Origin of the sequence: Halorubrum sp. GN12_10-3_MGM (genome assembly GCF_005435235.1) — an archaeon.
GTDB lineage: Archaea > Halobacteriota > Halobacteria > Halobacteriales > Haloferacaceae > Halorubrum > Halorubrum ezzemoulense.
In genome coordinates, this window is sequence record NZ_SGUB01000002.1 from 56,460 (window position 1) to 112,418 (window position 55,959).

The window sequence follows — 55,959 nt, forward strand, 5'->3', positions numbered from 1 at the left end:
ACGTCCGTCTCCTCGAACTCGGCGTACGCCTCCCGCAGCGGCTCCCCGTAGATCGTGTCTTCGAGGACCTCGATCACGCCGTCGATCGAGTCCGCCTCAAGCAGGCGACGGATCCGGCGGTCGTCGAACTCGCCGGCGCGGATCAGGTCGACCTCGACGGCCGACTGCTCCGCGTCGGTGTAGACGCCGCGGATGACCGTCTTCACGTTCCAGGCGTCGAACTTCCGGAGGTACCGGGCGATCAGGTCGTACAGCGACCCCTCGCTCCAGTCGAGGATGGCGTCGAACTGCTCGGCGAGGTTCCGGTTCAGCGCGTACTCGATCAGGTCCACGCCGCCGTGGCGGCTACCGAGCGCGTTGATCTCCTCGCCGTAGCTCGACTCCTCCATGAACCGGGCGATCTCGGCCGGGCCCATCCGGGTGAGCTTGCGGTACTCCTCGTCCCCGTAGAGGCTGCCGCGGCGGGCACGAACCCGCGCGACGACGTACTCGGGGTTCGGGCTGCCGGCGGCGCTCATTGGTCGAACAGCCGCTCCGAGATGTTCTTCAACTCGTCGTCCCAGACTGCCTCCAGGACCGAGTCGAACGTGTTGTTCACGCGAACGCGGGAGGTGTCGCTCTCCGCGACGACGCCGCCGAGGCAGTCGACCTCGCCGTCGACCTCGGCGTTGCGGTCCGCGACGAGGTCTTCGAGCAGGTCGACGTCCTCGGCGCGGGTGTAGACGGCGACGGCCTCGTCGTCGTCGAACTCCGCGAGGCTCGCGTCGAGTAAGGCCTCGGTGAGCTCGCGGCGATCGTCGCCGTCGAGGGCGGCGATGGCCGCTTCGACGTCGTCGTGGACGTCCTCCAAGACGTCACGTCGAGCGCCGAGCCGCTCCTGTTTGGCCTCGAGCTTCGCCGAGGAGAGCGTCTGTTCGCGCTCCTGGTCGATCTGGTCTTCGACCTCGGCGAGCCGCTCCTCGCGGATGCGCTCCGCGTCGGCCTCCGCCTCGGCGACGATCTCGTCGGCCTCCGCCTCGGCCTGTTCGCGGATCTCCTCCGCACGCGCGCGGGCCTCATCTTCGACGTCCTCAACGACGGTTTCCAAACTCATTGGTGTGGAAGGAAGTACCGCTTAGACGATGAAGACGACGACAAGTGCGAGGATGACGATCGTCTCGGGAAGGACGGTCAGGATGAGCCCGTTGACGAAGAGGTCGTCGTCCTCGGCCATCGCCCCGACGGCGGCCGACCCGATACCGCGCTCCGCGTAGCCCGCGCCCAGCGCCGCGAGCCCGACGGCCAGCGCCGCCGCGGCGTTGGGGTCAGTCAGCGTTCCACCAGTCGACAGTACGAGGTTCCCGAGTTCGTTGGTAGCTTCAAGCATTGGTAGTAGTTGCGGTTGCTCGTCTCCGAACGGTTGCTATTTGCCCCCAGAGGAGTCATAAAGCTTCCCAAAACGACCGGACAGAAGACGGAAGAACGGAGGCGAGAGCGGACGCTATCGCGTCGAAACCCGACGGAACCGTCGCGTTTCAACCGGCTGCGAAGCGGCGAGACCGGCGGACGACGGACGGTCGGGTCGACCGTCAGTCGTCGCGGGTGTACTTCCGGTCGCGGCCGAACGGGAGGTACGCCCGCCCGCCGCCCTCGTAGAAGTTCCCGAAGAACTCCACGTACTCGAGGCGGACCGCCTGGATGCCGGCGGACGTGACGCCGAGCAGCAGGACGACGAGGTGGCCGACGAGCGCCACGACGATGCCGCCCACGAGGGCGACGATGCCCACGAGACCGATCGAGGCGGGGTCAAACGCGGTGGTGATCCCCGCGAAGACCAGCTCCTCGCTCGGCGTCTCCTGGACGTGATGGAGGTGCTCCGCGGAGAAGATGAAGTGGAAGCTCCCCTCGCCCCCCTTGTCGATGTACGCACCGAACGCGAGCAGGTTGACCGCGAGCGCCATCCCGCCCTTCGCGAGCAGGACGGCCATGATCCGGGCGTACGAGATGACGTTGACGATGGGCGAGAGGAACTCCGCGAGCTCCGGCGGCTCGCCGATCCCGAGCAGGACGAGCCCAAGACCCGCGGCGACGGCGCCGGCGATACCGACGACGACCGGGAAGCCGCTGAACGAGACCGTGCCGAACGTGAGGAGCGACACCGACTCGAACAGGAAGTCGGGCTTCGGGCCGGGGACGTGCTGGCTGAAGATCCAGATCCACGCGCCGTTGAGGATCAGTAGCCACGAGCCGGCCTCGTAGAGCGCGTGCTTCACGTCGTGCTGCTGGAGCGTGCTCACGAACGAGAGCACGTGGCCGATGTTGAGGTGAACGATACCGAACACCACGCTGACGACAAGGAACGAGAGCCCCCAGTCGAGGTCGGCCGGCGAGAGCCCCTTCCCGGCGACGGGCCAGTGGACATCGCCCGGCAGCAGCTGGTAGGCGTGGTAGCCGAACAGGTCGATGCCGAAGTAGATCCCGAACAGTATCGTGAAGCCGCCCGCCCACATCGCGACGGAGCCGAGTTCGCGGAACGCGCCGTCGAACCGGGAGTACATGAAGAACCCGATGGCGGCGTACAGGACGCCGTACCCCACGTCGCCGATCATGAACCCGAACATCGCCGGGAACGTGAGGAACACGAGCAGCGTCGGGTCGAACTCGGAGTACTTCGGCCGCCCGAACGCCTGGACGAGCAGTTCGAAGGGGCCGGCCGCGCTCCCGTTATCCTGGACGACCGGCGGGTCGTCGGTGCCGTGCGCCGCGTGGCCGCCGTCGGTAGCGACCGCCGCTTCCGTTTCGGCGGACGCGCTGCCGTCGTCGGCCGACGGCGACTCGGTGCCGCCACTCCTGTCGACCGGCTCGGAGTGGTGGTCGCCGTCGGGGGTGAACGAGGCGCGTTCGAGCTCCTCGACCTCGACGTGGTCGCCGACCGCGTCGACGACCGCCGCCTCGAAGTCCGGGTACGACTCGGTCGGCACCCACCCCTCCGCGACGAACGCGTTCTCGGTGGTCGCGAACGAGAGCGGCGCCTCCTTCTTTTCGGCCTCGATCGTGAGCTTCTCCTCGGCGCGCAGCAGGAAGCCCGCGGCCTCCTCCTTCACCGAGTCGAGCTCGGCTTCGACGCCGTCGAGCTCGTCGCGGAGGTCGGCCTGCTCGGCCTCCAGCTCCGCGACGTACTCCTCCGGGCTCGCGTCGGCGTCCGGCACGTCGAGCAGCGCGATGTCGACGCCGACGAGCGCGTCCTGAACGACGCCCTCCGCGTCGCCGTCGGTCGGCCTCGCGACGATGGCGAGCACGTCGCCGCCGACGAACACGTCGAAGGCGTCGACCGTCTCGGCGTCCCCGAGCGCCGCCTCGACGGCGGCGGGTTTCGCCTCGCCGACGACGACCTCGACCGAGTCGTAGCCGCGCAGGTAGTCCAGGTCGATCCCGAGCTCCGCGAACGGCTCCATCCGGTCGATCTCCTCCTGTCGGTCGCGGATCGCGCCCTGTAGTTCGTCGCGCCGGTCGTTGAGCTCGTTGACGCGGTCGCGGACGCGGTCGAGCTCGGCTTCGAGCTCGTCGTCGTCAAGCGACCGCGCGACCTCGGCGTCGTCCTCGTCGACGTCGAGGATGCTCTCCAGCGACCGAACCGTCACGAGCCGCTCGTTGACGGTCTCGGCCCCGTCGAGCGACGTTCCGGGGTCGAACCCCTCGTACCGGTCGTCGTAGTCGGTGACGTGCAGGGAGTGGTGGGCGTACGCCGCCTCGATGACGTCGTCGATGACGCGCTTCGAGCCCGTCACCGACACCCGGCTCATCTGCTCAGGCCTGAGCATCCACCGCCTCCTCGGCCTGCTCGTGAACCGCCGCCTCGAACCGCTCGACGGCGTAGTCGACGGCCGATTCCACGCGGTCGCGGGCCTCGCGTTCGAGCTCGTCGCGGTCGGCACGCCCCGACTCGAGGATCTCCTCGCGCCGCTCCTCGATCTCCGCTCGGGCCGTGTCGAGCCGCTCTTGGGCCTCGGACTCCGCCTCCTCCTCGGCCTCGGCGCGGATCTCGTCCGCGCGCTCTCGAGCCTCGGCGAGGCGCTCTTCGGCGTCGGACTCCGCTTCCGCGACGATCTCGTCCGCCTCCCGTTCGGCCTGCTTGATGGATTCGAGCACCTCTGGTCTCGCCATGCTACTAATCGCCTGAAACTCTAGAAGCGACGTATAAGGTGTTTGCGAAAGCCCGCGGGGGTGCGACCGGATTCCGAGGCGATTCGGCGGTACTTCGAGCCGAACGCGTCGGCCGCAGTCGCGCGCCGCCGCCTACATTTAAGTAGCAGTCGCCGGACCGTCACCGTATGGCAACGGTGTATGCGGTCGCGTCGGCGAAGGGTGGCGTCGGGAAGACCACCACGACCGCCGCGCTGGCGACGGTGCTGGCGGACTCGGGCGCCGACGTCGTCGCGATCGACGCCGACCTCGGCATGGCGAACCTCGCGGACGCTGTCGGGGTGACGCCCGGCGAGATCACGATTCACGATGTACTCGCCGGCGACGCGGACCCGGCGGCGGCGGTCCGGGAGGGGCCGTCCGGGCTGCGGGTCGTGCCGGGGGCGGCCGACCTCGACGCGTACGCGGCCGCGGACCCCTCCAGGCTCCGCGGGGTCGTCGAGGCGTTCGACGGCGCCGACTACGTGTTCGTCGATGCGGGCGCGGGACTGTCGCACGACTCCACGCTCCCGCTCGCGATCGCCGACGAGACGCTGCTCGTCTCGACGCCGGAGCGGAGCGCCCTCGGCGACACCGAGAAGACGCGGCAGTTGACGGAGCGACTCGGCGGGACGGTCGCGGGCGCCGCGATCACCCGCGTGACGGCCGACGCCGACGAGGTCGTCACGGCGCTGCTCGACGCTTCCGTCCTCGGACGGATCCCCGAAGACGAGGCCGTGGCCCGGGCCGCGGCGGCGGGCCGGTCCCTGCCGGAGGCCGCGCCCGACGCGCCGGCGACGCGGGCCTACCGCGACCTGACCCGAGCGCTGACCGGCGCCGAGGTGGAGGGGGCGGGACTCGACGGGTCCGCGGCCGACGCCGCGAGCGGAGCCGGGGCGGACGACGCGGAGGGCGACGGCGAGCCGACCGCGACGGACGACGACGCCGTGATCGTCGACGACGGACCGGCGGCGGACGACGCGGACGACGGCGGCCCGAGCGAGGTGAGCGAGCGGGACGCTGCCGGGGAAACGGATGGGGACGCGGCCGCCGAGGCCGAGGCGGACCAAGACGAGGGCACGGAGCCCGAGTCGGACGAAGACATCATCGTCGCGGACCCCGACGCGAGCGGCGTGGCCGAGCCGGGCGACGGCGACGACATCATCGTCGCGAGCGAGAGCGAACCGCCGGACGGCGACGCGGACGAAAAGGTGAGCGACGACGCGGAGGGAGACGTGGGCGACGATACGGAGGAAGGCGGTGACGACGGCGCGGACGGAGACGTGGGCGACGATACCGGCGGGGAAACACGCGACGCCCGCGGCGACCCGAAAGAGCCCGTCGAGAACGACGAGCCGACTCGCGAGGCCGTCGGCGATGCGGCGAGCGACGACGAGGCCGGCGGAACCGACGCCGGTGACGAGTCCATGGCTGGAGGGAGGGCGGCCGCCGAGCTCGAGGCCACCGGCCCCGAGGCCGAGACGGAGGAGGAGCCGGACGCGATTCCCGACGCGGACGAGACGGCACGCGAGGCGGCCACCGAGCGCGGAGAGGCGGACGGCGAGGGGACCACGAGCGCCGACCCGGCGGCGGACGACATCGACGGTGAACTCGCGGGGAGCATCCCGTTCCGCGACGACGACACCGGGACGATGAACACCGTGCTATCGGACGAGGACGAGCCGGACGGCGACGCCGGCAGAGAGGCGACAGACGACGCCGACGCGTCGTCCGCTGACGAGGAGGAGGAAGAGGGCGACGGCGGATTTTTCAGTCGGCTACTCGGTCGCTGAGCGGAGCGCGGCGGCTCGTCAGGCCTCCGAGGGAGCGCGGGCCCGGTCGCGGATCAGCTCGCGGATCTGCTCGGGGTCGGTGACGTCGGCGAGTTCCTCGCAGGAGACCAAGGCGGTGCCGTCGACCGATTCGCGCTTCTCCTTCTCCTCGGTGAAGTACACCGATCGGGTCCGGGCGACCTCGCCGATGGAGGACATGATCCGGGCGCGCTTCTCGGCCGCGGCCGTGAACGCGGAGTGGCCGGTGAGCACGCGCGTCTCGGGGCTGTCCTCGTCCTCGGAGACGGCCTTGAACGGGGCGCGGGCGGTCGGGTGGACCGTGAACCCGGCGCTCGTCAGCACGTGGAGGACGTGCTCGTCGTCCGGGTCGGCCTCGGGGGCCGACGGCGTCGGCTCCGAGTCGCGGACCTCGTCCGCGCCGTCGAGCACGTCGACCGGGCTGGAGAACGGCTGGTCGAACAGCTCCTCCAGCTGGATCGCCACCTCGATGGAGGCGTTCATCCCGTCCTCGTACTTCGAGACGGTGCGCCGGGAGACGCCCAGCTCGTTCGCGAGCCGGCCGAGCGACCAGCCGCGCTCCTCGCGCTCGTCGGCGAGGAGGTCGCCGTCGAGGCTGACGTACAGCCCGCCCGGGGCGGCATAGATGAGCGGCGGCATCCCCTCGACGAAGAGGTCGTAGGCGGTGTCCGGGTTGATCACCGGGACGCCGTGTCGGAAGTAGACGACGCCGGGCTTCAGTTCCTCGTCGCGGGTCCGGATCCCGATCACCATCGGCGTCCCCCTGAGGTACTCGCCGAGCCGACGCATCTCCGCGCCGGTCTCCGCGTCGAGCGCGTCGACGTTGCCGAGGATCTTCAGGAGGAGGAGGAGGTCCTCGTTACGGCGGGCCGCCACGTCGAAGCTCTTGGGCCGGACCGCACACCGGTCGCTGACGAGGAACCCTGCGTCCTCCAGCATCGCGGTGACGTTCCCGATGAGCGCAGTCCGGGACATAGCCGGAACAAGCGTCTCGCCGTATATATGCGTTGTGTCGCCCGTTCGCCGGCGAACCCACCGCCCGCGGGCGATTTCTTCCTCCCGCGGCGGGAAACGGTTATATACCCGAGCGGTCGCTGTATCGCCTCAGCCGGCCCGGAGCAGCCTCGACCGGCCTCGAAAGGGGCTTGCCTCGGCGACGCGAACGTCGCGACATGCCGATCGTCGCCGTCGACGACACCGACTCCCGCGAGCGCGGGATGTGTACGACCTACGTGGCGACGCAGATCGCGGAGCGCCTCGCTGACGCCGGGGCTCGGGTCCGGCGCCGGCTGCTCGTCCGCCTCAATCCGGCCGTGAAACACAAGACACGCGGGAACGCCGCGGTCGCGCTCCACGTCACCGGGACGGACGCGGAGTCGGCCGCGTCGGTCGCGGCGGAGGCGGTCGAAGCGTTCGCCGCGGCCGCGGACCCGCGTACCTCGCCCGGCGTAGTGGTCGCGGACCTCGACGTCGCCGGCGACCCCTTCGATCCGACCGGAACGCCGATCCCCGACGCGGTGGCCGCGTTCGCGCGGCGCGCGCTCCGCGAGCGGCTCTCGGTCGCCGAGGCCGTCGGGCTGGCCGACGAACACGGGTTCCGACACGTCGCGGTCGGGTCGGCGGGCGGCGCGGGCGAATCGGACGCGGTCGCTGGCCGGGGGCGGATCGGCGCGCTCGCCGCGGTCGGCGCGCCGGCCGCGTTCGACGACTGGACGTTCGAGCGCATCACCTACCGCGAACTCGACCGCTGCGGGACGCCCCGCGAGGTCGACGCCGAGAGCGTCTTCGCCGCCGCCGACGAGGGGTATCCGGCGGTGTGGGACACGGTCGACCGCGGCACGGGGAAGACCGTCTGCGTGCCGAACGCGCCCGGCCCGATCCTCTACGGGATCCGGGGGGACGACGCGGCCGCGTGTCGAGCGGTGGCGGCCGCCGTCGACGGCGAGCCGACCGAGCGGGCCGCGACGTTCCTGACGAACCAGGGCACCGACGCCCACCTCGCACCCAGCCGGATCGGCGACCTCCGCGACGGCGCGGGCTATCGGGTCGCCGGCGCGGTGGCGAGCGCGCCGGAGACGAAGCGGGGTGGCCACGTCCACGTCGACGTCGCGAGCGACGCCGCCGGAGTGGAGTCGGACGGTGAGACCGACGCCGACCGCCTCCGCGCCGTCGCGTTCGCCCCGACGGGCCGGTTCCGCGACCGCGTCCGGGCGCTCCGCCCCGGCGACCGGGTCACGCTCTGCGGCGAGCACGAGGTCCGGGACAACGCGGACGAGCCGGCGAGCACCCTGAAGCTGGAGAAGTTCGCCGTCCGCGACCTCGTCCGGACCGCGCCCGCGGTGCCGACCTGCCCGGACTGCGGTCGCTCGATGTCGTCGGCCGGGAGCGATCAGGGGTACCGGTGCCGCGACTGCGGGACTGAGGCGCCGGGGAAGGTCGCGGAGCCGATCGAGCGCGACCTCGAGGCCGGCTGGTACGAGGTCCCGCCGAGCGCGCGCCGACACGTCGCGAAGCCACTCGTCCGGGGCGGGTTCGACGCGCCGACCCACCCGGAGCGATAAAGTGCTCGCCGCGCGAGCGGGCCGACGTGACCGGAATCGTCTTCCACGCGACGGAGCGGCGCGAGGCGGTCGTCGAGTTCTACCGCGAGCGACTGGGCGCGACGGTGCGGGTCGAACAGCCCGACTGTACGATCCTGGCGTTCGGCGGCTTCCTGTTCGGGTTCTGCGAGCGCGACGAGGTCGACAACTGCGGCATCCTCACGTTCGTCTACCCAGACCGTGACGCGGTCGACGCCGCGAGCGAGCGGCTCGGCGACGCGGTCGTGACGCCGCCGCGTGAGAACGAGACGTACGACATCTACCAGTGTTTCGCCGAGGACCCCGAGGGCCGGACCGTCGAGTGTCAGGTGTTTCTCGACGAGGAAGTCGACATCGAGTAAGTTGGAGAGCAGGCGAACCGCGCTCGGTTGTCGGAGTGGCCAGCGTCAGTCGTCGAGATCGCGGGCGTCGCGCCACGCCACCGCGCGCTCCTCGGCGGCATCGCGGTCGTCGAACCGCTCCCGCTCGTAGGCGGAGTCGTCGGCCGCCTGCTCCATCACGTCGAGGCGGACGACGAACTCCCCGTCGGTTCGTTCCCGGAGCCTGACGGTCGCGTACCCGTCCGATCGCTCCCACTCGGTGACCGTGCCGTCGTCGCGCTCCAGCGACCAGCCCATATCGGACCCGACGCGCCCCGCGGCTAAAGCGGTGCGGTTCCGAGGCGGTCGCGCGGGTGCCTCCCGACTTCGAGGCCTGTGTCCCCGCGAGTCAGTCGCCCGCGCTCGGCGAGCGGTCCGCGCTCGACGACCGCTCCGGCGTGGCCGCGTAGCCGCACACCGGGCAGACGACGTAGCCGAGCGAGTCGTACGGGACCGACGTCGAGGGCGCGCTCACGTCGCACTCGGGGCAGTCGAACGTCGCCGCGTTCTCGGTCGACATGGTATTACGTAACAACCGCTCACCAGTAGTTATGCGCCGCTTGCTGCCCCGTCAACGCCACCCTACTTATATACCGAGTCCGAACGTCGGCGCGTGACCGACGACGCACACGCGGGCGGGGCGGGAGCGGAGAGGTCGACCCGCCCGCACGAGCGACGACGCGGGCGGACCGCGCGCCGGTTGGACGCGGTCGACGCGGCCGGACTGGTCGCGTTCCCGAGCCGCAACCTCGAATACCTCACCGGCTTCGCCGAGGAGCCGGGCGAGCGACACTTCTTCCTCGTCGTGCCGGCGGCGGGCGCCGCCGACCCGGAGCCGGCGCTGCTCGTGCCGGCGCTGTACGAGACGCAGGTCCGCGAGGCGACGACCGTCAGTGAGGTCCGGACGTGGGCCGACGGCGAGGACCCGGTCGCGGCGACGCGCGAGCTGCTCGCGGACCGGGGGCTCGACGGCGGGCGGCTCCTCGTCGATGACACCATGTGGGCGCGGTTCTCGCAGGACCTCCGGGCGGCGGCCCCCGACGCGACGTGGGGGCTTGCGAGCGAGGCGCTCGCCGACCTCCGGGTCCGGAAGGACGAGGCCGAGGTGGCGGCGCTGCGGAAGGCCGCGGGGGTCGCGGACGCGGTCGTCGGCGACCTCCGGGAACTGGGCCCGGACGCGGTGGGCATGACGGAGGCCGCGCTCGCCGAGTGGATCGCGGACCGACTCGCCGAGCGCGGGGGCCGCGGCGTCAGCTTCGAGACGGTCGTCGCGGCGGGCGAGAACGGCGCGAAACCCCACCACGGCCACGGCGACCGGGAGATAGGCGCGGGCGAGCCGGTCGTCCTCGACTTCGGGACGCGCGTCGACGGCTACCCGTCCGACCAAACGCGGACCCTCGTCTTCGGCGAGGAGCCAGACGAGGCGTACGCCGAGGTCCACGAGGTCGTGCGCGAGGCGCAGGCGGCCGCGGTCGAGGCGGTCGTGCCCGGCGTCCCCGCGTCCGCCGTCGACCGCGCGGCGCGGGAGGTGATCGAGGCGGCCGGGTACGGCGACGCGTTCGTCCACCGGACGGGCCACGGTGTGGGCTTGGACGTCCACGAGGAGCCGTATCTCGTCGCCGGAAACGACCGCCAGTTGGAGCCGGGAATGGTGTGTTCCGTCGAGCCCGGGATCTATCTCGACGGACGGTTCGGCTGCCGGATCGAGGACCTCGTGGTCGTCACCGAGGACGGCTGCGAGCGGTTGAACCGGACCGACCGCGGCTGGGAGTGACGGGCGAGGGTGTCCCGGCTGCCGGCGGCGGAACACCTCGTCGTCAGGGAGAACGCGTCGGAAAAGCGCAGCGACAGGCGCTGCGAGCGTCGAATCGCAGATTCGGGAGTCGTGTGCTATTCCCCCAACCGGAAATTACGGCCGGATAACATAACAGTATCACCGAATTATTTCGGTGTATTTCACCCGGCGGACCGAACGCGCGGACCGTCCCCCCGCGGCCCGACCGGCATCGAAACCATTAGTGTCGCCCAAGCGGAACCGCGGGGCATGAGCGACACCGATGCGGACGAAGACGAGGAGGCGGGAGCGGAGCCGGCCGTCGAACTCGGCGACGGGCCGGACGTGGCCGGCGAGCCGGTCGCCCGCGTCGCGTCGCGGCTCACCTGGCCCGCGACGCGCAGCGACGTCCGCGAACAGGAGGGCGACGCCGAACTCCGGACGCCGGACGGCCCCCGAGAACTCGACGAGGTGCTCGCGGAGAGCGAGGTCCCCCTCTTCGAGAGCCGGAGCGACTTCGTCCAGGCGGTCGAGGACGTCGTCGGCCGCGGCCCGGTCGCGACCGAGTAGGCGTCGAGCGCGCCGAACCTATTTATAAACAGCAGCTGAGACGAGGAGGGACGTCTATAAATTGGCGATCGGCGCGCGCCTGCGAGCGGTCGATAGGCCGCGAGCCAGCACGCGCGAGGGAGTCGGCCGACCAGAGGGAGGCCGACGAGGCTGGGGAGGCGTGAGGTGCGGGGCGGTTGCGGTCGGGCTGGGACTCAAAGGGGCAGTTGTGAGGGCGGCGTAGACGACGTAAGCACCGAAACGAGGGAGCGAACGAAGTGAGCGACCGAGTGAGGAGCGCAGCGAGCGTACGCCGCCCTCACGACCGGGGCTTTAGAAGTGTTCGCTGTCGATCCACAGTCAGTTGTTTATAAACGAGCGACCGGGACTTTGGTGGTGTCATCGGTCGATCAGCAATCGACTGTTTATAAGTAAGCGGCTGGGGCTTTGGAGGTGTTCGCCACCGGTTTGAAATCGGCTATTTGGCTCTGTTGAAATCCTCGACAGATAACATATACTCGCCCGGTCTCGCTCAGTACAGAGTCGAAATATGTCGACTGAGCTGTATTCGATTATTCGGCGAGTAGACTGTTCTACCTGTGTATCTGGTCTATCCCGGAGTCGAGGCTGCCCCAGGTAAGGAGATGGACAGCGAGCCACTGTCCAGCCGGCGGAACGAAGTACGTTCAGATACGATTTATCAGGGGGTGAGTGTCATGGTAGCCAGGCTGGACCGAGTTGTGCGGCTGTACGGTCGATACGGACCGTCACGGTTGCCGCTCGGAGACCGACAAGACGTGGGGGCTGGCTACAGTATGGCGGCCGGTGTCCTCGCCGGTGGAATCGTGTTTGCTCCGGTGAGTACGCTGGTTTCGGGTACGGCGGCTTCCGCAGGGGTGGTTCTGTCTGCGATCCCGGTGTACCTCGCCACGGGATTCGTGGTCGGGGCGCTCACGTGGCGCTTCCTGTCGTCAAGTGTCCCGTACTACAGGGCCGTCGCAGCGCTGGTCACGGTCGTCGGGAACTACCTCGCCGGGACTGCCGTGTGGTTGCTACTGGCTCCGGTGTACGGCTACGAGGTTTTGAACCCGTACGTGGGGGCCGACCCGCCGACCTCGCTCACCGAGTTCCTCGGAGCGTTCTTCGAGCTGTACCCCCTTACCGTCTTGACAGTGGTCGTGTGGACGATCTGGATAGCCGTCCCACTCAGCCTGATTTTCAGCTACGTCCACGAGCGCAGCCGTAGCGGAGAATAGCCGATACGTTCGCACTCTTCAGCGATCGGCTGTTTCAGGCGAAAACGTATCTGAAGAACAGTGTTTCAACAGAGCCGACTGTTTATAAATAAACGCCCGCTGCGCCGAAATCCTATCCACTCGCCCCACTGCCGTCCGCTCCGTCGCGGTCCAGCCACGCGGTCGCGATCGACTCGAACGGCGCGGAGTAGCTCATCAGCGTCGTGCCCAGCACCGCCATCACGAGGACGTAGCCGACCGCGAACGCGTTGATCGTCCCCGCGAGCGCCGGGTCGAACGTCCCCGCGTTCGCGCCGGTGACCGCGACAGTCGCGATGATCAGCGAGAACTCGCCGCGGGTGGTCATCCCGAGTCCCACCCGCGTCGACCGGCGGACGTCGAGGTCGAACGCGCGCCCCGCGAGGTAGCCGGTGACGAGCTTCGACGGCGCGGTCACGACGACGGCGAGCGCGACGAGCGCCGCGACATCGGCGAACAGTGCCGGGTCCGTGACGAGCCCGATCCAGAAGAAGAACACCGCGGCGAACACGTCCCGGACCGGTTCGAGGACCGTCTCGACCGTGTGGACCCGCTCCGTCGCGGAGAACGCCATCCCGACGAAGAACGCCGCGACCGCTTCGCTGACGCCGAGCGCGAGCGCCGCGCCGGCGACGAACACGACCGCGGCCACGGCGCGCAGCGCCACGAACTCCCGGTTGTCGGTCGCGACCAGCCGCTCGAACAGCGGACCGCCGAACCGGACAACCCCGAGCAGCCCGGCGATGAACGCGAGCGCGATCCCCACGTCGACCGCGGCGGTCGCGACATCGCCGCCGCCGAGAACCAAGGCGGACGCGACCGAGAGGTACACCGCGATGAACAGGTCCTCGTACACCAGAGTGCCGAGCAGCGGCTCCGCCTCGTCGTTGGCGATCCAGCCGAGGTCGATGAGCGACTTCGTGATCACCGCCGACGAGGAGATGTAGACGATGCCCGCGACCAGGAACGCCGGGAGGAACGCGCCGAAGACGAGCCAGCCGAGGACGAGCCCGACCCCGAAGTTCGCTAGGTCGATCGTGCCCGCGGTCCCGATCTGACGCCCCCGAGCGAACAGCCGGTCGAGGTTGAACTCCAGCCCGAGAAAGAACAGCAGGAAGACGATCCCCAGCTCCGCGCCGAGCGAGATGAACTCCGTCTCGGGGACGTGGACGGTTCCGACGGCGGGGAGCGAGAGCCGGCCGAGGACGAACTCGCCGAGCAGCATCCCGACGAGGATATAGGCGGGGATCACGGACTGTCCGAGGCGGTTCGCGAGCGCGCCGGCGACCGCGACCGCGACGAACATGACGCCGACGTCGAGCAGCGCCACTACCGACCACCGCCGGCGACAACGACCGCGGTGCCGGATGCGACCGCGGCCGGCGCGGCATCCGGGGCGCCGAGATCCGGCGCGCCGAATCGACCGCTCATCCCGTGAGGATCTCCTCGAACGCCGCGCAGTTCTCGGGCGTGCCGACCCCGATCAGGGTGTCGCCCTCCCCGAGGGTGGTCCCGGCGTCCGGGCTGTCGATCACCTCGTCGTCGCGCTGGATCGCGACGACCGCGAGCCCGGTCCGGTTACCGATGTCGGCGCTCTCCAGTGTCTCGCCGACGAGCGGCGATCCGGGGGGAAGCTCGTACCACTCCAAGAGGATGCCGCCCGGTAGGGTCGTCTCCTGCGTCTCCGGTTCGACCGGCTGGAAGTACGCCCCCTCGATGATCGAGCCGATCGTCCGCGCGAGGTCGTCGGAGAACTCGAACGCCTTCTCGGAGTCGGCGTCGGGGTCGCTCCGCCGGAACACCTCGCGTTTCCCGGTGTTGTGGATGACGACGATCATCTCCTCGCCGCCGCCTAACTCGATCTCGAACTTCTTCCCGACCCCCGGGAGGTCGGACTCGGTGATCGTCATACAAGGGCCAGCGCGCCCACGGTAATATGTGTACACCTCTCGTCGCCGCGGCCGGGCGTGGACACCGCTCGTTGCGGTCGGGTCCGTCGGACCGACCCGAAACCCCGCCCGACGACTGGCCCGAAACCGCGTCGAACGCGCGTCGGCCGCGCACCAAACGCTAAGTGGGGCGGGAACGAGGTGCGCGGTATGTGGGGCTCCCGGGGAAGTCGGGACCGGCGAACGGTCGTCTGTATCGCGTGCGGGGACTCGGTGCTGCGGGAGGACGCCCGCGAGTACGACAAGGAGGGCGACCGCTGGAGCCGGCGCGACAAGGAGTTCGAGTACCTCTGTGCCGACTGCGACGACGGGATCTGTCACCAGCCTCGCGACGGGCTCGAATCGCTACTGCGCTCCATCGAGGCGGACGGGCTCACCGACGAGGAGTTCCTCGACCGCTACGTCGAGGCGGTGACGAGCGGCGACGGTGACCGCACCGACGAGGACAGATCGGGTGCGCGCTCGGACCGCGGCCAGTCGGATAGGCGGCGCTCCGACCGCGACCGCGACCGAGACCGGTAGCCCCGTCGCCGGATCGAGTCCCCGTCAGCCCGCCCGACAGGCCTTTCTAACGGACCCGCGTTGGTGGAGGTATGTCAGACGACGAGCCGAAGCCCGGGTCCGCCGAGGACCAGGGCCCCGTGACGATCACGCCGGAGCTCGCGGACCGACTCGCGGAGAAGCGCGAGGAACTGTTCGAGGAGTTCGAGATCCGCGACGAGTTCCCGAGCGAGGTCCTCCGCGAGGCGGAGGCGCGGACCGAGGGCGTCTACGAGGAAATCGAGGCCGAGATCGACGAGCGCGAGGACCTCCGCGACCTCACCACGTGGACCACGGACCCGGTCGACGCGCAGGACTTCGACGACGCGATTTCGATTAAACGCGAGGAGGGCGCCTACCGGCTGTGGGTCCACATCGCCGACGTCACCCACTACGTCACCCCGGACACCGCGATGTGGGAGGAGGCGGTCGAGCGCGCCAACACCGTCTACCTGCCCGACTACACGATCCACATGCTTCCGCCGGTGCTGGCCGAGACGGTCTGCTCGCTCGTCCCGAACGAGGACCGACTCGCGCACACCGTCGAGATGGAGATCGACGACGAGACGCTATCCTTCGAGGACATCGACATCTACAAGTCCGTCATCAACTCCGACGAGCGACTCACCTACAAGGAGTGCGAGAACCGGCTGGAGGACCCCTCGCTCCCCCTCGGCGAGGAGAACGCGCTCGCCTTCGAGCTCGCCGACCGCATGCACGAGCAGCGCAAGGCGGACGGCTCGCTCGTCTTAAATCCCCGGCGCGACCGCGCGCACACCATCATCGAGGAGTCGATGCTGAAGGCGAACAAGGCGGTGACGCACACGCTGATGTGGGACCGCGGCGTCGAGGCGATGTACCGCGTCCACCCGCAGCCGACCCCCGACCAGTGGAACGAGGCGCTCAAAGAGATCCAGGAGCTCGACGGCGTCTCCATCCCGGGCGAGGCGTGGGGCGACGACCCCCGGAAGGCGGTCAACGCCGCCTTGGAGGAGTCGCCCGAGCGCCAGCTCAACAAGATCCAGCGCGCCGTGCTGAAGGTGATGCCGCGCGCGAAGTACATGAACGACCCGTTCGGTGGCCACCACGCGCTCAACTTCGACATCTACGGCCACTTCACCTCGCCGATCCGCCGCCTGTCGGACACGATCAACCACTGGATCGTCCACGAGAACGACGTGCCCGAGACCCTCGTCGAACTCTGCGACCACGCCAGCGACAAGCAAAAGGACGGCGAGACCGCAGAGCGGCTGTACAAGCAGTTCCTCCAAGAACAGGGGCTCGACCCCTACGCGGTCAACAACCGCGGCGTCGAGATCGTCGAGGATTCAGAGGAAGCGAAACACACCGCCTGAGCGGCGAGAGATATAGACCTGTGCGGCCGCAAAGCGTGGTATGGACGCACACGACCACGACAACGCGGACCGGCACGAAGGGGACCCGCTCGAACCGACCGGCGATCCCGAGCGCGACGCGGAGCGCGCGGCGACGGTCGGCGGCTTCACCGGGGCGGTCCTCGGCGCTCGGGGCGGCCCCGTCGGCGCCGGCATCGGCGCGCTGCTGGGCGGGTCGACGGGCTACGCCGTCGGCTACGCACTGAGCGAGATGGAGTCGGCGGAGGACGAGCCGTTCGAGCACGACGAAGCCGGACGCGAGACGACGGAGGCCGATCCGGACGCGACCGAGACCGACAGCGGGCCCGTCACGATCGACGTCCAGTCGGAGGGAGAGCACGACGGAGATGCGGACGACGGAGGGGAAAGAGGCGATCACGAGGAGTACGAGGCGGACGACGAAGCGGCAGGAGCGGGCGACCACGGGGAGGGCGAGGCGGACGACGGAAGAGGGGAAGCGAACGGCCACGGGGCGGACGATCACGACGATTCCGGCGAACGAGCGCGCGACGACGACTCAGCCGAGGACGAAGGCGACCGCGACGGGGGCGCGGACTGACCGGCGGCGCCCCGGATCAGTCCCGTCGCGTCGCAAAGCGTGACACCGCCGTCGCTGACACCGCGCCGAGCGCCGCGATGATCGCCAGCACGACGAACAGCTCCGACGGGCCGGCCCGGGTGAGTATCGTTCCGGCCAGCGTCGACCCGAGCGCGCCGATCCCGAAGATCCCGACGTACGTGTAGCCGAACGAGAGGCCGCGCGCCTCGCTGGGCGAGTATGCCGCCACCGTCGCCTGCGAGAGCGGCTGGACGGTGAACAGCGCGACGCCGAGCGCGAGCGACACCGCGACGAACGTGGCGATCGTTCCCGTCGCGGGGATGAAGAGCAGCGCGAGCGCGGACAGGATACCCATCAGCGCCATCAGCCCGCGCTCCGGCGGCACGCGGTCGGCGATCCGACCGCCGAGGAACTGGCCGAACACGCCGACCGTGAGGACCGCCACGTAGAGGTACCGTCCCGCGTCGAACTGATCGGCGTACGGGCTCTCCGGGTCGACCAACTGGAGGTCGACGAGCCCGCCGAGCACGTCGCCGAGGAGGTCCGGCAGGAACGTGAGGAACGTCCGGTAGTAGAGCCCGCTGAACGTGACGAACGCGAACACGAGCAGGAACCCCCCGGCGATCAGGATCCGAGTGTCCGTCGCGACCGACGACAGCGAGACCTCGCCGCTCGCGCCGCCGGTCGAGTCCCCGTTCGGACCCCCGTCGGCGGCCGACGCTCCCGGCTCGGGGTCCGCGGACGAGAGCGCCACGTCCACGTCGACGGTGACGCCGTACGCGGCGACGGCGACCGCGGGGAGCGCGAGCGCGGCCGTGACGAGCCGCCAGTCGAACGCCAAGAGCAGCAGCGCGGTCGCCAGCGGACCGAGCGCGATCCCGAGGTTCCCGCCGATCCCGTGGTAGCCGAGCGCGGTCCCGCGCTGGTCGACCGAGGTCGAGAGCAGCGACAGCCCCGCGGGGTGATAGACGCTCGCAGTGAGTCCCCATATCGCGACGGCCACGGCGAGGACGGGGAGCGTCGGCGCGAGGCTCACGGCGAGGAACGAGCCCGCCATCCCGGCGAGGCAGGCGAAGATGAGCGGCTTCGACCCGAAACGGTCGACCAGGATACCGCCCGGCAGCGCACCGACCCCGAACAGCCCGTAGCCGAGCGTGACGACGACGCCGAGCGCGGCCGCCGTCGTCGAGAACTCACCCACCCACACCGTCAACAGGATGGGGATCGACAGCTCGTATGTGTGGACGAGCCCGTGCGATCCCGCGGTGAATCCGACTATCCGTCGCTCGGCGGCGTCCATGTGAGTCGCGGGTTCGGCGGGTCCGTTCATAACCTCGGGGGTACCCGCCGCGGTTGCCGAGAGTTCGGGGCGTCGGCGGCGTCCCGAGGCGGACGACGACAACGACGACGAACGCTGTTCCGAGAGGTCTGACGGGACGCAGAAAGCGCCTCGCACTCGGGCCGCGCCCGCCGGACCGGTCGGGAAGCCGGTTATAGCGTCGACGTGTACAGGAGCAGACCGACGGCGATCACCGAGACCAACAGGATCCACCCGACCATGATTACCCCCATCTGACGGTGCGTGAGGTTGGTTCCCTCGAGTATCTCAGAGACGCTCATACGCCGACGGATTCGCCGAGGGTATTTAATCGCTTCCAACGGGAGAGATCCAGCGTGCGAACCGGGTCGGAACGACCGAAACGGGAGTCGAGTGGGCTCACAGGGGTCTCGTGAGGATCAACGAACGGGACCGCGCGAGCTGCGCGGGTTGCGCCGCTCGCGACCTTGCTCGCGGCGGAAAACATGGACTCGCGGGGATTTGAACCCCGGGCCTCTTCCTTGCGAAGGAAGCGATCTGCCACTGATCTACGAGCCCTCACGACGAACCAATCGCCGTTCGTATTTGTACCTTACCTTTCGACGACCCGTGCGGGAGTCGCTCGCATCCGGCGGCCGAATCGGTTCGGTCGAGGAACCGAAACATCGCGAAGCCGGCCGGCACCGACGGGGTTACATGTCCAGCGGGCGAACTGTTTGATCCTGCGGTTCTTGGTCGGCTCTACGACCACATAACGTTTTTGAGATGCGTACCACATTCGTTACTCTTTTGCCCGCGGACGACCGACTGTAAGGTATGTCAGACGCGACGGCGACCGACGCGGACACCGACGTGGACTCGGCCGCGCTCGCGGCCCTCAAGCACGTCGGGCTGGTCGGCGGGCTCTCCGAGACGAAGGTGTCGTGTGCGGCGCTCGGTGACCGGCTCGACGCCTCAACGCAGACCGCCTCTCGGCGCCTCCAGACCCTCGAATCCGCGGGTTACGTCGAGCGCGACGTGGTCAGTGACGGGCAGTGGGTCCGCGTGACGGACGCGGGCGAAGCCGCGCTCCGCGCGGAGTACGCCGACTACCGCCGGCTGTTCGAGTCGGACATCGGACTCTCGCTCCGTGGGTCGGTCACCGGCGGGATGGGCGAGGGGCGCCACTACATCACGCTCTCGGGCTACGCCGAGCAGTTCCGCGAGCGCCTCGGCTACGACCCGTTCCCGGGCACGCTCAACGTCGACCTCACCGAGGAGAGCGTCCGCCGACGCGGCGAGATGGCCGGTATCGACGCCGTGCCCATCGACGCGTGGGAGAGCGAGGAGCGCACCTACGGCGCGGCCACCTGCTACGGGGTCACCCTCGTCGCGGGCGACGAGCGCTACGAGGAGGTCCACGCCATCGTCCCCGATCGGACCCACCACGACGACGACCAGCTCGAACTGATCGCGCCGGACCGGCTGCGCGACGCGCTCGACCTCGCCGACGGCGACGCGGTGGAGGTCCGCGTCGAGCCGACGAGCCGGGCCGACGAGCCCGGATCGGTCGCGGCCGAGACGGAGGTCGCCTGATGCGCGCCGACATCGACGCCGACCCGGAGGCGAGCGCGGGCGGAGCGGAATCGGCCGACGCCACCGAGGGGACCGAGCCCGCGGACGACGCCGACGCGGTCGAGCGCGCGCTTGACGCCTTCCGCGCCGGCGACCCCGTCTGCGTCCACGACTTCGCGGACCGCGAGGGGGAGACAGACATCGTCTACCCCGCGGGCGCGGTCGACGAGGCCGCGGTCACGCACATGCGCAACGACGCGGGCGGCCTGATCTGCGTGGCCGTGAGCGACGCGGTGGGCGACGCGTTCGACCTGCCGTTCCTCGCTGACGCGCTCGACCACCCCGCGGTCGACGACGACCCGGACTACGACGACCGCTCCTCGTTCTCGCTGCCCGTGAACCACCGCGAGACGTTCACCGGGATCACCGACGCGGACCGCGCGAAGACCATCGCCGAGGTGGCGAACGCGGCCGGCCGCGTCCGCGGCGACCCGGGCGGGTACGGCCCGGAGGACTTCGCCGCGGAGTTCCGCGCGCCGGGTCACGTTCACGTCCTGCGCGGCGACCGCGACGGGCTCTCGGGGCGCACCGGTCACACCGAACTCGGCCTCGCGATGGCCGAGGCGGTGGGCGCCGCGCCCGCCGCCGTGGTCTGCGAGATGCTCGACGACGAGACGGGCGACGCGCTCTCGCCCGCGGACGCCGCCGCCTACGCGGCCCGCCGCGACATCCCGTACGTCGAGGGCGCGGCCCTCGTCGAGGCGCTGAAATAATCGACCGCCGCTGCTGTCGGCGCGCGCCTGCGAGCGGTCGCCCTCGGCGACCGCGAGTCAGCGCGTGCGAGGGAGTCAGTCGCCGGAGCGAAGCGGGGGCGACTGACGAGGCTGGGGAGGTGAGAGGTGCTGTGCGGAGCGGTGCGGGGTAGGACTCAAAGGGGCAGCCGTGAGAGCGACGTAGGCGACGCAAGCACTGGAACGAAGGAGTGAACGCAGTGAGCGACCGAGTGAAGCGCGCAGCGAGCGTACGTCGCCCTCACGGCTGGGGCTCTGGCGGTGTTCGTGTCGGGATCGTCTCTGTTTCGCCGAGCGGCTGGGGCTTTGTAAGTGGTTGTCGTTGTCCCGTCAGAGGAATCGAAACTCGGTCCGTCCCGACAACCCCGACCGGTTGTCACAGTTTTAAGCCCGCCGGCCGCAACTACCGAGTATGGGATTCGACGAGATGGACGTCGACACGATCTGGAAGAACGGGGAGTTCCTCGACTGGGAGGACGCGACGACCCACGTTCTGACCCACGCGCTCCACTACGGGAGCGGCGTGTTCGAGGGCGTCCGCTGTTACGACACCGAGCAGGGGCCGGCAATCTTCCGGTGGGAGGAACACCTCGACCGGCTGTTCGACTCGGCGAAGATGTACGACATGGACATCGAGCACTCGCGCGAGGAGATCACCGAGGCGACCCTCGAACTCCTCGATCGGCAGGACCTCGACTCCGCGTACGTCCGGCCGATCGCCTACTACGGGTACGATTCGCTCGGCGTCTCGCCGAAGGGCTGCCCGACCGACCTCGTCCTCGCCGCGTGGCCGTGGGGGGCGTACCTCGGCGAGGAGGCCCTCGAGGAGGGGGTCGACGTGATGGTCTCCTCGTGGCGGAAGCACGCCTCCTCGCAGGTGCCGACGAACGTGAAGACGACCGGGCTCTACGTCAACTCCATGCTGGCGGGCGAGGAGGCGCGCCGGAACGGCTACGTCGAGGCCATCGTCCTGAATAAGGAGGGGAACGTCGCGGAGGGACCGGGCGAGAACATCTTCATGGTCAACGACGGCGAGATATACACCACCGGCCCCGCACAGTCGATCCTCGAGGGGATCACCCGCGACACCGTGATCGCCCTCGCCGAGGAGCGCGGCTACGAGGTCCACGACGAGGCGGTCATCTCCCGCGGACAGCTGTACACCGCCGACGAGCTGTTCTTCACCGGCTCCGCGGCCGAGGTCACCCCGATCCGCTCGGTCGACGACACGGAGATCGGCTCGGGAAGCCGCGGCCCGGTGACCGAGGAGCTTCAGGACGCGTTCTTCGACCTGGTCGAGCGGCGGACCGACGACCACGACGAGTGGTTCACCTACCTGTAGCTCGCCTCGCCTGCTTTCTCTCGATCTTTTTAAATCGCCGCGCGCGAAGAGCCGCTAGTCACTCGAACTGCCGGCCGCTCGAGCCGCTACTCGCTCGAACCGCTCCCGTCGGTCGCCGACCCCTCGCCGTCGCTCGGGGTCCCGTCCGTCCGGACGCGTCCGAAGCCGCCCGGGGTCCCGTCGCCGTCGCCCTCCGTGGGCGCCTCCTCGTGGACGGGGACCTGATGAGCGGACTCGGCGAATCCGGCGGAGAGGACCCGCGTCATCCCCTCCTCGACCGTCTCGCCGGTCTCCTCGACCCGGTCCGGTTCGACCTCGATAACGAAGCCGGTGGTGATGTTCGGGGCGGTCGGCATGAACAGGACGATCTTTCCGTCTCGGGTCTTCTTCCCCGTCCGGAACGCGGTCATCCGGATCCCGGGCCACGTCTCGATGTACACCGGGCTCTGTAGCTCGTCGGTGCCGGAGATCGCCGTCTCGATCGCGAGCTTCGAGGCGTTGTACACGACTCGGAGCGCCGGGATCCGGTTGATCGCGTCGTCCACCGCCGACTCCGCCAGCCGACCCAGCGTCGTCCGCATGAAGTACCCCACCGCGAGCACCACGGTCGCGAACACCGCGAACGCGATGACGACGCGGGAGACGGGCTCTAGCGGCGCCGGGATGACCTCGGGCTGGAGCCCCTCGATGAGCGGGATCGAGGCGATGTACTGGTAGATCCAGCGGAGGACTAACAGGAGGACGAGGAGCGGCGCCAGCACGATGAGCCCGCTGGCGAAGTCGCGTTTCCACGTGGACATCTATCGGATCGGTATGTGTCGGCAATCCTTAAGAGGGCTTCCACGCGCCGGCGGCGCGGGCGAGGTCGCGAGGCGTCGCGTCGACTACTGCCCCAGCACCGCCCGCGCCGCGAACGTCAGGTTCTCCTTGCGCTCGCGGACGCGGCGGTAGAAGTACGAGAGCCACTTGTCGCCGTAGGGCGCGTATCGGTGGACGTCGACCCCCTGCGCGGCGAGGTCGCGCTGGGCGTCCTCGCGGACCCCCATGAGCATCTGGACCTCGTAGTCGGCGCCGCGGTCGCGGGCGAGCCGGTCGGCGAGCGAGATCATCTCGGGGTCGTGACTGCCGACCGCGATCCCCCGGTCGCGCCGCTCGAACAGCGTCGTCAGGTCGTCGCGGTACGCCTCGTCGACGCGGGCCTTGTCGGTGTACGCGATCGAGGACGGCTCGTCGTAGGCCCCCTTCACGAGCCGGAGCTTCCCCGGAACGTCGATCAGGCGGTCGAGGTCGTCCGCGGTGCGCCTGAGGTTCGACTGGACGCACTGCCCGACGCTCCACGGGTAGTCGGCGGCGATCGACTCGAAGGCGTCGAGGGTGGCGTCGGTGGTGTCTGCGTCCTCCATGTCGCACCAGACGAACGCGTCGACCTCGTGGGCACGAGCGACGATCTCTCGGTAGTGCTCCTCGAACAGGTCGGTCGAGACGTCCATCCCGATCTGCGAGGGCTTCACCGAGACGCAGGCGTCAAGGCCGCTGTCGGCGATATCGTCGAGCAGCCCGAGGTAGGCGTCGGTGTCCGCGCGGGCGTCCGCGGGGTCGTCGTAGTGTTCGCCGAGCAGGTTCAGAATGACCGCGACGCCGTCCTCGTTCGCGGCGCGGACGTGGTCGAGGGCCGCCGGGACGCTCTCGCCGGCGACGAACCGGCTAGCGACTGGGGGGATCATACTGAGCGTTCCGGCCGGCGCGAACTTTACCTTTGTCGAGTCGGCGGCGACGACCGCAATCGCGTGTGCGGTGCGGCGACCGGCGGCGACGGATCCGGGGTTTATAACACGCCGCGCGCCGCCCGTGGGGACATGATCGGTACGCTCGTCGCGACCGCGTTCTGGGCGATGCTCCCGGCGTACGTCCCGAACAACGCCGCGGTGTTGGCCGGCGGCGGACGCCCCATCGACGGCGGCCGCGAGTGGCGCGGGGCGCGGCTGCTCGGCGACGGGAAGACATGGCGCGGCACCGCGGTCGGCACTCTCGTCGGCGTCCTGCTCGCGCTCGCGCTCAACGCGCTCGCCGCCCCAGCGAGCGCGGCGCTCGGGAGCGACCTGCCGACGTTCGCGCTCCCGGCGGCGTTCGCGCTCGCCTTCGGCGCGATGTGCGGCGACATCGGCGCCTCGTTCCTCAAGCGTCGCTCGGGCCGCGAGCGCGGCGCCGCGTTCCCCGGTCTGGACCAGCTGGACTTCGTCGTCGGCGCGCTGGGGCTCGTCTTCCTCGTCGACACCGACTGGGCGCTCGCTGCGTTCACGCCGGGCGTCCTCGCCGTCGTCCTCGTGATGACTCCGGTCCTCCACGTCGTCACGAACGTCGGCGCGTACGCGCTCGGAGTCAAAAACGAGCCGTGGTGAGCGACGCTACGCTTCCGCCCGCGGCGTTCGGTCTGCCCTGATGTTTGGTTTCGACTCTTTTTGTATCTCTTGTTGATCGATTGTCCGCGTAATTCGCAGCGACGAGAACGGCAGAAAGACATATATATTGGTGTGACATACGATGACACGCATGTCTAGCAGTGCACCCAGCTCGGACGACGACGTGTTCGACGAGTTCCTCTCCGACCGCGGCCACGAGACGGAGATCGTAGGCTGGGAGCGATCCTATAACAAGCTCCAGTGTCCCGAGTGCGGTGCGCTCCACGAGGAAGGAACCGCGACGTGTTCGGTCTGCGACTGGCGGCCGAACTGACGCGCGCCGCGTTCCGCGAATTTTCTTTCCGTCATACCCCCCGGTAGTATTATGTGGAATTACTCGATAGTGACTATCATGCCGACCTGTCAGAACTGCGGTTCCTTCGTCACGACAGATTACGTTCGGGTGTTCACCCCGAACGAGGTCGATCGGCCCCGCGTCTGTCCGGCCTGCGAGGACCTGGTCCGCGACGGCGCCGACGTGCGGGAAGCGCGCGCGACGCGGAGCGGCTGACGGACCGACCGGACGATGACGCGACGCTCTGCCGCCGCGGTCCGGCGCGCGCATCGAGGGCAACCGAGCCACGGCGTTTAAGGAGAACCGGAATCTGGAGGTAATAATGACTGATACCACGGTGACGCGGCTGTTCGGGGGGCCCGGGAGCGGGAAGACGACCGCGCTCCTCGACCGCGTCGAGGAGATCCTCGACGAGGAGGGCGCCGACGTGCGCGACGTGCTCGTCGTCTCGTACACGCGCGCGGCCGCCGCCGAGATCCGCGAACGGCTCGCCGAGCGGCTCGACATCTCCCCGCGCAGCCTCCAAGGGAACGTGAGCACGATGCACGCGAAGGCGTACGAGCTGCTCGACCTCTCGCGAGGCGACGTGGTGGGCGAGGACGACAAGGAGGCGTTCTGCGAGGAGTACGGCATCGAGTTCGAGGACCAGCACGGCGGCGCCGGTCGCCGGACCGCGCGGTCGACGACCATCGGCAACAAGATCATCGCCACCTCGCAGTGGCTCCAGCGCACCGAGCGCGACGTGGCCGACTGGTACGACGTGCCCTTCCAGTGGAATGTCGAGGAGGTCCGGCTCCCGCCCGAGGAGGACCCCAACGCCCAGCAGGGGAACAAGTACACGCCGACGTGGCCCTCCGACGACGACCGGATCGACATCCCCGAGACGATCCGGGCGTGGCGGACGTACAAGGGGGAAAACGACCTCGTCGGCTTCGCGGACATGCTCGAACGGGTCGCGCAGCGCTCGCTCGTCCCCAGCGTCGACTACCTGATCATCGACGAGTTCCAAGACATCACGACGCTCCAGTACAACGTCTTCGAGGAGTGGCGCCCGCACATGGAGAAGGTGCTCATCGCCGGCGACGACGACCAGGTCGTCTACGCGTGGCAGGGGGCCGACCCCGACCTCCTCCTCGACACCGACGTCGACGAGGACGTGGTCCTCCCGAACTCCTACCGGCTCCCCTCGGAGATCCTCAACGTCGTCAACGCCGAGATCCGCCACATCGACAAGCGGCAGGAGAAGGACCTCCACCCGCGCACGGAGGGCGGTTCCGTCGAGGCGATCGAGTCGCCGTCGATGATCGAGCTCGTCCGGAACGTCCGGTACACCGTCGAGGACGACGAGGGCGACGTGATGTGCCTGTTCCGCGCCCGGTACCAGATGTTCGACTTCATCGACGAGTTCATCGACCACGGCATCCCGTTCACGATGCTCACCGACGGGCGGATGTGGACCGACCGCGTCCAGGACTACGTCAGCGCGATCGAGAAGGCCGAGGCCGGCGACCCGGTCACCGGGCTGGAGGCGCGGCGGCTGGCGGACATGCTCCAGGAGTCGGCGTTCGGGACCCACGACCGCGAGGAGTTCTACGACTTCCTCGACGACCGCGAGGAGGCGGCCGACTCCGACGATGTCGCCGACATCGACATCGCGGCCGACACGCTCGACGAGTACATCCCGTTCATGCCCGACACCGCCAGCGCCGACGACATGGTCCGGAAGGTAACGAGCTTCCAGCGCAAGTCGATGGGCGCGTACTTCGAGGGCGAGTACCAGGGCACTGACCCGACCCGCGTCCGCGTCGGCACGATCCACTCGGCGAAGGGCCGCGAGGCCGACCACGTGTTCGTCGCTACCGACCTCACGGAGAAGGTCGTCGAGCAGATGGCGGCCTCCATCGACGACCCGACCGACGTCGACGGCGTCGAGGAGTTCACGAAGTCGACGAGTCCCGTGCCCGTCCTCACCGACAACGAGCGCCGCGTCTTCTACGTCGGAATGTCCCGCGCCCGCGAGCGGCTCGTGATCATGGAGAGCCTCATCAGCGGTGCGCCGACGCTGCCGATCAGCGTCCTGTTGTTCAACGAGCTCCGGGAGGAGCCGGCCCAGGAACTCGTCGAGGAGGTCCAGGCGGAGCTGGCGGTGCCAGAGCCCGAGCCGTGAGCGAGGACGACGCGGCCGCCACCGACCGCGAAAAAAATCCCCGCCCGCTCCGGACCGACCTCCGACCGATCGTCGAGGCGGTCCGCGACGCCGACGCGGCCGCGTTCGTCGCCGTCGGCGACCGCTTCGACGGCGACCTGCGCTACCTCTCCCGCTTCGCCGGCCCGGACAGGCCCTCCGCGCTGGTCGTCGTCCCGACGGGCGAAGCGACCGCCGACACCGTCGGCCGCGCCGTCCTCTGTGCGCCCGCCCTGTTCGGCGAGCAGGCCGAACGCGAGTTCGTCGCGAGCGCGCGGGCGTCCCACGAATCGGGGAGCGGTGGGCCGACCGACGACGAGGTCGGCTTCCACGACGGGGTCGCCCGCGAGGTCCGGACGGAGCGCGTCGGCGACCACGCCGGCGAGCGCGCGGCCGCGGCCGCCGCGGATCTCGCGGGCGGAGCGAGCGGCGACGGGGAAGGAGTCCTGACGCCCGCGTCGATTCCGCACGACGCCGCGGTGTACCTCGAACGGGCGGGGTTCGAGCCGGCGTCGACGGAGGCGGTCGCGACCGCCAGGGCGCGAAAGACGCCGGCGGAGCGGGACCGCATCCGGCGCGTCCAGCGCGCGACGGTGGCCGGGATCGCCCGCGCCGAGGCCGTCCTCGCCGACTGCGAGGCCGTCGACGAGGGGAGCGAGGAGACGGCGGCCGGGCGGGCCGACGACGACCGCCGACCCCCGCTCCGGTGGGACGGGGAGCCGCTGACGACGGAGCGACTCCGCCGCGAGGTGAACGCGGCCCTCGCCGCGCGCGGCGTCCGCGACGCGGGCAACACCGTGATCGGCGCCGGTCCCTCGGCGGCCGACCTCCACTACGTCGGCGACGACCCGGTCCGGCCGGGCGAGGCCGTACTGCTCGACGTCTCGCCCCGCGGTCCCGACGGGTACTACGGCGACGCGACCCGGACGTTCGTCGTCGACGGCGACGGCGGCTGGGAGCGGCGGGCGTACGTCGCGGTCGAGGCCGCGCGCGAGGCCGCGCTCGACGAGGTCGAGCCGGGCGTCCCGGCGAAGACCGTTCACGGCGAGGCGGCGGCGGAACTCGCCGCCTACGGCTTCGACCCGAACGCCGGGGAGGGCGAGGCCGGCTTCACCCACGGCACCGGCCACGGCGTGGGCGTGAGCCTCCACGAGAGGCCGTCGCTGTCGGGCGCGGGCGAACTGCGTCCGGGACACGTTGTCACCGTCGAGCCCGGCGTCTACGATCCGGATATCGGCGGCGTCAGGCTGGAAGACCTAGTCCTCGTCACTGAAGACGGATACGAGATACTGGCGGAGCATCCGTTCGGCATCGCGCCGCGCGAGCGAGAGTGAGCGGCGGGTAGCTACGACCGGTCTTTGCGCTATCGGCGCGCCTTTTGAGACTCCCGCCGAAGCCCGATACGCATGCGATCCGAGCCCTCCGTCGGATCCGGCGCCACCGCCGGGTCCGAATCGGTCTGGCGTATCGCGAGGCGTAGATGTTCGACGGCGGTGGCGGTTCTCGTGGCCGCGACGGCGCTCGTCGGGGTCGTCGTCGCCGGGAGCGGCGTCGCGGCCGCCGACGGAACCGCCGAACTCGGCGCGGGCGTCGTCACCGTAAGCGAGGACGGGAGCGCCGAGTTCACCGTCGAGACCGACGGCGTCGACGCGTTCGAGGTCGTCGTCGGCAACGAGGAGGAGGTCGGATACGAACTCCGCGCCACGGTGACGCCGGACGGCGACGGCGTCACGACGCTCGTCTTCACCCACGCCGAAACCGGCGGGAGCGGCGCCCCGCTGACCGCCGCCGACGGCGGCGCGGTGGAGATCGACTACGAGACGACCCTGAGCGAGGCGATCGCTCCCGGAAGCTACGACGCGGAACTGTTCGTCGGCGGCGACCCCGCGGACGTCGCCACGCTCGTCGTCGAAGACCGAACGGGCGACGAAAGCGGGGGCGACGGAAGCGGCGGGGACGGCGCGACCGACGGCGAGTCGGCCGAGGCCGTCACGGTCACCGAGGCGGACATCGAGGCGGCCGATCTCGTCGTCGCCCCGGCGGAGACCGAGCTGAGCGTTCCGGTGACCGCCGAGGACGGCGAGACCGTGACCCTCCGGATCCGCTCTGACGGCGACGCGAGCCCGAGCTTCCTCATGACCGAAGCGGCGACGGTCGAGAACGGGACGGCTAGCGCGGCCTTCGATCTGCGTCGGACGACCCACGGAGACCGCGCGACGCTGACCGTCGGCGGGAACGAGGCGGTCAACGGGTCGGGCGCGCGCGAGGTGCTCGTCGTCGACGAGGAGATCGGCGTCGAGGAACGCGACGGCGTCCTCGGCCTCGAAGCGCCCGGGTTCGGGGTCGTCGCCGGCGGGCTCGCTGTGCTCGTCGTCGCGATCGTTGCCCGGCGGCGGGAGTGAGAGCCGGGCCGAGTCACTTTTCGACCGAATCGCCCTCGGAGCCGGCGGCGTCGTCGTCTCCACGAAGCTGTCGCGGTAACAGTCCCGAGAGCAGCCGTCGGAGTATGGTGGCGGGGTCGAGGAAGTACTGCGGGAGGACGACCATCGCGGCGGCGACGACGAGCAGGCCGGCGCCGAGCGCGACCTCGCCGGCGAACAGGCGGACGACGGCGTAGTTCGCGAGCGGGAGCGCGAAGACGAGCGACGCCGCCAGCCCGATCATGTCCAGCACTCCGAGTCGCATCGACCCTCCGTTGATCCCCGGGGGGCAAAAGGGGCCCGGCCGCGACGACGGGCGGTCGAACTCCCAGATCCCGGCCGGACCCAGAACCGATATCCGTCGCCCGCCCCCACTTCCGGTATGTTCACCGGCATCGTCGAGGGCACCGGTACGGTCCGCGAGCGGACCGAGACCGACGACGGCCTCCGGCTTCGGATCGGCGTCGACGGATTCGACGACCTCCACCACGGCCAGTCGATAAGCGTGAGCGGCGTCTGTCTGACCGTCGAGGAGCACGGGAGCGACGACGGCGGCACGACCGACGGCGGCGACTGGTTCTCGGTGTTCCTCGCGAGCGAGACGGTCGCGAAGACGTACCTCGGCGGGATCGAGGCGGGGGACGCCGTCAACGTCGAGCGCGCGATGCCCGCCGACGGGCGGTTCGACGGCCACGTGGTCCAGGGACACGTCGACACCGTCGCCGAGGTGACGGGAATCGAGCGCGTCGGAGAAGACTGGCGGTTCACGTTCGCGACTCCGGAGGGACACGGCGACTACCTCGTCGACAAGGGGTCCGTGACGCTCGACGGCATCTCGCTGACGGTCGCCGAGAAGCGCGCGGGCGAGTTCGACGTGGCGGTCATCCCGACGACCTACGACCTGACGACGCTCTCGGAGAAGTCGGTCGGCGACCCGGTGCACCTGGAGGTGGACGTGATCGCGAAGTACGTCGAGAACATGCTGGACGGGTACGCGGCCGACTAACTGGCGACGGACCGACCCGTCCCCCTCAGTCCCCTGCGTCCTTCGCGCCCTTCACCGTCTCGCGGACGGCGTCGACGCCCTCGTCGTGGAGCAGGTCGCCGACGACGATCACGTCGCTGTGAGCGGCCATCTCGTTGGCCGACTCGTAGTCGTGGATGCCGCCGCCGTAAAAGAGCGTGGCGTCGTCTAAGGCGTCGTGAGCGGCCGCGACCTTCTCCGTGTCGCCGAACGTGCCCGAGTACTCGACGTAGACGATCTCCTGGCCGAACATGCGCTCCGCGACCTTCGCGTAGGCCGCCACGTCGTCGGCACTGAGGTCGCAGTCGGCCTCCGTCAGCTGGGCGACCGACGCCTCCGGGTTCAACACGATGTACGCCTCGGTGTGGGTCCGGGTCCAGTCGAGGTCGTCGATCCGGACCCACTCCTTGTGGGCGCCGGTTATCCAGAAGGGGCCGCCAGCGTTGAAGACGGTCGGGATCAGGTAGCCGTCGAGCGCCGGCGAGTCGATCACGACTCCCGGATTCGACGGCTCCTGGTACAGCGGCACGTCGTACTCCGCGGCGGCGTCGACCACGCGGGTCATCTTCTCCGCGGTGACGTCGAGGGTCCCACCGATCTCGATCGCGTCCGTCCCGGTCCGGCAGACGTCCTCGAAGGTCTCGCCCGCCCGGAGGTCCTTGTCGGGGTCGACCTTCAGCACGTGGTCCCAGTCGTCCCACGGGTTAGTCATCGGCCGAGACTCCACCGGGCGAGAACAAAAAGGTGCGGAAGCTATCCCGCCCCGGAGCCCCGAGCCGCGCCGCGCGGGAGGGCGGGGGCCTCACAGCAGGTCGTCGATCTCGTCGTTCTCGAACGCGGCCGCCGGGTCGGGCTTCTCCTCGCGCTCGTCGCGGACCGCCTGCCGAGCGCGCTCCAAGAACGCCTCGACGCGCTGCGAGCGCTCGACCCCCGCGAGGAGGACCAAGGCGGCGATCCGGTCGGAGTCGAGCGGGAAGTCGCCGCCGCGGACCTGCATCGACCCCGTCTCCTCCTGAAGCCACTTCCGCGCCTTCTCCGCGCCCTTCCGGGAGATCCGGTCCGGGTCGCCGGCGACCGCGACGAGGGCGGCGTCGGCGTCGGTGGCGCTCGGCAGCGACAGCCCGGTCATCACCGAACTCCGGACCGCGCTCGTCACGGTGTTGACGTTCTCTTGCGGGTCCTCGGCGGCGGGCGCCGACGCGAACCCGACCGCGGCCATCCCGCCCGCCCGGAGCGTGTTGATCACCTCGCTCGTGTCGACGACGGACTCGGCGACGCCCTCGACCGCCTCGCCGGCGGCGAGGACGAGCCCGATCCGCTTCGCCATCGAGGCGTTGATCGCCTCGTAGCCGCCCTCGACGGACTCGCCCGCCGAGCGCCACGCGTCGTTGTCGAGCAGGATCGTCGCGTCTGACTCGCGGACCAGCGTCTTGAGCGACCGGCCGGCGTTCACCTGATACATCGTCCCCTCGTCGCGACCGGGGAGGACGCCGATGGCGTACACCGGCACGTCGTACACCCGGTTCAGCTCGCGGACGAGGACCGGCGCGCCGCCGGAGCCCGTCCCGCCGCCGAGGCCGGCCACGACGAAGACCGCCTCGGCCTCCGCGGTGACCTTCGGGGCGAGCGCGTCCAACACCTCGACCGCGTCTTCGTCCATCACTTCGGCGCCGAGTTCGTTGTCGCCGCCGACGCCGTGACCGTTGACACGCGACTGCCCGACGAGGACCGTTTCGAGCGGGAGGGGGTCGAGGTCGGCCGCGGCGGTGTTGACAGCGATCGCGTCGAGGACCGCGCCGTAGCCGGCGTCGGCGTCGAACTCCGCGAGGGCGGTCGTGAGCTTGCCGCCCGCCTGTCCGACGCCGAGGAGGACTGCTTTCATGCCCAGACGTACCGGTTCCCCCGATAATATCCTTTCCCCGACGTTTAAGAGTGAGACCGTGGGCAACAGGCCGCATGACCGACCACGCGCGGGGCGCGGAGCCGACGGACGCGGAAACGGACGCGACGCCGACGGGAGCGGACGGACCGGACGACCGGATCGAGTCTCGGCTCCGCGCCGTCGAGCGCGCGGTGACCGGGAGCGAGGCGCGGCCGGTCGACGCCGCCGCGGACGCAGAGGCGACGGCCGAGCGCGAGCGACTCGAGTCGCGGCTCGACGACCTCGAGGAGCGCGTCGCGGAGTTGGAGGCGGCGACGCAGGCGGTCCGCGGCTACGCCGGAGCGATCCGGGCCGTCAACCGCGAGGTCGAGCGCCGGGCCGACCTCGCGCTCGCGAGAGCGACCGAGGCCGGGCGGGAGAACGAGCGGAGCGGCGGCAGTGTCGGCCGCGAGAGCAGCGCGAGCGACGGGCAGCGGGCCGACGACACCGTTCCGTCGGAGGGCGCCCTCGACGCCGCCCTGCCGGACGATCGCTCGCGGTCCGGACCGCGTACCGGCGGCAGCGGAACCGACGAGGCCGCCGGGGACGGCGACGGCGGGGCGTGGGCGACGGACGCGCTCGACCGCCTCCGGGAGTCGCTGTGAGCGAGCCGTGATCCGCGTGGCCCTCACCGTCCTCGTGGCAGTCGCGCTGCTGACGGCGTCGATGCCCGCGGTCGAGACGGCCCGGACCGCGACGACGGCGGACCGGATCGGCGCCGAGGCGGACCGTCTGGAGCGGGCGATCGGCAGCGTAGTCGCCGGATCGTCGCCCGTAGACGACCCCGCCCTGGCGGCGCAGGCGACGGTGCGTTTCCGGATCCCGACTGGGTTCGCCGCGGCGGAGGTCGACCGCGTCGCGCTCGTCGAGCCGCCGGACAGGCCGGGCGGCGTCGTGCTCGCGTACCGCGTCGAGGACCGGCCGAAGCGCACGGTCCGCGTCGGAACGGGACCGGTGGAGGTGACTGTCGATCTCGGCGGCGGACCGATCGAACTTCGCCCGGGCGGGACGAACCGCATTCGGCTCCGGTACGTCGACGACGAGGGGCCGACGGTCCGGATCAACCGAGCGGGGTAGACCGGGGCGGAGGGACGCGACGGCGCGGGACAGAATAGATTACGACAGGGCAGACCGGGACGACGCGGATCGTTTCGAGACGCGGCGGAACGGAACGGCGGGACGGCCGACGACTTATATATCAAACCGCGGGCACGCCCGTCATGAACCTCGGTATCACCGATCAACTCGCCGACGGGGCCGGCGAGACGCCGCTCCGAGCGCTCCCGTGGGTCGACGAGGACCGCGACGAGTGTCGGTGCGAGCCGGCGTTTCGCGAGCCCGTGGGAACTGGCGTCGAGGACAGGGTTATACTCGACGTCGACGCCGGCGCGTGTCCCGGACGCGGCGACCTCGCCGCGAGCGCCGACTGTCTCGCGACCGTCGTGGAGGCGCTCGGCGACCGCGACGCCGACGTGATCAGGACACGACACCGCGGCCGCGAGCGGTCGTACGCCGACCGCGCGGCCGACCTCCTGACCGCCGCCGGACGGTTCCGCGAGCGGGTCGGGTTCCGTGAGGAGCGGCTCGCCGAACGAGTCCTCCGCGACCCGCTCGGCGCCGCGGTAGAGGCCGCCGGGCGGGCGGGCCCTACGAAGCGCATCGCGGCCGAAACGGGGCTGCTGTCGGCCGCGGAGGATCTCGGCGGCGGCGAGAACTGGCCCGAGAGCGACGGCGTTCTGAGCGATCGCCTGCGGGCCCACGTCGGTCCGACGGCCGCGACCGCACGAGTCGCGGCCTCGCCGCCGCCGGGTGCGACGCTGGTCGATCGCTGGACGGTGCCGACCGGGGCAACGGTCCGGCTCTACGACGGCGACGACTCCCTCAGGACGTACCACCTCACGCCGCCGACGGTCGATCTGGACGCCGACGCCGTAGCGACGCTGGCCGCGGCGCGAGACCGGCTGCTCGACGACCCCCGCGGCGGCGACAGGGCCCCCGGACGAGCGGTGCGGGCGGCGGCGGAAGACGGCGACCCGGTCGCCGATCTGACGGAGATCCTGCGCCGACACACGCACGGCTACGGCGTGTTCGAACACGTCTTCGCCGACGAGAGGGTGAGCGACGCGACGGTGACGGCGCCGGTCGCGGAGAACCCGCTCCGCGTCGTGCTCGACGGGGAGCGGTGCCGGACGAACGTGCGGCTCCCCCCGGAAGGGGCCGCCACGCTCGCGTCGCGGCTCCGCCGGTCGAGCGGTCGGGCGTTCTCGCGGGCCACGCCGACGCTCGACGCGACGATCGAGTCCGAAACCGGTCGGGTCAGGGTCGCCGCGGTCACGGCCCCAGCCAGCGACGGGCTCTCGTTCACGTTCCGACGCGGGGATCCGGAGGCGTGGACGCTCGCGCGACTGGTGTCCGTCGACACCCTCACGCCCGCGGCGGCCGGGCTGTTGTCGGTGGCCGTCGAACGCGGGGTAGCGGGGCTTATCGCGGGCGGCCGGGCAGCCGGGAAGACGACCGCTCTCGGCTCACTGCTGTGGGAATTGCCCGCGGAAACGAGGGCGATCGCAATCGAGGACACGCCGGAACTCCCGGTAGACGCTCTCGCGGACGCCGGGCGAGACGCGCAGCGACTCTGCGTCGGTGACGGGGCCGAACTCGCCCCGGCGGACGCCGTTCGGACGGCGCTCCGGATGGGCGGCGGCGCGATAAGCGTCGGCGAGGTGCGCGGCGAGGAGGCGCAGGCGCTGTACGAGGCGATGCGTGTCGGTGCCGCCGGCGAGACGGTGCTGGGGACGATTCACGGCGAAGACTCGGCCGGGGTGGAGGAACGCGTCGTCACCGACCTCGGCGTCCCCCGCTCGTCGTTCGCCGCGACCGATCTGATCGCCGTGCTCGACGACCACCGCGTGGAGTCGATCGTCGAGGTCGGCGACCGCGACGGCGGCGTGAGCTTCGATCCGCTGTTCGAGCGGACCGAACGGGGACTCGTCGGCACGGGTCGGATCGGCCGCGGTGAGAGTCGACTCGTCGAGGCGCTCGGGGGGACGAACGAATCGTACGCGGCGGTTCGGGAGGTCATCGATCGGCGGAGCGACCGGATCCGCGAGGCGGTTCGGGCGGGACGCGTTTCGCCGGCGCGGTACGTCAGGGGAGACGTATCCGGCGATCCGAGCGGAGACGTGGGAGCCCCGGCCGATCGACCACGCGAGGGAGGAGTGAAGCACGGAGGCGGCGCATGAACGAGGACCGGTCGAAACCGACCGAGCGGTCGGCTCGTGTCGACGGAGAAGACGACGCGACCGCCTCGAAAGAACTGCGGCGGGCCGTCGCGTTTCTCGGCTGGGGCGTTTCCGCGGAGCGCGTCGTGGCGATCGGGTACCGGGCCGGCGTCGTCGTCGGGGCGGTTGTCGCCGCGGCCGCGGCGCTCGCTGCCGGCGCGGTCGTCGCCGCGCCGGCCGGACTGGCCGCCGCCGTCGGCGGCGTACACGCGGTCCACCGGGCGCCGGTGTGGCTCGCGTCGCTCCGGCGGACGCGGGCGCTGGGCGCGGCGCCGGGGCTCGTCGGGCGGCTCGTGTTGCGGATGCGGCTCGATCCCTCGACGGAGCGTGCGGTGCGGTTCGCCGGCCGGACGGGGGAGGGACCGTTGGCCGCGGCTCTCTCCCGCCACGAACGGGGCTGTGCGGACGGGCCGACGAGCGGCCTTCGAGCGTTCGCTCGCGAGTGGACTCCGTGGTTCCCGGCGATAGACCGCGCCGCCGCGCTGGTCCGGACCGCGGCGACCGCGCCGCCGGAGCGCCGCGGGCGGTGCCTCGACCGCGCCCTCGACGCGACGCTTTCGGGGACGACCGATCGGCTCGCGTCGTTCGTCGGCTCCGTCCGCGGGCCGGTCTCGGCGCTGTACGCGTTCGGCGTGCTGCTCCCGCTGGCACTCATCGCGCTCCTTCCCGCGGGCGCCGCCGCCGGTGTCGCGGTGGGTTCCGGACTCGTCGCCGGCCTGTACCTGATCGCGCTTCCGGGCGGGTTGGTGGCCGCCTCGGCGTGGCTGCTCTCCCGTCGCCCGGTGGCGTTTCCGCCGCCGCAGATCGGCGGAGACCATCCCGACGTGCCGGACCGACGCGGCCACGCGTTGGTCGTCGGCTGCGCCCTCGGTGCGGCCGCGGCCGCCGTCGCCGCGCGAGTCGTCGCGCCGTGGGCGTGGCCGGTCGCGGGGGTCGGCGTCGGAGTCGGGAGCGCGCTGTTCGTCCTCGCGCGACCCCGCCGCGCGGTGCTGTCCGAGGTCCGAGGCGTCGAGCGGGGGCTGCCGGACGCGATGACCGTGATCGGCGGAGACGTGGCGGAGGGGGTCGCGGTCGAGACCGCGGTCGCGAACGCCGGCGAGCGGCTCGACGGCGCGACCGGCGAGGTGTTCGAGCGCGCCGGTCGGCGGAGCGACACGCTGCGCGTCGGCGTCCGCGAGGCGTTTCTCGGACAGGGCGGGCCGGCCGCGGACGTGCCGTCGTCCCGGGTTCGCGGGGCGATCGCGCTGCTCTCTGTCGCCGCGCGGGAGGGGCGTCCCGCCGGCGACGTCCTGTTGGAGCTCGCTGACCAGCTGGAGTCGCTACGGGAACTCGAACGCGACGCGCGCCGCCAGCTCGCGACCGTGACGGGGACGCTCTCGAACACCGCGGCGGTGTTCGCGCCGCTCGTGGGTGGAGCGACCGTCGCGCTCGCGACCGGGATCGACGCCGCCGATGTCGGGAGCCTGGGAGCCGGAGCGGCAGCGGGCGCCGACGCGCTCGGCGGAGGCGGACTGGGCGCGGAGAGCGGAGTGGCCGCTGGCGGGGGCGGGGCGGCGAGCGACGGCGCGAGGACCGGCGGAACGGCTGCCCTGTCGGTGCCGGTGCTCGGACGGATCGTGGGGACGTACGTGCTGTTGCTCGCCGCCCTCCTCACCGGGCTGGCGACCGGACTGGAGCGCGGATTCGACCGGACGTTGGTGGCCTATCGGGTCGGGATCGCGCTGCCGACGGCGACGGCCACGTTCCTCGTCGCGTTCGCCGGCGCCGGACTCCTGTTCTGAGCCCGATCGGTGGGGCAGTCGGCCCTCGATCGACCGCGACGCTCGGGGCCGATCGTTTATGTATGAAAGCGCGGCCAGCCGCGCCATGTTCGAGACGCACCTCGACGCCACGTACGCGTGGCTCGGCTTGGCCGTCGTGAGCGTCGCGGCCGTCGGCGTGGCCGCCGCGTTCCCGGCGTCGCCGCCGCCGGACGCGGACGGCGTCGCGCGCACCGTCGATTCGGTCGCGGACGGGTCGTACCCGGCGACGGCGGAACACGGTATCGCGGCGGACAGACTCCGGCTCGCGGAGGGATCCGTCTCGCTTAGAGACGAGCGAGGGACGGCGCGGGCGACGCTCGATGCCCCGCGGATCACCCCGGTCGTCCGACCGACAGCGGGGGTGACGCCGGGCGCGGCGACGGACGCCCGGCTTCGGCGCGTCCTCGACGGCGCCCCTCCGGACGCAGCGTTCGACGATCCGGCGTCGTTCGCGGCGGCCGCCGAGCGTGCGCGAGCGGCGGACGCGAGGTGGACGACCGCACCGAGGCGGATAACGGTCCGGCGCGTACACTACGGTGACGTCCGGATCACGCTGGTCGGGTGATCTCGCGTGTCGCGTGACTCCACGGAATCCGGCGCGTCGGCGACTCGGAACGGACCGAGCGCGGCGTTCCCGACCGCCGACCGTGCCGCCGTCGAGCCGATCGCCGCGCTCGTCGCGGTGGTGGTCGTCGGACTCGCGTTGGGGCTATACGCCGGCGCCTTCGCGGACGCGGCGCCGGACGACCGTCGGTCGGCCGCGAAGTCGGCACTGGACCGGGTCGAGGGGAGGGTCACCGTCGGCGGCATCCTCGACCCGGACCGGATGCGGCGGGTCGAAGCGCCGGGGACCGCGATCGCGATCGAACTGGAGGCGGACGGCGAGCGGTGGTTGGCCGCGTCGGGGCCGGACGCGCCGGGACCGCCGGGAGTCCGGACCCCGGAAGCGGTCGCGGTCGCCGAGCGACGGGTGACGGTCCGCGTGGCGCCGGGCCGTAACGTCCGCGGAACGCTCCGGGCGGTGGTGTGGCGGTGACCAGCACCGTCCTCGACGTGACCGTGCTGCTGCTTTGCGTCTCCGCGAGCGTCGTCGCGCTCGGCGCGAGCGACGCCGGCGGCCCCGACGGCCCGACCGCGACCGACGCCGCCGACCGGCTCGTCACCGAGACCGAGACCGTGGCGTATCCCGACGAGGGCGCGCCGAACGACACCCGACGAATCCACGCGACGCGCGCGGAGTTGCTCGCGCTGGTCGCCGAACGAGTCGGTGACGGGGGCACGAAAACGGCGTTCGACCGCCGCGCGATCGACGCGGTTCACACCGGGATCGGTCCGCGGACGCGCGTCGACGTTGCCCTCGACGGGCCGACGCGGACGGCGGAGAGAGTGGGTGGGGTGCCGGAGCGATACCGGGCGCCTGGCGCGTTTCGAACGACCGAACCGGCGGCCGACTCGTCCGGATCGACCGCGGACGAGACCCGACGGGTGGTCGCCGTCGGACCGGAACCGCCGCGAGACGCCACCGTCGGGGTCGCGGTCGTCAGACAGCCGCTTCCGGCAGGAGTCGACGGCAGTGGGGAATCGGACCGACGCGGAGCGGGTGCTACGGTCCGGATCGTCGTTCGGAGGTGGTGAGCGTGAAGGGCAGCGACTCCGGTCGGGCGGGTTCCGGCCGACGGAGCCGGACGTTCGCGGTCGACGAGCGGGCGCGAGTCCCGTTCGCGCTGGTCGGCGTGCTACTGCTCGTGACGAGTTCGGCGTACGCCGCCGGACTCGCCGAGCAGGGGCTCGTCGGCGAGGACCGCCGCGTCGAACGCGCCGTCGAGCGAGTCGACGCCGACGCCACCGCCGCGCTCAGGAGCGCGGCCCGGGAGGCCGCCCACGAGGCGGCGGCGGAGCCGGTGACGCGGCCACCGAGTGGACCGGGAGCGGCGGCCGAGGCCGTCCGGGAGGGATCGGCCTTCGAGGACGCGTTCCGGATCCGACTCGCGGTCGCCGGATCGGAGGCGCTGGGTGCCGTTGAGAGCGACGTCGGCACCGTGACGGCGACCGCGTCGCTACCGGCCGTCGAGTCGCCGAGCGACCTCGTCGCCGCGCGCGAGCGGGTCCGCGTCGAGCGGGTCGCCAACGGGACCGCGACGCGAGTGACGTTCGAGGGCGTCGCGACGACCGCAACCCGGAACGGGCGAACCGTCGTGAACCGGACGCGGTCCCAAACGGTCACCGTCGCGGTGCCGACGTTGGCCGCTCACGAGCGGACCGAGCGGTTCGAGCGCCGACTCAACCGCGGTCCGGTCGAGGGGCCCGGACTCGGGCGACAGGTCACGGCCAGCCTCTACGCGATGGCGTGGGCCCGGGGGTACGGGCAGTACGCCGGCGCACCGGTCGAGAACGTGGTCGCGAACCGCCACGTGGAGCTGTCGACGAACGCCGGGATCGTCCGCGTCCAGCGGGATGTGTTCGGAACGAGCGATCCCGACGCCCGCGGCGGCGTCGCGCGAGCGACCGCCCGGACCGGTGTGACCGACCTGCTGTCGCCGACCGGCGTCGACGAAGCCTCCTGGACGGACGCCGTCCTCGGAGCGCCGACGCCGACGGCGGAGACCGAGAGAGAGCGGACGGCCTCGGACGGGAACGCGGCGACGAGCGAGGACGCGGCGTTCGACTCGGCCACGGATCCGACGAGCGAGACGGCGTCGGTCGAGGTCGGGCACGCGGCCGACCGCGCCGCGACCCGCGTCCACGACGACCTCGAATCGATCGTGCGGGCGAGCCACCGAGTCGAGGCGACCCTAGAGACGGAGGCGACGCGGGTCGTCGAGGGCGGTCCCGTGAGCCCGGGTCGTCCCCGGTCGCAGCTCGGAGAGCCCTGGCGGCGGGTCGACACGTCGCGGACGGAGCGCGTCCGCGTCGCCGACGGGAGCGACCTCCGAACGGGAACCGACGGCGAGACGGTGTCGGCCGGCGAGTCGGTGTCGTTCGGCGGCGCGACTCGGGAGGTCGTCGTCGAGCGCGCAGCGACAGCGACGTGGGAGCGACGGGTCGTCGAACGGGGACCGAACGGAACGGTACAGGACGTGAGCGTCGACCGCGCCGTGACGAGCGACGAGGCGACGGACCGGTACCGCGTCCGCGTGTCGGTGACCGGGACGTACGCGCCGCGCGACGACGCCCCCGACGGGCCGACGGCGACGTTCGGCGCCGCCGACCGGGACGTTGCCGGGCCCGACCTCGCCGACACGCCGGCGGCCGCGAGGGCAGAGCTGAACGTCGAGACGGCGGGCGACGTCGATCGGCTGGCTCGCGACGCCGTCGAACGGGGCGACAAGAGGCGGTCGACGGTCGTGTACGGCGACCGATCGGGCGCCGACCTAGACCGGATCGCGGCGGACATCTCGACGCTGTCGGAGCGCGTCCGCGACCTGGAGACCGAGGCGTCGATGGCCGACGCCGCGGTCGGCGAGTCGACGCCGTACGGCGATCTCGCCGCGGCCGTGCGCGATCGACGCGACGCGCTACGCGACGCCCCGAGGCGGTACGACGGCGCGGTCGACCGGGGGCGCGTCGCCGCCCGCGTCGCGTATCTCGACGCCGTGATCGGGGAGCTCGAATCGGCGTCGGACGACAGGAAGGCGGCGTCTAACGGAGTTCTCGACCGCGTGAACGACGCGTTCGGTGGACCGCCCGTGGGCGAGGTGATCGCCAGCCGCGAGGCCGCACGCGACCCGGGGACCTACGCGGTCGGCGACGAGGGGCCCGCCGGCGCCGTCACGTTCGCTCCGGAGGGGTCGCCGGGGTATCTCCCGCGGACCGCGGTCGACGGCGAGCGCGTGGAAGGCGTCGACGGCACGACCACGAGGCCGCTCGCGGCTCGAAACGTGAACTACGCCACGCTCCCGTACAGCGACGTCTCCGGCGGGATCGCCGACCGGATTCTCGGCACCGACGACACGGTCCGTCTCGGCGTCGCCGGGCGATCGCTCCTCGCGGCCGACGAGGCCCTCGCGGCGGCCGACGACGACGACCTACGGGCCGACCGAAACGCGCTCGCCGGACGGGTTGACGCCTCGCTGGGACGCGTCGACGACGCGTTACAAGACCGGCTCGCGAAACGGACCGACCTCTCGCGCGAGCAGCGGAACGCGGTCGTAGAGAGCGTCGCGTCCGAGTACGGTTCGCTCGGCGACAGGGCCGTCGCGGTCGGCGACGGCGAGTACCCGAACCGCGTCGCGAGCGAGGCGGCCCGGGTCGGGTCGCTGTCGAGGGCCGAACGGCTCGGCCTCGCGGCGCACCTCCGGGTGGAGACGCGGAAGGCGGCGGGACGGGACGCGGTCCGCGTCCCGGCTCGCTTCGTCGACGCGACGACGACGGCGTCCCGGACGATTCGTCGAGACAGAGTCGAGTCGAAGATCGAGTCCCGCGCCCGGAAGGCGGTCGCGTCGGTGCCGGACGAGCGGGTGCCGAAGCCCGTTCGGAGCGTCGGCGCGGGACTCCCCGTCGCGCCGGTCCCCGGGTACTGGGTGGCGACGGTCAACGCGTGGAACGTTCAGGTGCGCGGAGAGTACCCGCGCTTCGCGCTTCGTGCGAACGTCGGGACGCCCGACCGCCCGTTCGAGTACGTCCGGGAAGCCGACGAGGTCAGCGTCGATGTGAACGGCGAGTCGGTCGCGCTCGGCGCGACGGAGCCGGTCGCGTTCGAGGCGCGGACGGTCGTCGTCGTCGCGGTCCCCGCCGGGCCGCCGGGCGTCGGCGACGTCGACGGGACGCGCGAGGAGACGTCCGGCGGCTGGCCGTGTCCGGGATCGCTGAGCGCGTCGCCCGGAGAGGGGGACGAGTGTACGGAGCATTGAGGGAGGGAGGGAGAACGCGGGCGGTGAAGCGCCGGGACGCGACCGACCGCAGGCGTTTTGCGACGGCGCGACCCAGAGGGAGTATGTTCCACGAGGTCGTTGACGACCGCGGAAGCGGGCCCGACGTCGACGCGGACGAACCGGCGGCGGCGGAGTTACTCGCGGCCTTCGAGACGCTGGTCACGGAGGCCGCGTCGGGCGTCGACGGCGACCGGCTCGTCGGCGAGGTCGGCCTGACGGAAGCGGACGCGAGCGCCGTCCGCGACGGGGACGTCGCGGCGCTCTCGCTCGCGGACGCGGCGGCCGTCCTCGCGGCGGCGGAGCCGGGGCGCGACGCCGACGCGATGGTCGCGGAGGTGCGCGATCACCTCCTGATGGGGATGGCGACCGCCGTCCTCGACGTCGACGCGATCGCCGCGCGGATCGACGCCGACCTCACCGGGCAGGAGGTCCAACAGGCGCTGGAGGGGCGGACCAGATTAACTCTTGGCCAGCTCGCGGAGATACTCGCGGTCATCGAGCGTCGGAAGCCATGAGAGTCGTCGTCGTCGGCTGCGGCTACGTCGGGCTGGCGCTGGCGGAACAGCTCGACGCCCGCAGCCACGAGGTCGTCGGTGTCCGCCGGTCAAACGCCGGCCTCGACGCGGTCGACGCGGTCGGCTCCGGGGTCGAGGCCGTCCGGGCGGACGCGACCGATCCCGAGTCGCTCTCGGCGCTACCGGACGCGGACGCGGTCGTCTTCGCGGCCAGCTCCGGCGGCCGCGGTGCCGACGCGGCCCGGGAAGTGTACGTCGACGGCTTGGCGAACGTCGTCGACGAGTACGGCTCGCGGGCCGCGCCGCCGGACCGGCTCGTGTACACCTCCTCGACGGGCGTGTACGGTGACCACGACGGCGGGTGGGTCGACGAGGAGACGCCGGTCGACCCGACCACGGAGAAGACCCGCGTCCTCGCCGAGGCCGAGCGGATCGCGACGGAGCGCGCGGCCGCCGCCGGGATCGACGGGACCGTCGTCCGGTTCGCGGGGCTGTACGGGCCGGAACGCTACCGGCTGGATCGGTACGTGGATGGCCCGGTGACGGCCGGTTACCTGAACATGGTCCACCGCGACGACGCCGCGGGATCGATTCGACATCTGCTGGAGACGGACCGCGCACGCGACCGCGTCGTCCTCGTCGTTGACGACGAGCCGGTCGGCAAGCACGTGTTCGCCGACTGGCTCGCGGACGCCTGCGGCGTCCGGCGCCCGGAGAAGCTGTCGAAGGACGAGCGGATCGCGGCGGGGAACCTCTCGGCGGCCGCGGAGCGCCGGATCCGAACCAGCAAGCGCTGTTCGAACGCGCTGCTCCGCGAGCTCGGCTACGAGTTCGCTCATCCCACGTTCCGGTCCGGCTACCGCGACGCGGTGCGAGCGTACCGGACGCGGACCGAGTAGCGCGTCTCGGACGGACGGCGGCCGGTTCGGCCCGTCGTCGTCCGACCGCGGTCGGTTCCGTCGGTTTCACTCCGTCAGAACGGTAACGAACCTTCATGTGTCGGGAGCGACTCGACACAACGCATGCGAGCGATGAGCGCGGTCGGCGACCGACTCTCGCAGGCGGAGGCAATGGTCCGGGAGAACCCGGAGATCGCCGTCGCCGGGGCGCTCATCGTCCTGATCGTCGTCGCCGTGGGGCTCGTCGTGCTCCGTGCCCGCCGGACGCCTGGGGTCAGGTTCCGCCGGCTGCTGGCCGACGAGGACGAGATAACGGTGTTGATGCACCCGAACCCGGACCCCGACGCGATGTCGGCCGCGGTCGGCGTGGCCTCGCTCGCCGATCAGGTGGACGTCGACGCAACCGTCCAGTACCCCGGTCAGATCCGTCATCAGGAGAACCGGGCGTTCCGGACGGTCCTCGACTTGGAACTGGAGCCGATCGAACACGTGAGCGACCTCGCGTCGGAATCGGTCGTCTTGGTCGACCACAACGAGCCGCGGGGGTTTGCCGGCGCCGACGGCGTGTTGCCGATGGCCGTCGTCGATCACCACCCCGGCGACGGCGCCGGTGGATCGTTCACCGACGTACGGACCGACTACGGCGCGAGCGCGTCGGTCGTCGCCGAGTACTTTCAGGACAACGACGCGGTCCCCGTCCCGCCGGACAAACACGCGAGCGAGACCGGGAGCGACCTGACGCTGTCGACGGACACGGCGACCGGGCTGTTGTACGGTATCTTGGCCGACACGAAACACCTCACCGTCGGCGCCAGCGAGCCCGACTTCGCGGCGGCCGCGTACCTCTATCCGGGCGTCGATCAGGACCGGCTCGACCGGATCGCGAACCCGGCGGTCGACGCGGAGGTGCTGGAGGTGAAGGCCCGGGCGATCGCCGGCCGTCGCATCGAGGGGTCGTTCGCGGTCGCGGACGTCGGCGGCGTGAACAACGTGGACGCGATCCCGCAGGCCGCGGACGAACTCATCCAGCTGGAAGGAGTCAGCGCGGTCGTGGTGATCGGCGAGCGAGACAAGACCGTCCACCTCTCGGGACGCTCGCGGGACGACCGGGTCCACATGGGTAACGCGATAGCGGCCGTGCTGGACGACGTCGACAACGGGAACGGTGGGGGGCACTCCCGGATGGGCGGCGGTACGATCGAACCGGAGCTCGACCCCACCGGGGAGGAGCCGAAGACCGTCGACCGCGACGCCCTCGCCGACGGGCTGTTCCGGGCGATGGCCGGGGACGTGTGACCGCGATCGACGCGGCGGGCCGGCGGGGCGAGGCGTCCACGCCGGACGTGAGCGTGCGGATTTAAGTTCCGGGCGGCGATCCCTCCGCTATGTACATCGCTGACGCGCTCGACGACGGGTGGCTCGCGCTCGCCGGCGTCGGCGCCGGCTACGGTATCGCGGTCGGACTGGTGTTCCTGCTGGTCTTCGTCGTCCCGTACCTAGCCGTCACGGCGCTGTAGCGGGGCGCTTTCGTCAACGCCCGAGGGGTGAAAACGGCGATCGGCGGGTCTCGATCTGTGGTCGTCCGGGTCTCAGGCGAACGCCAGCGAGTCGTCGGCGTTCGTCTCCTCGTCCTGCCGGAGCTTCTCGTGGGCCTCGAGGAAGTCGTCGAGCGTGACCTCCGTGCGGTCGTCGCGGATAGCGAACATCCCGGCCTCCGTACAGATCGCCTTGATGTCGGCGCCGGAGGCGTCCGGTGTCAGCTCGGCGAGTTCCGCGAAGTCGACCCCGTCGGCGAGGTTCATGTTGCGGGTGTGGATCTGGAAGATGATCTCGCGGCCCTCGGTCTCCGGCTTGGGAACCTCGATGAGCCGGTCGAAGCGGCCGGGACGGAGGATCGCGGGGTCGAGCATGTCGAAGCGGTTGGTGGCGGCGATGATGCGGACCTCGCCGCGCTCGTCGAAGCCGTCCATCTCGCTGAGTAGCTGCATCATCGTGCGCTGGACCTCAGCGTCGCCCGAAGTCTTCGAGTCCGTCCGCTTCGAGGCGATGGCGTCGATCTCGTCGATGAAGAGGACGGCGGGCTGGTTCTCGCGGGCGACCTCGAACAGGTCCCGGACCAGCTTCGCGCCCTCGCCGATGAACTTGTGTACCAGCTCGGAGCCGGCCATCTTGATGAACGTCGCGTCCGTCTCGTTGGCGACCGCCTTCGCGAGCATCGTCTTTCCGGTGCCCGGCGGGCCGTACAGCAGCACGCCGCTCGGGGGCGTGATGCCCACGTCCTCGAACATGTCGGGGTGTTCGAGGGGCATCTCGACCGTCTCGCGGACCTCCGTCATCTGGTCTTCGAGCCCGCCGATGTCGGCGTAGGTGACATCCGGGGAGTGTTCGACCTGCATCACGCGGGCGCGGACGTCGGTCTCCTTCTCCAGCTTCTTGACCACCGAAAGCGAGTTGTTGACCGCGACGCGGTCGTCGGGGTCGAGCTGCTCGCGCAGCTCGTCGGTGATCTCGGTGAGCGCCTCCTGGTTGTTCCCGTGCTGTTTGATCACGGCGCCGTCGGGCGTTATCTCTTGGACCGTCGCCACGAACAGCGGGGACTGCTTCAGCTTCTTGTTCTCGTGAGTGAGCCGCTCGAGCTTCTGCTGGTACTTGTTGTTCTCCGCGTTGGCGTCGAGGAGCTTGTCGCGCATCTCCTCGTTTTGCGACTCGAGGACGTCGAGCCGCTCCTGTAAGGAGTCGATCTTCTCTTGTTTCGACGCCGAGCCCTCGTAAGGCATGTCGACGTCGTCGACCGTATCGCTCATTGTGTTTATTAAAGGGTCTCGCGGATAAGAGGCTTCGGGTGGGGGCACGATGGCGGCCGTACCGCCGGCGAACCACCGAACGACGGCGGTCCGGGTCTACGCTGATTCGCAGGTTTGACGGGAAATAATTCTCAGTAGTAATCAAAATGGATAGTAAATATTATTATCCGGCATGCCAAGGATCGGTATACGAATGAGCACGACCGACGCCGTCACCGCCGACGACGGGACCGCGGACCGCTGGGCGGCCGTTCGCGACCTGCCGCCGAGCGCCAAGCTGGTCGCGAAGGTGTTAGACTACAACGACACGCTGACGCAGAGCGAACTGGCCGAGGAGACGCTGCTCCCGCCCCGGACGGTCCGGTACGCGCTGTCGCGGCTCGAGGAGGAGGACGTCGTCGACTCGCGGTTCTCCTTCACTGACGCCCGCAAGCGGCTGTACTCGCTGGGTATCTGAGCGCGGACCGCCCGATCCGCCGCCGACGCTGACGCCCGGACCGCCCGCGTGCGACGATTTATCGGCGATACCGCGGCAGTCGTCCCGTGGTCTCGACTACCGCCGTCAAGCGCGCGCTGGCCGCGCTCGCGACTCGAACCGACACCGCGAGACGTCCGTACGTCGCCGTGATCGACGAGGCGGACGCCGCGCGATCCGACCTCCGGCGCGCGGCCGGATTCGTCGACGCGATCGGGCTCGACGGGCTGGCGGAAGCGATTGACGCCGCGGACCGCGCGGACGACGACGCCGCCGTCGAGCGGGGGCGCGGCGCGCTCGCCGCGTACCGGTCGTTCCGGCGGGCGGCGGCGGGCGACGCCCCCGGAAACGACCGCGAGGCGAACGCCGGGAGCGACGCCGACCGAGACAGCATCGGCGACCGAGCCGGCGGCGCCGAGCGCGATCACTTCCGCTCCGGCCCCGGAATCCCTAAGCCGGACACCGGCCAAGACGCGGACAGATGACACGGGTGATCCACACCGGCGACACCCACATCGGGTACTCGCAGTACCACTCGCCGGTCAGACGCCAGGACTTCCTCGACGCCTTCGAGGCCGTGGTCGACGACGCGGTCGACGGCGGCGTCGACGCGGTCGTCCACGCGGGCGACCTCTTCCACGACCGCCGGCCCGACCTCCAAGACCTGATGGGGACGATTTCCGTCCTCCGTCGGCTCGACGACGCCGGAATCCCCTTCCTCGCGGTCGTCGGTAACCACGAGTCGACGCGGGGCGGCCAGTGGCTCGACCTCTTCGAGCGGCTGGGGCTCGCCACCCGGCTCGGCGACGAGCCGGTCGTCGTGGGCGACACCGCCTTCTACGGCCTCGACCACGTCCCCGTCTCGCGGCGCGACGACCTCGACTACGCCTTCGCCGACCACGACGCCGACTACGCCGCCTTGGTCGCGCACGGTCTCTTCGAGCCGTTCGGCTACGCCGACTGGGACACCGAGACCGTGCTGACGGAGAGCGACGTCGCCTTCGACGCGATGCTCCTCGGCGACAACCACACCCCGGACACCGCCGAGGTCGCAGACACGTGGGTCACGTACCCCGGGTCGACGGAGCGCGCGAGCGCGAGCGAACGCGAGGGCCGCGGCTACAACCTCGTCGTCTTCGACGCCGACACGGCGGGCGGCGACGACCGCGTGGAGATCCGGCGCCGCGCGCTCGACACGCGCCCGTTCGTCTTCGTCTCCGTCGAACTGCGCGAGGGCGAGGGCGAGTCGCGGGTCCGCGAGCGCGTGCGCGAGTTCGACCTCGCGGAGGCGGTCGTCCACGTGGAGATCACCGGGGAGGGTGACCCGGTGACGCCGGCTGCCGTCGAGGAGTTCGCGACCGACGAGGGCGCGCTCATCGCGCGCGTCGTCGACCGACGCGAGGTCGACGCCGACGGCGAGGTGGACGTGAGCTTCGCCGACCCGGAGGACGCGGTCCGCGACCGACTCGACGAGATGGCGCTCTCGAGCGCCGCGCGCGACGTGGAGCGCGCGGTCCGCGAGGACACCGTCTCCGACGCGAACGTCCGCGAGACGGTGAAACGCAGGGTCGAGGAGCGGCTGGACGGAGACGGTGATCTCGACGCGTTCGACGCCGTCGAGGCCGGCGGCGACGGAGCCGAATCGGACGCCGACGGAGACGAATGGGACGGCGGCGGAGCCGAACCGAACGGCGACGCGTCGGAGCCGACGGAGCCGAACACCGAGCCGGAGGCCGCGGAGCCCGAGGACTCCGACCCGGCGTCGACGGATGGCCAAGTCTCCATGGAGGACTACCTGTGAAGTTCGACCGCGTCCGCCTCGCGAACTTCAAGCCGTACGGCGACGCCGACCTGCGGCTGACCGAGGGCGTCACCGTGATCCACGGGCTCAACGGCAGCGGGAAGTCGTCGCTGCTTGAGGCCTGCTTCTTCGCGCTGTACGGGTCGAAGGCGCTCGACGGGACCCTCGGAGACGTCATCACGAACGGCGAGGAGGAGACGGAGGTCGAACTGTGGTTCACCCACGACGGCGTCTCCTACCGGGTCGAGCGGCGACTCAAATCATACGACGGTCGGATCGACCACAAGTGTACGCTCGAGTCGACCGACGGGAGCGACGTGGCCCGCGACGGCGCGCGCGCCGTCCGCGAGTTCGTCACCGAACTGCTGCGCATGGACGCCGAGGCGTTCGTCAACTGCGCGTACGTCCGGCAGGGCGAGGTGAACAAGCTGATCAACGCGACGCCCCGGGAGCGGCAGGACACGATCGACGACCTCCTCCAGCTCGGGAAGCTGGAGGAGTACCGCGAGCGCGCCGGTGACGCCCGGCTCGGCGTCGAGGACGTGCTGGAGAACCGCCGCGGGCGGCTCGACCAGCTCGACGAGCAGATCGCCGCGAAGGAGGACCGCGACCTCCACGCGCGGCTCAACGAGCTTGAGGGCGAGCTCGGCGACGTCACCGACGACATCGACCGGTACGAGGCCCAGCGCGAGCAGGCGAAGGAGACGCGCGACGCGGCCGCGGAGACGCTGGAGACCCACGCGGAAAAGCGGGAGAAGCTGGAGTCGGTCGAGGCCGAGATCGACGAGATCGAGGCCGCGATCCGGGAGGCCGAGCGCGATCGCGACGACCACCGCGACGCGATCGGCGAGGCCCGCGAGCGGATCGCCGAGGTCGAGGCCGCGATCGACGACCGACTCGACGACGCCGGCCTCGACGCGCCGACCGAGGCGGCCGTCGCGAACCGGCGCGCGGAACTCGACGACCGTGAGGAATCGATCCGCACGGACCTCGACGACGCGCGGGTGAACGCCGAGGGGCTGCGGAACCAAGCGACGAACCTCGCCGGGAAGGCCGACGACCGCACCGAGCGCGCGGAGGAGATCGAGTCCGAGGCCGACGACCTCGACGACGAGGCCGAGACGGCGGCGGAGGAGGCGGCGGAGCGCGAGTCGTCGATCGAGACGCTCCGCGAGGAGGCGGCGGAGCTCCGCGAACGGTTCGCGGCCGCCGACGTCGACCGCGACGGCGTCGCCGACGAGCGCGAGACGCTGCGCGACGAGCGGGGAGGAATCCGCGAGCGAATCGCCGAGCTGTCGGCGGAGCTGAAGAACGCCCGCGAGCGCGTCGAGGAGGCGGAGGCGCTGCTCGCGGCCGGGAAGTGCCCGGAGTGCGGCCAGCCGGTCGAGGACTCGCCGCACGCGAGCGGGATCGGCGAGGATCGCGAGCGAGTGGCGGAGCTCGAATCCGAGCTGGAGGCCGCCCGCGAGCGCGAGGGCGACCTCGACGAGCAGGTCGCGGAGTTGGACGAGCTCGCGAGCGCGGCGGACAGACTCGACGAGATCGACGAGCGGATCGCGACCCTCGAAGAGCGCGCCGAGGAGAAGCGCGCGGCGGCGGAGCGGAAGCGCGAGCAGGCCGCGGAGAAACGCGAGCGCGCCGCCGAGCTCCGCGCTGAGGCCGAGGACACGCGTGAGGTCGCCGCGGAGAAGCGCGAGGAGGCGGAGGCCGCCGCGGCGCGCGTCGAGGAACTCGAAGCCGATCTGGAGGCGGTCGCGGACGCCCGTGAGGCGGTGACGGCGGTCGAGGAGCGCCTGTCGGCGATCGCGGACGCCGAAGACGAGATCGAGCGGCGCCGCGAGAAGCGCGAGAACCTGGCGGAGGTGAACGACGAGCGGCGCGACCGACTGGCGGACAAGCGCGAGCGGCGCGACGAGCTCGCCGACGCCGTCGACGAGTCCGCCGTCGAGACGGCGAAAGAGCGGAAGGAAGAGGCGGTGGAGTACCTCGAGAGGGTCGCCGGCGAGCTCGAGCGACTCGACGAGCGGAGAGAGGAGCTTCAGAACGCGATCGGCGGAGTGAAAGGCGACATCCGCGAGCTAGAGGGGCTCCGGGAGGAGCGCGAAGCGCTCGGCGATCGGGTGGACGCGCTCGAGACGCTCCACGAAGAGACGAGCGAGCTGGAGACGATGTACGGCGACCTGCGGGCGGAGCTCCGCCAGCGCAACGTCACCGAGCTGGAGCGCACGCTCAACGAGACGTTCGAGCTCGTCTACGGGAACGACGCCTACTCGCACATCGAGCTCGACGGCGAGTACGTCCTCACCGTCTACCAGAAGGACGGCGAGCCGCTCGACCCCGAGCAGCTCTCCGGCGGGGAGCGCGCCCTCTTCAACCTCTCGCTGCGCTGCGCGATCTACCGGCTGCTCTCGGAGGGGATCGAGGGCGCGGCGCCGACGCCGCCGCTCATCCTCGACGAGCCGACGGTGTTCCTCGACTCCGGGCACGTCTCGCGGCTCGTCCGGCTGGTCGAGGAGATGCGCGGGTTCGGCGTGCGCCAGATCGTCATCGTGAGCCACGACGACGAGCTGGTGGGCGCGGCCGACGAGCTGGTCACCGTCGAGAAGGACCCGCGCTCGAACCGCTCGACCGTCCGCCGGGAGGACGCGGCGGAGCTCGACGTCGCGTCGCTCGCGGACGACTGAGCGTCACCGCCGCTTCACCGGGTCCTTTTATATAGATCAGACGGCGGCAGGAACGGTAGAAGCCCGCGGCGACGCCGCCGCTGAGAGGGACGGCGGCGACGGCTCGCACCTCCACGTCGGCGCGTGCCTGCGAGCGGCCGCCACCGGCGGCCGCGAGGAACACGCGCGAGGGAGTCGGGCGCTCCGAGGGCGACCGAAGGGAGCCCGAAGGACGCGCCCGACGAGGCTGGGGAGGCGTGAGGTGCCGTGCGGTCGCGGTCGGGTGGGGCTCAAATGGGCAGCCTCGCGGCCGGGGCTTTGAGCTGTTCGCCGTCGATCTAGATCAACAATTTATAAGCGAACAGCCGCAGCCGGCCGCAGATCGCGGTTATATGTGAGATATCAGTCGCCGTCGCCCTCACCAACCTCGTCGCCCTCGTCCGCCGACCCGTCCCGCAACAGCCCCAGCGCCTCGGCCGCGACCGGGGTCGCCTCGTAGCCGCGTCGCCCCGCGACCTCGGCCTCGTCGACCAGTCCCGCCGCACGGAACTCCGTGAGCGTCCCGTGAAGGTCGGACTCGCACATGTCGGCCGCGTCGAGGAGGTCGATCGCGGCGATCGGTCCCTCGTCGGCGACCACGGCGAGCAGGCCGAGCGAGCGGTCGTCGCGGACCGCCCCGAGCGTCCGGCGGACCGGCTCCGGCACGCCCGAAGCGGCGGTCGCGAGCGGCGACTCGCCGTCGACGACGCTGAGCTCCTCGTTGTCGACGTACCGCTCCGCGCCGGTCGCGGGGTCGCGCACGCGACTCGACTCGGCGGATCGCTTCACGAGGAGGTACGTCTCGCCGTCGCCGTCACGGACCGTCTGCATGGTCGAACCAGCGCCCCGTCGGACATTACGCTTCCGGGGGATCAGCGGTGGAGTCGGCATCAGTGTCATCGGCCTCTTCGGGGGGATCCGACTCCGACTCGTCGGCCTCGCCCTGCGAGCGCCGCCACGACCGGTACGTCTGGTACGTTCGGACCCCGGCGAGGAGACCGGCGACGAGCAGCGCCGGGCCGGCCCGCGACCACCCCTCGAAGAACCACACCATGGGGCCGAGCGCGACGAGGAGGACGGCGGCGTTGGCGTAGACGACGGCGACGACGAACGCGCGGAGGGTCCCCTGGTCGACGTCGCTCGCCCCCTCGAAGTCGCCGCCATCGTCGAACGTCTTCACCGACGGGGCTTTGGGGATGTCGGGCGTCATCTCCCGCTCGGCGTCGGAGCTCTCGCCGACGGAGATCTCGCCCTCGTCGTCCTCGTCGAGGCTGAACACGCCCGCACCTACGCCGGGCCGGGGCAAAGGGGTTCCGTCCGGGCGACGCCGCGGCTACGGGAGGAGACGGACGGAGCGCGCGGGGTCGGCGGGCCGGTCAGAGCGCGTCGGCGAGCCGCACCGTTCGGCTCGCTTCGACCCAGGCGAGGGGGTTCGTCGCGTCGAAAAGCACCACGTTCCCGTCGTCCTCGTACACCTCCACCTCGGCGTCGACCGCGTCGGAGTCGGCCGGGCGAGCCGCCTGGGGTCCGGAACGTGGGTCCGAAGACATGGGCCGTGGTAAGAAGTCACACAATATATGCCTTTCCGTGGCGGGATACCTCGCCGCACCCGAAAGCCGTGTTTTTTAGCCGGGTGACGCCGAAGGACGGATATGACTCAGTCGGGGCTGTCGGACTTCTCGTCGGCCGGGGACGCGGACGGCGAGGCCGACGGCGACACGGACACCGAACGGGAGGAGCTGGCCGCGCAGGAGGCGGCCGTCGTCGCCGGGGGCGGACGGGGCCACGTGAACGACGTGGTCGACGTGGACGAGGCGAAGTTCCCGGAGTCGACGGGGACCGTCGAACTGATGATCACCCAGATCGACTACGCCGTCGAGGGGTACGGCAGCGACGAGTACCCGGTCGTCCATGTGTTTGGCCGGCGACCGGCGGAACACGTCGAGGACGCCGACCACGACGTGGTCGAACACCTCCGCGTGCTGGGCGTCGAGCCGTACTTCTACGTCCCGACGGCCGACCTCGACCGCGACCCCGTCGAGGAGTACGACGTGGTGATCGGGACGCGCGAGGCGGGCCCCGACGGCGAGCCCTACGAGAGCATCCGCGGTGAGCCGCTCACCCGGATCGTCACCCGGACCCCGCGCGACGTGGGGAACATCCGCGACGACTTCGCGACCAGCTTCGAGGCGGACATCCTCTTCCCGAACCGCTTCCTGATCGACAACGGGATCAACGGCGGCATCCGCGTCGAGGAGCGGCGCCTCGACGACGGGGAAGAGACGATTCAGGTCCACGAGGGGCACCTCGAACCGGCCGAGGTCGACGCCGACCTGCGCGTGAACACCTTCGATATCGAGGTGGACGACCGCCGCGGCTTCCCCGAGGACGGCGAGGAGCCGATCATCTGTCTCACCAGCCACGACTCCTACGAGGACGAGTACGTCGTCTGGCTGTACGACGCGCCGGAGGCCGAGATTCCCCCGCCGGAAGACCTCCCGGAGTACGAGGGGATCGTCGGCGACGGCGCGGAGGTCGACTTCAGGGTCCGCACGTTCGACGAGGAGGCCGCGATGCTCGACGCGTTCGTCGAGTACATCGACGACACCGACCCGGACCTCCTGACCGGGTGGAACTTCGAGGACTTCGACGCGCCGTACGTCCTCGACCGGCTGGAGGTGCTCGACGACGGGAGCGAGTACGACCTCGACGTCGACCGGCTCTCCCGGATCGGCGAGGTGTGGCGCTCCGGCTGGGGCGGCCCGGACGTGAAGGGCCGGGTCGTCTTCGACCTGCTGTACGCCTACAAACGCACGATGTTCACCGAGCTGGAGTCGTACCGCCTCGACGCGGTCGGCGAGCGCGAGCTCGGCGTCGGCAAGGAGCGCTACACGGGCGACATCGGCGACCTCTGGGAGCAGGACCCCGAGCGCTTACTGGAGTACAGCATCCGCGACGTGGAGCTGTGCGTGGAGATCGACCGCAAGCAGGACGTGATCGCGTTCTGGGACGAGGTGCGCACCTTCGTCGGCTGTAAGATCGAGGACGCGCCGACGCCAGGCGACACCGTCGACATGTACGTCCTCCACAAGGCGTTCGGGAAGTTCGCGCTCCCGACGAAGGGCCAACAGGAGTCGGAGGAGTTCGAGGGCGGGGCCGTCTTCGACCCGATCACGGGCGTCAAGGAGATGGTGACGGTCCAGGACCTGAAGAGCCTCTACCCGATGTGTATGGTGACGATCAACGCCGGCCCGGAGACGAAGGTCGACCCCGACGAGTACGGCGGCGAGACGTACGTCGCGCCCAACGGGACCCACTTCCGGAAGGAGCCGGACGGGATCATGCGCGAGATGGTCGACGAGCTGCTCTCCGAGCGCGAGGAGAAGAAGGCGCTCCGGAACGACCACGACCCGGGCACCGAGCCGTACGAGCAGTACGACCGGCAGCAGGGAGCTGTCAAGGTTATTATGAACTCGTTATATGGGGTTACGGGATGGGATCGGTTCCGCCTCTACGACAAAGAGGGCGCGGCAGCCGTTACTGCGACCGGCCGCGAGGTCATCGACTTCACGGAGGAGGCGGCAGAAGAGCTTAATTATCAGGTAGCTTATGGTGACACCGACTCGGTTATGCTATCCCTTTCTGACATGTCGGAACGGGAGGCGATCGAGACCTCCTTCGAGATAGAGGACCACATCAACGAGCGCTACGACGACTTCGCGCGCGACGAGCTCAACGCCGACGAGCACCGCTTCGAGATCGAGTTCGAGAAGCTCTACCGGCGCTTCTTCCAGGCGGGCAAGAAGAAGCGGTACGCGGGCCACATCGTCTGGAAGGAGGGGAAAGACGTCGACGACATCGACATCACCGGCTTCGAGTACAAGCGCTCGGACATCGCCGGGATCACGAAGGAGGTCCAACAGAACGTCATCGAGACGATCGTCACCGGCGACGACATCGACGAGGACATGGAGGAGGTGAAGTCGTACCTCGAAGGCGTCATCGCGCGGGTGCTCGACGGCGACGTGGACCTCGACGAGATCGGGATCCCCGGCGGGATCGGCAAGCAGCTCGACGCCTACGACACGCCGACCGCGCAGGTCCGCGGCGCGAAGTACGCCAACCGCATGCTCGGGACGAACTTCGGGAGCGGGTCGAAGCCGAAGCGGCTGTACATCGAGAAGGTCCACCCGGACTTCTGGAGGCGAATGGAGGAGGAGGAAGGGCTCGACCCCCAGCGCGACCCCCTGTACGGGGAGTTCAAGCGCGACCCGGACGTGATCTGCTTCGAGTACGCCGATCAGGTGCCCGAGGAGTTCGAGGTCGACTGGGAGAAGATGCTGGACAAGACGCTCAAGGGGCCGATAGAGCGCGTGATCGAGGCGCTCGGGATGTCGTGGGAGGAGGTGAAGACGGGGCAAGAACAGACCGGACTCGGCTCGTTCATGTGACTGCCGACGAGCGCGAACGCGCTCTCTGGAAAGCAGTTTTCGATTGCTAGAAAATTTCTTGGTCGATATGCGATTTTTGACG

At 70.6% G+C, this 55,959-nt stretch carries 57 protein-coding genes and 1 tRNA gene (1 of these 58 cut by a window edge); 36 read left to right on the forward strand and 22 right to left on the reverse strand.

Translation table 11 applies throughout. The features are described from left to right. The 5 genes from EXE47_RS01965 to ahaH form a co-directional block, all read right to left on the reverse strand. Window positions 1-518, reverse strand: partial view of a V-type ATP synthase subunit C gene (locus EXE47_RS01965; protein WP_049931788.1) — the 5' end (the start) only. 529 nt of this gene lie to the left of the window's left edge; 518 of the gene's 1,047 nt are visible here — the first part of the coding sequence; its start codon is at window positions 516-518; its stop codon lies off the left edge, out of view. Continuing rightward, window positions 515-1,093, reverse strand: coding sequence for a V-type ATP synthase subunit E (locus tag EXE47_RS01970; protein ID WP_049931787.1), 579 nt, complete (start codon window positions 1,091-1,093; stop codon window positions 515-517). The genes EXE47_RS01965 and EXE47_RS01970 overlap by 4 nt, the downstream gene beginning before the upstream one ends. Before the next feature lie 21 nt (window positions 1,094-1,114). Continuing rightward, window positions 1,115-1,366, reverse strand: coding sequence for an ATP synthase subunit K (locus tag EXE47_RS01975; RefSeq protein WP_049931785.1), 252 nt, complete (start codon window positions 1,364-1,366; stop codon window positions 1,115-1,117). 202 nt (window positions 1,367-1,568) lie between these two features. Beyond that, entirely contained in the window at window positions 1,569-3,782 is a 2,214-nt protein-coding gene (locus tag EXE47_RS01980) for a V-type ATP synthase subunit I (protein WP_089308874.1), read from the reverse strand. Between the two features lie 4 nt (window positions 3,783-3,786). Beyond that, window positions 3,787-4,143, reverse strand: coding sequence for an ATP synthase archaeal subunit H (gene ahaH / locus EXE47_RS01985; protein ID WP_049931783.1), 357 nt, complete (start codon window positions 4,141-4,143; stop codon window positions 3,787-3,789). 167 nt (window positions 4,144-4,310) lie between these two features. Between ahaH and EXE47_RS01990 the strand changes: the two genes are divergently transcribed. Then, the gene (locus EXE47_RS01990) at window positions 4,311-5,954 is read left to right on the forward strand and encodes a P-loop NTPase (protein ID WP_137707961.1); all 1,644 of its coding nucleotides are present in this window, start codon (window positions 4,311-4,313) and stop codon (window positions 5,952-5,954) included. A gap of 18 nt (window positions 5,955-5,972) precedes the next feature. Here EXE47_RS01990 and EXE47_RS01995 read toward each other — a convergent pair whose 3' ends face one another. Then, a complete protein-coding gene (locus EXE47_RS01995) occupies window positions 5,973-6,947 on the reverse strand; it encodes a transcriptional regulator (protein WP_137707962.1) in 975 nt (324 codons plus the stop codon). A gap of 197 nt (window positions 6,948-7,144) precedes the next feature. Between EXE47_RS01995 and EXE47_RS02000 the strand changes: the two genes are divergently transcribed. Continuing rightward, window positions 7,145-8,533, forward strand: a complete 1,389-nt coding sequence (locus EXE47_RS02000; RefSeq protein WP_094495450.1) for a tRNA(Ile)(2)-agmatinylcytidine synthase — start codon at window positions 7,145-7,147, stop codon at window positions 8,531-8,533. A 26-nt stretch (window positions 8,534-8,559) separates the two neighbouring features. After that, window positions 8,560-8,913 carry a VOC family protein gene (locus EXE47_RS02005; RefSeq protein ID WP_094519944.1) on the forward strand — a complete coding sequence of 118 codons (354 nt, stop codon included), beginning with the start codon at window positions 8,560-8,562 and terminating at the stop codon, window positions 8,911-8,913. Window positions 8,914-8,958: 45 nt separating this feature from the next. Here the strand turns inward: EXE47_RS02005 and EXE47_RS02010 are convergent, their stop codons facing one another. Both EXE47_RS02010 and EXE47_RS18610 read right to left on the reverse strand, forming a co-directional pair. After that, a complete protein-coding gene (locus EXE47_RS02010; RefSeq protein ID WP_049931774.1) occupies window positions 8,959-9,189 on the reverse strand; it encodes a hypothetical protein in 231 nt (76 codons plus the stop codon). Window positions 9,190-9,280: 91 nt separating this feature from the next. Next, window positions 9,281-9,451 (reverse strand): hypothetical protein, encoded by a 171-nt coding sequence (locus tag EXE47_RS18610; RefSeq protein ID WP_167373102.1) that lies wholly within the window; start codon window positions 9,449-9,451, stop codon window positions 9,281-9,283. Between the two features lie 93 nt (window positions 9,452-9,544). Here EXE47_RS18610 and EXE47_RS02015 point away from each other — a divergent pair, with 93 nt between their 5' ends. From EXE47_RS02015 to EXE47_RS02025, 3 genes are all read left to right on the forward strand, one after another. Then, a complete protein-coding gene (locus EXE47_RS02015) occupies window positions 9,545-10,705 on the forward strand; it encodes an aminopeptidase P family protein (protein WP_137691979.1) in 1,161 nt (386 codons plus the stop codon). 270 nt (window positions 10,706-10,975) lie between these two features. Next, window positions 10,976-11,275, forward strand: a complete 300-nt coding sequence (locus EXE47_RS02020) for a DUF5789 family protein (protein WP_137707963.1) — start codon at window positions 10,976-10,978, stop codon at window positions 11,273-11,275. A gap of 776 nt (window positions 11,276-12,051) precedes the next feature. Further along, the gene (locus EXE47_RS02025; RefSeq protein ID WP_233125214.1) at window positions 12,052-12,510 is read left to right on the forward strand and encodes a hypothetical protein; all 459 of its coding nucleotides are present in this window, start codon (window positions 12,052-12,054) and stop codon (window positions 12,508-12,510) included. A gap of 112 nt (window positions 12,511-12,622) precedes the next feature. Here EXE47_RS02025 and EXE47_RS02030 read toward each other — a convergent pair whose 3' ends face one another. Beyond that, window positions 12,623-13,858, reverse strand: a complete 1,236-nt coding sequence (locus EXE47_RS02030; RefSeq protein WP_137707964.1) for a cation:proton antiporter — start codon at window positions 13,856-13,858, stop codon at window positions 12,623-12,625. Between the two features lie 97 nt (window positions 13,859-13,955). Then, on the reverse strand, window positions 13,956-14,438 hold the full coding sequence (locus EXE47_RS02035) for a cation:proton antiporter regulatory subunit (protein ID WP_086216567.1): 483 nt from the start codon (window positions 14,436-14,438) through the stop codon (window positions 13,956-13,958). Window positions 14,439-14,627: 189 nt separating this feature from the next. Here EXE47_RS02035 and EXE47_RS02040 point away from each other — a divergent pair, with 189 nt between their 5' ends. From EXE47_RS02040 to EXE47_RS02050, 3 genes are all read left to right on the forward strand, one after another. After that, window positions 14,628-14,999: a hypothetical protein gene (locus EXE47_RS02040; RefSeq protein WP_089308830.1), complete on the forward strand. Its 372-nt coding sequence runs from the start codon at window positions 14,628-14,630 to the stop codon at window positions 14,997-14,999. A gap of 71 nt (window positions 15,000-15,070) precedes the next feature. Next, on the forward strand, window positions 15,071-16,372 hold the full coding sequence (locus EXE47_RS02045; RefSeq protein ID WP_049931763.1) for a ribonuclease R family protein: 1,302 nt from the start codon (window positions 15,071-15,073) through the stop codon (window positions 16,370-16,372). Between the two features lie 40 nt (window positions 16,373-16,412). Next, entirely contained in the window at window positions 16,413-16,970 is a 558-nt protein-coding gene (locus EXE47_RS02050; RefSeq protein ID WP_137707965.1) for a hypothetical protein, read from the forward strand. A 16-nt stretch (window positions 16,971-16,986) separates the two neighbouring features. On the opposite strand, the gene EXE47_RS02055 is transcribed toward EXE47_RS02050, so the two are convergent. The 3 genes from EXE47_RS02055 to EXE47_RS02060 all read right to left on the reverse strand — a co-directional run bounded on the left by EXE47_RS02055 (window position 16,987) and on the right by EXE47_RS02060 (window position 18,846). After that, window positions 16,987-18,270, reverse strand: a complete 1,284-nt coding sequence (locus EXE47_RS02055) for an MFS transporter (RefSeq protein WP_137707966.1) — start codon at window positions 18,268-18,270, stop codon at window positions 16,987-16,989. Window positions 18,271-18,461: 191 nt separating this feature from the next. Then, window positions 18,462-18,590 carry a hypothetical protein gene (locus EXE47_RS19170; RefSeq protein ID WP_255375966.1) on the reverse strand — a complete coding sequence of 43 codons (129 nt, stop codon included), beginning with the start codon at window positions 18,588-18,590 and terminating at the stop codon, window positions 18,462-18,464. A 184-nt stretch (window positions 18,591-18,774) separates the two neighbouring features. After that, a tRNA-Ala gene (locus tag EXE47_RS02060) sits at window positions 18,775-18,846 on the reverse strand. A gap of 258 nt (window positions 18,847-19,104) precedes the next feature. On the opposite strand from EXE47_RS02060, the gene EXE47_RS02065 reads away from it, so the two are divergent. The 3 genes from EXE47_RS02065 (at window position 19,105) to EXE47_RS02075 (ending at window position 21,975) form a co-directional block, all read left to right on the forward strand. Beyond that, window positions 19,105-19,863, forward strand: coding sequence for a DUF120 domain-containing protein (locus tag EXE47_RS02065; RefSeq protein WP_137707967.1), 759 nt, complete (start codon window positions 19,105-19,107; stop codon window positions 19,861-19,863). Next, window positions 19,863-20,615: a 3,4-dihydroxy-2-butanone-4-phosphate synthase gene (gene ribB, locus EXE47_RS02070; protein WP_137707968.1), complete on the forward strand. Its 753-nt coding sequence runs from the start codon at window positions 19,863-19,865 to the stop codon at window positions 20,613-20,615. The genes EXE47_RS02065 and ribB overlap by 1 nt, the downstream gene beginning before the upstream one ends. Window positions 20,616-21,045: 430 nt before the next feature. Next, window positions 21,046-21,975: a branched-chain amino acid transaminase gene (locus EXE47_RS02075; RefSeq protein ID WP_049931757.1), complete on the forward strand. Its 930-nt coding sequence runs from the start codon at window positions 21,046-21,048 to the stop codon at window positions 21,973-21,975. A gap of 86 nt (window positions 21,976-22,061) precedes the next feature. Here the strand turns inward: EXE47_RS02075 and EXE47_RS02080 are convergent, their stop codons facing one another. Both EXE47_RS02080 and EXE47_RS02085 read right to left on the reverse strand, forming a co-directional pair. Next, window positions 22,062-22,775: a DUF502 domain-containing protein gene (locus EXE47_RS02080; protein ID WP_049931755.1), complete on the reverse strand. Its 714-nt coding sequence runs from the start codon at window positions 22,773-22,775 to the stop codon at window positions 22,062-22,064. An 84-nt stretch (window positions 22,776-22,859) separates the two neighbouring features. Next, on the reverse strand, window positions 22,860-23,699 hold the full coding sequence (locus tag EXE47_RS02085) for a proline dehydrogenase family protein (protein ID WP_049931754.1): 840 nt from the start codon (window positions 23,697-23,699) through the stop codon (window positions 22,860-22,862). 132 nt (window positions 23,700-23,831) lie between these two features. Here EXE47_RS02085 and EXE47_RS02090 point away from each other — a divergent pair, with 132 nt between their 5' ends. The 6 genes from EXE47_RS02090 to EXE47_RS02110 all read left to right on the forward strand — a co-directional run bounded on the left by EXE47_RS02090 (window position 23,832) and on the right by EXE47_RS02110 (window position 29,316). Beyond that, entirely contained in the window at window positions 23,832-24,374 is a 543-nt protein-coding gene (locus EXE47_RS02090) for a CDP-2,3-bis-(O-geranylgeranyl)-sn-glycerol synthase (RefSeq protein ID WP_049931752.1), read from the forward strand. Window positions 24,375-24,525: 151 nt separating this feature from the next. Continuing rightward, window positions 24,526-24,708, forward strand: a complete 183-nt coding sequence (locus EXE47_RS02095) for an HVO_0416 family zinc finger protein (RefSeq protein ID WP_049931749.1) — start codon at window positions 24,526-24,528, stop codon at window positions 24,706-24,708. Window positions 24,709-24,786: 78 nt separating this feature from the next. Further along, window positions 24,787-24,945: a hypothetical protein gene (locus EXE47_RS18615; protein WP_006111597.1), complete on the forward strand. Its 159-nt coding sequence runs from the start codon at window positions 24,787-24,789 to the stop codon at window positions 24,943-24,945. Window positions 24,946-25,051: 106 nt separating this feature from the next. Further along, the gene (locus EXE47_RS02100) at window positions 25,052-26,896 is read left to right on the forward strand and encodes a UvrD-helicase domain-containing protein (protein ID WP_049931748.1); all 1,845 of its coding nucleotides are present in this window, start codon (window positions 25,052-25,054) and stop codon (window positions 26,894-26,896) included. Beyond that, complete coding sequence (locus EXE47_RS02105) at window positions 26,893-28,248, forward strand: Xaa-Pro peptidase family protein (protein WP_137707969.1); 1,356 nt, start codon at window positions 26,893-26,895, stop codon at window positions 28,246-28,248. The genes EXE47_RS02100 and EXE47_RS02105 overlap by 4 nt, the downstream gene beginning before the upstream one ends. A 159-nt stretch (window positions 28,249-28,407) precedes the next feature. Then, window positions 28,408-29,316 carry a BGTF surface domain-containing protein gene (locus EXE47_RS02110; RefSeq protein ID WP_241997547.1) on the forward strand — a complete coding sequence of 303 codons (909 nt, stop codon included), beginning with the start codon at window positions 28,408-28,410 and terminating at the stop codon, window positions 29,314-29,316. Between the two features lie 13 nt (window positions 29,317-29,329). On the opposite strand, the gene EXE47_RS02115 is transcribed toward EXE47_RS02110, so the two are convergent. Beyond that, window positions 29,330-29,599 (reverse strand): hypothetical protein, encoded by a 270-nt coding sequence (locus EXE47_RS02115; RefSeq protein WP_049931745.1) that lies wholly within the window; start codon window positions 29,597-29,599, stop codon window positions 29,330-29,332. 117 nt (window positions 29,600-29,716) lie between these two features. On the opposite strand from EXE47_RS02115, the gene EXE47_RS02120 reads away from it, so the two are divergent. Beyond that, on the forward strand, window positions 29,717-30,340 hold the full coding sequence (locus EXE47_RS02120) for a riboflavin synthase (protein WP_094495468.1): 624 nt from the start codon (window positions 29,717-29,719) through the stop codon (window positions 30,338-30,340). A 25-nt stretch (window positions 30,341-30,365) separates the two neighbouring features. Here the strand turns inward: EXE47_RS02120 and EXE47_RS02125 are convergent, their stop codons facing one another. Together EXE47_RS02125 and EXE47_RS02130 are read right to left on the reverse strand one after the other, a co-directional pair. Beyond that, entirely contained in the window at window positions 30,366-31,070 is a 705-nt protein-coding gene (locus EXE47_RS02125; protein WP_049931741.1) for a phosphoglycerol geranylgeranyltransferase, read from the reverse strand. A gap of 90 nt (window positions 31,071-31,160) precedes the next feature. Then, window positions 31,161-32,240 (reverse strand): tubulin/FtsZ family protein, encoded by a 1,080-nt coding sequence (locus EXE47_RS02130; RefSeq protein ID WP_049931740.1) that lies wholly within the window; start codon window positions 32,238-32,240, stop codon window positions 31,161-31,163. 74 nt (window positions 32,241-32,314) lie between these two features. On the opposite strand from EXE47_RS02130, the gene EXE47_RS02135 reads away from it, so the two are divergent. The 12 genes from EXE47_RS02135 to EXE47_RS19175 all read left to right on the forward strand — a co-directional run bounded on the left by EXE47_RS02135 (window position 32,315) and on the right by EXE47_RS19175 (window position 45,161). Beyond that, complete coding sequence (locus EXE47_RS02135) at window positions 32,315-32,884, forward strand: hypothetical protein (protein WP_086216920.1); 570 nt, start codon at window positions 32,315-32,317, stop codon at window positions 32,882-32,884. A 7-nt stretch (window positions 32,885-32,891) separates the two neighbouring features. Beyond that, window positions 32,892-33,356, forward strand: a complete 465-nt coding sequence (locus EXE47_RS02140) for a hypothetical protein (protein WP_094583273.1) — start codon at window positions 32,892-32,894, stop codon at window positions 33,354-33,356. Between the two features lie 143 nt (window positions 33,357-33,499). After that, window positions 33,500-35,518 (forward strand): ATPase, T2SS/T4P/T4SS family, encoded by a 2,019-nt coding sequence (locus EXE47_RS02145; protein WP_094583272.1) that lies wholly within the window; start codon window positions 33,500-33,502, stop codon window positions 35,516-35,518. Next, entirely contained in the window at window positions 35,515-37,338 is a 1,824-nt protein-coding gene (locus EXE47_RS02150; RefSeq protein ID WP_137707971.1) for a type II secretion system protein, read from the forward strand. The genes EXE47_RS02145 and EXE47_RS02150 overlap by 4 nt, the downstream gene beginning before the upstream one ends. A gap of 85 nt (window positions 37,339-37,423) precedes the next feature. Continuing rightward, a complete protein-coding gene (locus EXE47_RS02155) occupies window positions 37,424-37,924 on the forward strand; it encodes a hypothetical protein (protein WP_094520540.1) in 501 nt (166 codons plus the stop codon). A gap of 6 nt (window positions 37,925-37,930) precedes the next feature. Next, a complete protein-coding gene (locus EXE47_RS02160; RefSeq protein WP_137707972.1) occupies window positions 37,931-38,395 on the forward strand; it encodes a hypothetical protein in 465 nt (154 codons plus the stop codon). Continuing rightward, window positions 38,386-38,994, forward strand: a complete 609-nt coding sequence (locus EXE47_RS02165; RefSeq protein WP_049931731.1) for a hypothetical protein — start codon at window positions 38,386-38,388, stop codon at window positions 38,992-38,994. Before EXE47_RS02160 ends, EXE47_RS02165 begins: the two co-directional genes overlap by 10 nt. Continuing rightward, window positions 38,988-42,209, forward strand: a complete 3,222-nt coding sequence (locus EXE47_RS02170) for a hypothetical protein (RefSeq protein ID WP_137707973.1) — start codon at window positions 38,988-38,990, stop codon at window positions 42,207-42,209. Before EXE47_RS02165 ends, EXE47_RS02170 begins: the two co-directional genes overlap by 7 nt. A gap of 83 nt (window positions 42,210-42,292) precedes the next feature. Then, window positions 42,293-42,745 carry a DUF5791 family protein gene (locus EXE47_RS02175; RefSeq protein WP_086216871.1) on the forward strand — a complete coding sequence of 151 codons (453 nt, stop codon included), beginning with the start codon at window positions 42,293-42,295 and terminating at the stop codon, window positions 42,743-42,745. After that, the gene (locus EXE47_RS02180; protein ID WP_137707974.1) at window positions 42,742-43,644 is read left to right on the forward strand and encodes an NAD-dependent epimerase/dehydratase family protein; all 903 of its coding nucleotides are present in this window, start codon (window positions 42,742-42,744) and stop codon (window positions 43,642-43,644) included. The genes EXE47_RS02175 and EXE47_RS02180 overlap by 4 nt, the downstream gene beginning before the upstream one ends. 123 nt (window positions 43,645-43,767) lie before the next feature. Continuing rightward, entirely contained in the window at window positions 43,768-44,940 is a 1,173-nt protein-coding gene (locus EXE47_RS02185) for a bifunctional oligoribonuclease/PAP phosphatase NrnA (protein ID WP_049931724.1), read from the forward strand. A gap of 89 nt (window positions 44,941-45,029) precedes the next feature. After that, entirely contained in the window at window positions 45,030-45,161 is a 132-nt protein-coding gene (locus tag EXE47_RS19175; protein ID WP_254921855.1) for a hypothetical protein, read from the forward strand. A 72-nt stretch (window positions 45,162-45,233) separates the two neighbouring features. On the opposite strand, the gene EXE47_RS02190 is transcribed toward EXE47_RS19175, so the two are convergent. Further along, window positions 45,234-46,448 carry a proteasome-activating nucleotidase gene (locus tag EXE47_RS02190; RefSeq protein ID WP_049931723.1) on the reverse strand — a complete coding sequence of 405 codons (1,215 nt, stop codon included), beginning with the start codon at window positions 46,446-46,448 and terminating at the stop codon, window positions 45,234-45,236. 193 nt (window positions 46,449-46,641) lie between these two features. Here EXE47_RS02190 and EXE47_RS02195 point away from each other — a divergent pair, with 193 nt between their 5' ends. The 4 genes from EXE47_RS02195 to rad50 all read left to right on the forward strand — a co-directional run bounded on the left by EXE47_RS02195 (window position 46,642) and on the right by rad50 (window position 51,408). After that, entirely contained in the window at window positions 46,642-46,905 is a 264-nt protein-coding gene (locus tag EXE47_RS02195) for a helix-turn-helix domain-containing protein (protein WP_049931722.1), read from the forward strand. Window positions 46,906-46,991: 86 nt separating this feature from the next. Further along, entirely contained in the window at window positions 46,992-47,408 is a 417-nt protein-coding gene (locus EXE47_RS02200) for a hypothetical protein (RefSeq protein WP_094592910.1), read from the forward strand. Then, the gene (gene mre11 / locus EXE47_RS02205) at window positions 47,405-48,724 is read left to right on the forward strand and encodes a DNA double-strand break repair protein Mre11 (RefSeq protein WP_137707975.1); all 1,320 of its coding nucleotides are present in this window, start codon (window positions 47,405-47,407) and stop codon (window positions 48,722-48,724) included. Before EXE47_RS02200 ends, mre11 begins: the two co-directional genes overlap by 4 nt. Continuing rightward, window positions 48,721-51,408 carry a DNA double-strand break repair ATPase Rad50 gene (gene rad50, locus EXE47_RS02210; RefSeq protein WP_137707976.1) on the forward strand — a complete coding sequence of 896 codons (2,688 nt, stop codon included), beginning with the start codon at window positions 48,721-48,723 and terminating at the stop codon, window positions 51,406-51,408. Before mre11 ends, rad50 begins: the two co-directional genes overlap by 4 nt. A 381-nt stretch (window positions 51,409-51,789) precedes the next feature. On the opposite strand, the gene EXE47_RS02215 is transcribed toward rad50, so the two are convergent. From EXE47_RS02215 to EXE47_RS18620, 3 genes are all read right to left on the reverse strand, one after another. Next, window positions 51,790-52,257 carry a hypothetical protein gene (locus tag EXE47_RS02215; RefSeq protein WP_086216174.1) on the reverse strand — a complete coding sequence of 156 codons (468 nt, stop codon included), beginning with the start codon at window positions 52,255-52,257 and terminating at the stop codon, window positions 51,790-51,792. Window positions 52,258-52,282: 25 nt separating this feature from the next. Next, complete coding sequence (locus tag EXE47_RS02220) at window positions 52,283-52,705, reverse strand: hypothetical protein (RefSeq protein ID WP_086216173.1); 423 nt, start codon at window positions 52,703-52,705, stop codon at window positions 52,283-52,285. 97 nt (window positions 52,706-52,802) lie between these two features. Beyond that, the gene (locus EXE47_RS18620; protein ID WP_167373101.1) at window positions 52,803-52,976 is read right to left on the reverse strand and encodes a hypothetical protein; all 174 of its coding nucleotides are present in this window, start codon (window positions 52,974-52,976) and stop codon (window positions 52,803-52,805) included. 102 nt (window positions 52,977-53,078) lie between these two features. Between EXE47_RS18620 and EXE47_RS02225 the strand changes: the two genes are divergently transcribed. Beyond that, the gene (locus EXE47_RS02225) at window positions 53,079-55,877 is read left to right on the forward strand and encodes a DNA-directed DNA polymerase (protein WP_137707977.1); all 2,799 of its coding nucleotides are present in this window, start codon (window positions 53,079-53,081) and stop codon (window positions 55,875-55,877) included. Window positions 55,878-55,959: the final 82 nt, after the last annotated feature.

Coding starts and splice junctions, on each gene's coding strand:
- EXE47_RS02145 (WP_094583272.1), top strand. CDS start 33,500: ATGAACCTCGGTATCACCGATCAACTCGCCGACGGGGCCGGCGAGACG.
- EXE47_RS02215 (WP_086216174.1), bottom strand. CDS start 52,257: ATGCAGACGGTCCGTGACGGCGACGGCGAGACGTACCTCCTCGTGAAG.
- EXE47_RS02085 (WP_049931754.1), bottom strand. CDS start 23,699: ATGATCCCCCCAGTCGCTAGCCGGTTCGTCGCCGGCGAGAGCGTCCCG.
- EXE47_RS18620 (WP_167373101.1), bottom strand. CDS start 52,976: ATGTCTTCGGACCCACGTTCCGGACCCCAGGCGGCTCGCCCGGCCGAC.
- EXE47_RS02040 (WP_089308830.1), top strand. CDS start 14,628: ATGTGGGGCTCCCGGGGAAGTCGGGACCGGCGAACGGTCGTCTGTATC.
- EXE47_RS02035 (WP_086216567.1), bottom strand. CDS start 14,438: ATGACGATCACCGAGTCCGACCTCCCGGGGGTCGGGAAGAAGTTCGAG.
- EXE47_RS02045 (WP_049931763.1), top strand. CDS start 15,071: ATGTCAGACGACGAGCCGAAGCCCGGGTCCGCCGAGGACCAGGGCCCC.
- EXE47_RS01975 (WP_049931785.1), bottom strand. CDS start 1,366: ATGCTTGAAGCTACCAACGAACTCGGGAACCTCGTACTGTCGACTGGT.
- EXE47_RS02125 (WP_049931741.1), bottom strand. CDS start 31,070: ATGACTAACCCGTGGGACGACTGGGACCACGTGCTGAAGGTCGACCCC.
- EXE47_RS02130 (WP_049931740.1), bottom strand. CDS start 32,240: ATGAAAGCAGTCCTCCTCGGCGTCGGACAGGCGGGCGGCAAGCTCACG.
- EXE47_RS02120 (WP_094495468.1), top strand. CDS start 29,717: ATGTTCACCGGCATCGTCGAGGGCACCGGTACGGTCCGCGAGCGGACC.
- mre11 (WP_137707975.1), top strand. CDS start 47,405: ATGACACGGGTGATCCACACCGGCGACACCCACATCGGGTACTCGCAG.
- EXE47_RS02065 (WP_137707967.1), top strand. CDS start 19,105: ATGTCAGACGCGACGGCGACCGACGCGGACACCGACGTGGACTCGGCC.
- EXE47_RS02080 (WP_049931755.1), bottom strand. CDS start 22,775: ATGTCCACGTGGAAACGCGACTTCGCCAGCGGGCTCATCGTGCTGGCG.
- EXE47_RS02135 (WP_086216920.1), top strand. CDS start 32,315: ATGACCGACCACGCGCGGGGCGCGGAGCCGACGGACGCGGAAACGGAC.
- EXE47_RS02050 (WP_137707965.1), top strand. CDS start 16,413: ATGGACGCACACGACCACGACAACGCGGACCGGCACGAAGGGGACCCG.
- ribB (WP_137707968.1), top strand. CDS start 19,863: ATGCGCGCCGACATCGACGCCGACCCGGAGGCGAGCGCGGGCGGAGCG.
- EXE47_RS02000 (WP_094495450.1), top strand. CDS start 7,145: ATGCCGATCGTCGCCGTCGACGACACCGACTCCCGCGAGCGCGGGATG.
- EXE47_RS01990 (WP_137707961.1), top strand. CDS start 4,311: ATGGCAACGGTGTATGCGGTCGCGTCGGCGAAGGGTGGCGTCGGGAAG.
- EXE47_RS02055 (WP_137707966.1), bottom strand. CDS start 18,270: ATGGACGCCGCCGAGCGACGGATAGTCGGATTCACCGCGGGATCGCAC.
- EXE47_RS02185 (WP_049931724.1), top strand. CDS start 43,768: ATGCGAGCGATGAGCGCGGTCGGCGACCGACTCTCGCAGGCGGAGGCA.
- EXE47_RS02195 (WP_049931722.1), top strand. CDS start 46,642: ATGAGCACGACCGACGCCGTCACCGCCGACGACGGGACCGCGGACCGC.
- EXE47_RS02100 (WP_049931748.1), top strand. CDS start 25,052: ATGACTGATACCACGGTGACGCGGCTGTTCGGGGGGCCCGGGAGCGGG.
- EXE47_RS02115 (WP_049931745.1), bottom strand. CDS start 29,599: ATGCGACTCGGAGTGCTGGACATGATCGGGCTGGCGGCGTCGCTCGTC.
- EXE47_RS02020 (WP_137707963.1), top strand. CDS start 10,976: ATGAGCGACACCGATGCGGACGAAGACGAGGAGGCGGGAGCGGAGCCG.
- EXE47_RS18615 (WP_006111597.1), top strand. CDS start 24,787: ATGCCGACCTGTCAGAACTGCGGTTCCTTCGTCACGACAGATTACGTT.
- EXE47_RS02190 (WP_049931723.1), bottom strand. CDS start 46,448: ATGAGCGATACGGTCGACGACGTCGACATGCCTTACGAGGGCTCGGCG.
- EXE47_RS02075 (WP_049931757.1), top strand. CDS start 21,046: ATGGGATTCGACGAGATGGACGTCGACACGATCTGGAAGAACGGGGAG.
- EXE47_RS19175 (WP_254921855.1), top strand. CDS start 45,030: ATGTACATCGCTGACGCGCTCGACGACGGGTGGCTCGCGCTCGCCGGC.
- EXE47_RS02155 (WP_094520540.1), top strand. CDS start 37,424: ATGTTCGAGACGCACCTCGACGCCACGTACGCGTGGCTCGGCTTGGCC.
- EXE47_RS02010 (WP_049931774.1), bottom strand. CDS start 9,189: ATGGGCTGGTCGCTGGAGCGCGACGACGGCACGGTCACCGAGTGGGAG.
- EXE47_RS02090 (WP_049931752.1), top strand. CDS start 23,832: ATGATCGGTACGCTCGTCGCGACCGCGTTCTGGGCGATGCTCCCGGCG.
- ahaH (WP_049931783.1), bottom strand. CDS start 4,143: ATGGCGAGACCAGAGGTGCTCGAATCCATCAAGCAGGCCGAACGGGAG.
- EXE47_RS02175 (WP_086216871.1), top strand. CDS start 42,293: ATGTTCCACGAGGTCGTTGACGACCGCGGAAGCGGGCCCGACGTCGAC.
- EXE47_RS01995 (WP_137707962.1), bottom strand. CDS start 6,947: ATGTCCCGGACTGCGCTCATCGGGAACGTCACCGCGATGCTGGAGGAC.
- EXE47_RS01980 (WP_089308874.1), bottom strand. CDS start 3,782: ATGAGCCGGGTGTCGGTGACGGGCTCGAAGCGCGTCATCGACGACGTC.
- EXE47_RS01970 (WP_049931787.1), bottom strand. CDS start 1,093: ATGAGTTTGGAAACCGTCGTTGAGGACGTCGAAGATGAGGCCCGCGCG.
- EXE47_RS18610 (WP_167373102.1), bottom strand. CDS start 9,451: ATGTCGACCGAGAACGCGGCGACGTTCGACTGCCCCGAGTGCGACGTG.
- EXE47_RS02150 (WP_137707971.1), top strand. CDS start 35,515: ATGAACGAGGACCGGTCGAAACCGACCGAGCGGTCGGCTCGTGTCGAC.
- EXE47_RS19170 (WP_255375966.1), bottom strand. CDS start 18,590: ATGAGCGTCTCTGAGATACTCGAGGGAACCAACCTCACGCACCGTCAG.
- EXE47_RS02095 (WP_049931749.1), top strand. CDS start 24,526: ATGTCTAGCAGTGCACCCAGCTCGGACGACGACGTGTTCGACGAGTTC.
- EXE47_RS02180 (WP_137707974.1), top strand. CDS start 42,742: ATGAGAGTCGTCGTCGTCGGCTGCGGCTACGTCGGGCTGGCGCTGGCG.
- EXE47_RS02225 (WP_137707977.1), top strand. CDS start 53,079: ATGACTCAGTCGGGGCTGTCGGACTTCTCGTCGGCCGGGGACGCGGAC.